This is a genomic window from Tritonibacter scottomollicae, assembly GCF_003003215.1.
Lineage (GTDB): Bacteria > Pseudomonadota > Alphaproteobacteria > Rhodobacterales > Rhodobacteraceae > Epibacterium > Epibacterium scottomollicae.
This window is the reverse complement of record NZ_PVUF01000005.1, coordinates 226684-282271: the sequence shown is the minus strand read 5'-3', so window position 1 is coordinate 282271 and position 55588 is coordinate 226684. Positions and strand designations below refer to the sequence as shown.

Below are 55588 nucleotides of genomic sequence, written 5' to 3'. Positions count from 1 at the left end.
CCATCGATGTGGCCGGCGAGTCCGTCTTTCCCCTGATCATCAAAACCCTCAAATAGGAGACACTCTCTCATGAGCATTCCCGGCTTCTCGCCGTTCCCCCCAATCCCCAAACGCAGTACGCCGGAGGCGGATTTTGACGCCAAGATGTATGCGCTGTTCCAGCACTTCGCGGTCACCCATCGCAATGAGCTGCTGGCCTTCATCGAGTTCCTGGAGACCAACGTCACCGCCATCGAGGGCGCGATCAATGGCGTCTCCGTGGGGCTGACCCATCCGGAAGCGGCGAAGTTCACCGATCTGGAGGTGCTGGGTGCGCCCGGCGTGCTGGCCAGGTTCCGCGACGGAGTTGCCTCCAACTTCCTTGTGCAGACTGCGGGCAACAAGACCACCATCGGAAATGCGGCGGGCAGTTCCCGGCTGGCGCTGATGGCGGGCAATCAGGAGGCAATCGAGTTCGACAGCGCTGGTCGAGCATCCGGCGCGGCGGTGCAGGCGAATGCCGCCGACATAACCGATGGGCGGTTAATGAAAAATGGGGCGCACGGCCTTGGATCCGGTACGCTTCAGGTAAATGAAAACGACTGGAATGAGGCGAATGCTTCCGGGTTGTTCCATACGGACAGTAATGGTCTGAATAAGCCAGGCTTTGGGTCCAACTTTGCCGGTGTGAGCTTGCGCCGGAACGATACATTGCACGCGGAGATCGCGGTGGCGCTGAACGCTGGTGCCGATCAAAACGCCCGGACGGCTGTGCGCGCGAAGACCGGGGCTAACACGTGGTCGCCTTGGCGTGAGTTCATGACGCTGGATGCAAACGGCAGAACAGCGCAGGGGATTGAGGTCAGAAACAGCAGCCCCTTCTTTGCCATCACGGACAGTGACACAGGGGCCAAACATGTCCTCAGCGGCAACAGTACAGCAGGACATCTCTACATAAAGACGGATCCAAACGAGATCATGCCCGGCTCAGCCTTGCTCATTGAGACACAGGCCAAGCGTCAAATGGTAATCTCAAAGGATGACGTTGAGTTCGAGGTGCCGATTAAGGGGACAACCAATTTCTTGGGAAACGTCATCTCGGGATATAGGTCTGCTGCGTCAGCCGCAGTTGAAGTTGGCTCAGGACGAACGGCTGACGGCCCCGCATATCTCGATCTAGTCGGTGATACGGAATACATCGACTATGGCTTGCGGCTCATTCGAAATTCTGGCGAAAATGGTTCGTCGGTGCTCAGTACGCGCGGTTCGGGTGGGTTCACAATTAGTTGCTCTGATGGTGCAAACGTAACCCTCAGATCACACCCGACGCGGGCGGTTGTCCTAGACACAGCGGGGAATTTCCGACCCGCGACTGACAACGTATCGTCAAGTGGTTCAAGCTCATATCGTTGGTCTCAAGTCTACGCGGGGACCGGCACGATCAACACATCCGACGCGCGCAGCAAACAAGACATCCAAGACCTGGACGCAGCCGAGCGCCGGGTGGCGGTGGCCGCAAAAGGTCTCCTGAAAAAGTACCGGATGCGCGATGCGGTGGCCGAGAAAGGTGACGGCGCGCGCTGGCACTTTGGCGTGATCGCACAAGAACTGGCTGCCGCCTTTGAGGCCGAGGGTCTGGATCCCTGGCGATACGGCGTGTTGTGCTGGGATGAATGGTGGTCTGCAGAAGTGGAAATCCCAGCCGAGACCACACCCATCATGGAAGAGGTGGAAGAAGAGGTCATCCACATGGTGACGGTCGATGAGCCGGTGCTGGATGAGCATGGTGAGCCGACCGGTGAGGTGCAGCAGGTCGAAAAAGAGGTGATCGAGCTTGTAAAAAAGCAGGTTGAGACCGGAGAGCTGGAGATCCTCATGGAAGCCCGAACAGAGCTGCAGGTCTTCACCAGCGCCGAGGATGCCCCAGAGGGCGCCGAGTACCACAACCGGCAGGGCGTGCGTTATGACGAGCTCTTCGCCTTTATTCTGGCTGCGATTTGAGGGCGGGTGATGACAATGATCGAAAACAGCGACCGCGGCATCACCTTGAACAAGTCGCTTGCCTGGACCGTCGCTTGCGGGCTGGTGGGCGCGGGCCTCTGGGTCGGCTTGCAGGTCGCGACACTGCGCGGAGAAACCGAGAGCCTCGCCCAAACCATCAACGGGTTGCGGGTCGACCTGACTGCATCAGAGGCGCGGCAGACCGCCTTGACCGGGCGTGTGCGCGCCAATGAAACAAGCCTCGCCCGTCAGGATGAGCGCCTGTCTCTGATCCTCTCCACCCTCAACAAGATCGACAACCGGCTGGAGCGCATGGAGCGCCTGCCGATCCGCTAACCCCTGCAAAAATCAAACCGTTCACACCTCGCCAAGCATGCCTTGAGCGGGGCTTTTTCATTGGAGGCAGCATGATGCAAATCCTGACATTTGACACCCTGCAGAAGATCACCGGAAAGATCCCGAAAGGCAGCGCCCAGGCGGACAACGTCGTGTCGTTCCTGAAGGCGCTGAATGCCTACGGCGGCGACGTTGGCCTGAACCGGCGGCACCGGGTTGCCTGCCTTCTGGGGCAGGTGCTGGTGGAGAGCGGGGCGTTCCGCTTCGACCGCGAGCTATGGGGGCCGACTGCCGCGCAGGCTCGGTATGACATCCGCACGGATCTCGGCAATACGCCGGAGCGGGATGGCGATGGGTATCTGTTGCGCGGGCGCGGTCCCATCCAGATCACCGGGCGGTGGAATTATCGCGCCTTCACCGCTTGGGCGCGTGGGATCGACCACACTGCGCCCAACTTCGAGGCGGACCCGGAGGCGGTTTTGACCGACCCGTGGGAGGGGTTGGTGGCGCTCTGGTACTGGACCACCCGTGGCCTCAATGCGCTCGCCGATCAGGGTGACGTGAAGCGCATCACCTACAAGGTGAACGGCGGATACAACCACTACGCACAGCGGCGGGACTGGACCCAAAGGGCGCAGCTGGTCCTGCTCGGTCATGGTCCGACAGATGTGCGGGCCTTCCAGCGCGCGGCCCAGCTGACTGTCGACGGGGTGAGCGGACCAAAGACCCGCGCCGCACTGCACCAGGCGCTGCGCAAGCTGCCGCCCATAGACGTGTCTCCCAAACCCAAATCGCCCGCACCGCGCGTCAACTGGCTGCGGCGTTTCCTGGCCATTCTCCGCTTTTGATCGGGGATCGGCATTCTCATCTCTCAAACTGAAAAGGACCAACCCATGAACCTGAATGATCTTCTCCAGGAGCTGCTGCCCGTTGTGCTCAGCGGCCTGAGTGTGCTTCTGACCGCTCTGATCGGAAGCGCCGCCCATACCGCCAAACAGCGCTGGGGGCTCGATATCGAGGCCCGCCACCGCGAGGCGCTGCACAGTGCCCTGATGAGCGGCATTCGCGCCGGCGTCGAGCGGGGGCCGAATGAAGCGGCGGACGTTCTGATCCGCGAGGCCGTGGAGCATGCCAAAAGGTCTGTGCCCGATGCCATCCTGCGCCTCGGGCCAGACGACAGCGTTCTGACGAACCTCGCACGCAGCAAGTTGGCTGGCCTCATCCAGCGGTACATTGACTAAGCGCCCGACACCCGCTGCCACCCCGCCTCCGATCAGCCGGCGGGGTGGCAGCGCCTCGGCGAAGGTCTGTCCGGCCTGCCACGGGCATGGGAAGGAGACCAGTCGGAGCGGTGTGGTGCATGAATGCTCCGCCTGCAACGGCTGGGGAGTCCTTCGAAAACAGGAACCCGTTGCGAAGGCGCGGACCTGACTGATCCTCACTGATTGCCGCGACTGCCGGCATCGATGTCTGTTTTCGTTTGCGGTTTATTTACTGGCGCCAAAACGTTGTGGTGTGCAAGCTGAAGCTACGGGACTTATACCCTCCCGGACTATACGTGGACTTCATACACCCACGAAACGAGGGCCCTGCTATAGCGCGGGGCCTTCGGCACTTGCTTACATTCGATCTAGCCGCACCGAATGGCCCAACCGGCAGCACGAACGCAGTCATTCGAACCTTCTCCTCCTTTACCAAGAGGGTGAGTGTGTAAAACTCACCTCATCTTTGGCTTGAATGTTATGCTCTGGTTTTCGACATCGTAATAATACTGGTGCAAGGTACCGTCTTCGATCAACTTAGCAGCCTGACCTACGTGATCTGGCAAAACATAAAACCATTCTTTCGGGAAAACCTTCTTCCCAAACCGATCAGTAATGAAAAGTTCGGAAGGGCGAGCTGCTGCGAAGAAGCGATGCAGTAGGCTTTCGACTTTGCTGCGCGATAGGTTTTGCAGGCTGTAGGTCGCGACAATCTCCACCGGAGCCAGAAGGAACGTCGGATCGTTTCTTGCGTCAGCAACGCGGCGAGCTACTTCCTGGCTGGTGACGCCGATCTTGTGCAAGATCATGCGCTGCCCTTTGATCTCGGGGTTGTCGGATCGGGAGCGGGCAACGTAAATCGTTCCCGACATTTCGAGCTGATCGCTCTCCCATTCAGGATCGAGAGGCCCAAGGCCAATCTTTTGTACCATGCGGGCCGTCTTGTCGTCATTCAGGGATTTTCGGAATGACGACATGAGAGGGTCGCTCTCCGTGCCATTTGAAAAGACGATGCGAAGTCGGTGGTCTCGCGCGCCACCACGGGCGGACATTTCCGATTTCTCGACGATCATGGCCAGCAAGCCGTTGCGGATGAAGAAGTCCCCTTCGATGGGCTCGATTACCGACCACTTCCGCACTGGGCTAGCTTGGCGTTCGCCTGTTTCCAGGCCGCGCTGGACTGTCTCGAAGCGCTCCCGGAACTGCTCGAAATCCTGACAGGGCACGAAATCCGCGCGATGATCAGGAATGTGCCGTTCTGCGGACGGCGTAGCGTGCTTGAGACTGACCAGTGACGCATCAACATCAAGATCGTCATCAGCGAAGATATCATCCAAACTATCGGGAATATCAGCGTCGACAGGTTCATCTTGCCATGAGCGCGGCGTGGCGGCGGCATCTTCGCTCAGCAGGCCCAAACGATCCACGACCCGCATCTGATCGGTGGGAGCCTGCTTCACCGTGTCCCAAATCGCTCCAAGGCGCATTTCGTCATGATCCGTTGCGTCTGGATCGGGGAGGCGCGAATTAAGCTCATGGAATGCGGTCACTTCGAGCAGAGCTGCGACACCTCGATCCTCCGAAGTTCCACCACGGGACGCCCGAGGTTTAACATTCAGCAGGCCGAATTCATCGTCTTCCGCGAAAATATCTTCCAAGCTCGGGCGCGACATCACAGAGCCCCCTCACGTAGGCGCTTGGCCTTCTCGGCCTTCAGCCAGGCAAGTGCCTCCGCCATGCGTTTCTCAAGCGGGTTTGCGGAATGCACATTCGGCTCACGCCCCTCGGTGGCGCGGAATGCCTTGATGCGGGGCCACAGCGTTCTGGCCTCATCGCCGGTCATGTTCACGCGCAAGGCCACCATCGCCGACTGCACATGCGACAGAAGTTCAGAATTCAGAGATTTCGACGCGACCTCGAAACGCTCCTGGAAGGTGTTCACACTGTCGATCAGCTCGATGTCGATGTCCCGGACGTTGATGAACTTCCGAACCATCTCCAGCAGAGTATTCGGCGCGCTGGCGGGTTCACCGTCATCGTCGTCACCGCTCGGCTTCGGGGGCGTGCCGCTCAGGGGGGACTGTCCCTCGGAAAACCCGCGTTCCGCTTCCTTCCGCGCCAACGTCAGGACGTTCATATGCGCCGCGAGATGCTGACGGACGGACTCCGCTTCCTCTGCATCGAGCGTCTCATACCGCTTCTCGATGATATCGGTCAGCACCATCTGCGTGGCGACCTCGGGCGCCGTGTCTGGCGACAGCACGCGCCGATCCATCTCCTGATAGGCCGTCGCCATCAGGTCGTTCATGTCCTTCTCGCAGATCTCGCGCGAGCGGTCCGTAGGCGGCTCGACCAGCCCCTTGATGCCAATGGTGATATTGCCCTCGTCATCGGTGCCCATCGGCGCCCGCACGTCGCCATCTTCGCGGCGGTAGAACTTGAAGTTCGGGGCAAGCACCTGCTCCATCAACAGCGACCCGGATATCGCCTTGAGCATATCGTTCACGGCGTCGGTCACGACGCCGGTTTCCACGCCCGGTTCGGCCACGAGGTTGGTGAACAGCGCGCGGGGCTTGCCGGGCGCATCGCGGGTGGCTCGCCCGATGATCTGCACGATCTCGGTCAGGGACGACCGATAGCCGATGGTCAGCGCATGTTCACACCAGACCCAGTCGAACCCTTCCTTGGCCATCCCAAGGGCGATGATGATGTCGACCTTGGCGCGGTCGGCCACATCATCGCGCTTGCCATCTGGCCCCTTGATCTCGCGCGACAGCGCTGCCTTGACGATATCGCGCCCCGGCCCGTCATCCACCAAGTCGGCGACCTTCAGCACCCCGCCATCGGGTTGACTCACCAGATCAAACCCCGTCTCGGGATCGCGCCCTTCATGCGTGCCCAGCAGGTCGAGGATCTTGCCCACCTCGTTGAACTTGTCATCGAACGCCTCGGACGACCCGCGATGCGGGATGTGGATGATCGTCTTCTGATCGGGGTTCAGCACGCCAGGCAGCCCGTTGACGTAATTGCCCTTGTAGAATTCGTAGTTGATCCCAAGCGCCTTGAGCCAGGCATAGCCTTCCAGCTGCTCGTAATAGCTGTAGGTGATCTTGGTGAAGCGGTCTTCGTCCTCGGGGCGCAGCACCGGATCGGCATCGCCACGGAAATAGCTGCCGGTCATCGCCATCACATGGCACTCGGCGCGATTGATCAGGCTGCGCAGGATCAACCCCAGCCGGTTGTTGTCCGAGGCCGAGACATGGTGGAATTCGTCGATGGCGATGAAGCAGCTGTCAAATGCCTCGACCCCCTTGGTCTTGATCACCTCGTCAAAGCCGAAGCGGAAGGTGGCATGGGTGCAGACCAGCACCTTTGCATCGCTGTCCATGAAGGTCTGGAAGGCGCGCACCTTCTGCTTGTCGGCATCCTCGCCGGTCAGGCAGAGGTTCCAGCGGTCATCGACCTCCCAATCTGCCTCGAACCCGTAGCTCGTCAGATCGGTCGAGCGGAACGACCCGCCGATCGAGGTTTCGGGCACGCAGACGATCACCTTTTCCAGCCCCTGATGGCGCAGCTTGTCGAGCGCCACAAACATCAGCGCGCGGCTCTTGCCTGCCGCTGGCGGAGCCTTCAGCAGCAGGAACTGCGCGGCGCGGGCGGCATAGGTGCGAGCCTGCATCGGGCGCTGACCAAGGGCGTTCGTCGTCGCCTTGGAGGTGCCATAGGTGACATTGACCATCTGAACCATGTGTCAGGCCCTCTTTTTCTTTGGCGCGGCCTCCAGCGATTTCACCTTGGCGGCATAGAGCTTGAAGAGCTTCTCCAGCCGCTCGGTGTCATTGCGGAAGGGGCGGCCGATATACATGCTTTCCAGAAGCTCGTCGTTTTCCCGATGGACGGCGCGCAGGTCGTCAGGCATCTTGTCGGGGTCATAGAGCTCGGCAATCGTGGCGGGGTAATGGGAATAACGGCAGCGCAAGATCTTGCGGGCCGAGTCCGAAAGCGCCTCCAGCTGATCCTCGGTGAACTTCGGCACCGGGAAGGTGTTCCAGCCCAGGGTGTTGGAGTAGCGGAAGTCGGATTTCAGCTTTCCGCAAACCGTGGCGATCCAGACAAGATGCAGGCGTGAAGCGATCAGCGCGATGCACCATTCGGGACCGTCGTAAAGAACGTGATTGTTATCTGAAGACACGATCCTTCCTGATACTCGGTCGACAGGCAAATAATCCCGGCGCTCGGAGCTTGTCCGGGGCACAAGCATCATGTGGCTCACAGGGGCATTGTGCTCACGAAACTGATGTGGGCGGGCCGCCAGGCGTTTCGTGCCCGCATCCGTGCTCTTTGATCGATCATCCGCTACGCGTCGAATGCGCTCTGCAATCGCGGGGATGCTTTTCGCACGCTCGAGATCGTCATCATCAATCCACAGACAGTATCGGTCGAGTCCCTTGATTACTTCTTGTGACCCAACGAATTTGAAGATGAACGGCTCAGCATTCGGTTCATTTTGCAAAAGTTCTTCGCGCTCGTTTGGCGACAGGATCAAGTGGCCAAAATCGTATGGGAAGTTCCCAGGGCCCATCGCGGAGAGCCCAAAAATTGAACGGCGAGTACTTTCAATAAAAACCGTCGGCCCATCGAGCAAATATGCGTTAATATGTGAGCATTCTTTACGATGTTCTCGGTCAAACAAGTTCCGTACCTGCCCACAGTTGGTACTAAGGCCAACAATCACGCATTCAACCGCTGCATTTTTGGCGGCATTGTTCCGCCACTTGAAGGGGCGATGTGCGAACGCGATCTCAATAGGCTGAGTAAGAATGACACTCCACAGAGGTTCGACGGCTGCTCCCTGAACAGTTGAGCTGGTAGTAATCAATGAGGATTTCGAACGCCCATTTCTCACGTACCGCGATGCCAAGAACATCCATGCAGCGCTGAAATCAAGTCGCCCAGAGTTCGACAGGTGCCCATCGAAAACCGAGTTGAAGTCGTCTCTCTGTTCCTTGGTGCGATAGGTGGTTCCGACAAATGGCGGATTGCCTGCAATAAACACCTCCTCGCCTTCCCCGGGGGGCGGACAGACCTCCTCCCAGTCGATGCGCAGGGAGTTCCCGGTGCGGATATGCGCCGCATCTTTCAGCGGCAGCGCTGCTGGGCGGCGGCCAAAGACCTCGGCAAAGCTGGCATTCGCCTGATACTCGGCAATGAACAGCGCCAGCTTCGCGGTTTCGGCGGCAAAATCCGCGATTTCGATCCCGTAGAAGTGGCTGATCGGGATGGCCGAGAACATGGCCAGCGAGCCGGGGCCGTTCAGCTCTTCCATCCGGCGCAGGATGCGCGTTTCGCGCGCCCGCAGTTCGCGGTAGGACACGACAAGGAAGTTGCCCGATCCGCAGGCCGGGTCGAACACGCGGATGCGCGACATCCGGTCCAGCACCTGTTGCAGCCCCTTGGCGCGGTCCCATGCCTTGTGGATCTCGGCATCGAGGTCATCAAGAAACAGTGGCCCGATCACCTTCATGATGTTCGGCACCGAGGTGTAGTGCATCCCCAGTTCCGAGCGCTGCTTTGGGTCCGCGACCGACTGGATCATCGAGCCGAAAATGTCGGGGTTGATCTCGCGCCAGTTCAGGTCGCAAGCTTCGCGCAGATAGCGGAAGGCCACGGCATCAAAGCGCGGCGCGTCGATGGTGCCCGCAAAGAGACCGCCGTTGACGTATTCCAGCTCGCCCGTCCAGGCGGGCAGGCCCTCGCGTTTGGCCTTGGGCCGGTTCATCGCCTGGAAGGCCGCGATGATGGTTTCGCGCGCTTCCTCGCCCTTGTCGCCCGCATGGGTGAACAACAGGCGCGAGAACTGGTTGTCGGGGAAGATGCCAACGTCCTCGGCGAACATACAGAAGATCAGCCGCATCATCAGCTGGTTCATCTCGTGCCGACGTTCGTCGCTGCCCCAATCGGGGTTGGCCCTTGTCAGCGCGTCATAAAGCCGGGCCAGCTTGCCGGTCGCCTTGACGTCGACAGGGTTTTCCTCGACCGCGCGGTAACGCTCCTTGCCCGCAGCGGGCAGGAAGAAGCCGAAGTTGTCGCCTAGCTCGTCAAAGCGGCAGTGGAGCGTATCGCCCGAGGCCAGGTGCTCTGCCGAGATCATCTTGCCATCCGTCGTGATCAGGATCGCGGGCTTCGAGGTCTTGGTCTTTTTCGAGCTGCGCAGATGGTCCAGCGTGACATCGGTCATGCCCGTCAACGCGGGGGCGTAGTGGAATTTCTTGCCGAACAGCACACCGCCGGGAAGGTCAGACTTGTTGGTCGACCCGCTCCGCAACTTGGAGACGGCCGCCTTGGCGCCATCGGTGGCAGCGGCAAAGGCGAAGGGGAATTCGGTTGCGTCAAACGGTTCGGTGGCAATCTGCGCCAATGCGTCATAAATTTCAGTAGGGTTCATTAAATGCCTCACGATCTTCATCCTATGGGTAAGAGACCTCTCACTTTGAATCCACCGAAAATGCTCTCGAGGAGTAATATGAAACGTCAACGCTCCTGCCTTTAGTTCAACGTCAACTTTACGAGATCTAGTGCGCGCACCAGTGCCAGATTGATCGTTCGTTATCTGCGCATTGCCGCCGTTGATGGGCTGTGCAGCATTGATATTCCCGCAACAAGGGCTGTGGATGCTCACCGTTATTCTGCGGCAACACGCGGGGAATAGAGCGGCTCTCTGATTTGGCTATAGTTCGAGCCTTGAGGTAATGCGCGTTCCCTGTATGTTCAAAAGCATATGTGGACAATGAGACGATGCATAATTGGCGGCACCTGGGAGCCTGACGATTGGGTCATTCGATACCGAGGAAAAGATGTTGGGCGTATCAGGTTTGAAGAACACACCTTCAACGGTGCCCTACCTTGGACTTGGGCGACATGGTGTCTGCCTGCTACACATGGGCGTGTGAACACGATGGAAGAGGCGCGCGAAATGGTGCGGTCTGAAGTGCTTCGCACAATCCAATCAGATTCGAGATAGACTTGGCCAGCAGAGCGATATTGAAACAAAGGCCCCGCCATAGTGCAGGGCCTTTTCGCTTCTGGTCATGATTTTCCTGGGTCGATGCAAGAAAGCGATGTCTTCTCTAGGTCGCCACTGCACGGATACCTTCGGGAATTACTTCGGGACTCAGCCTCCCGAAGCTTCCATTTTGTTCCTTATTTTTCCCATTCCAACGCCACGAAGCATGCCGTTCTTAAGTGAGGTTCGGCACGTAAGTGTCTCATCTTGCGGGATTATATGTAGGATCATTTGGAGCGGGTAGCGGGAATCGAACCCGCGCGTTCAGCTTGGGAAGCTGACAGGCTACCATTACATCATACCCGCGCTCTTGATGCAGAGCTTTATGCGGCGGCGCTGAGGTCGTCAAGAGCGCCGCCGCTGATTTCTGCGGTCAGCCCCGTCGCCGTCGACGCCGGCCACCTGATCCATCTCCGTCACCACCACCGACATTAAAGCTGACGTCCGGAAGGGTCAGCAGCGTGCCAAGGATCGGGAACGGGTCGGAGGAGTTCGGTATTGCTGACGCGTTGACAAAATGTTCCTGGAAACGGGGTTCTACGGCGGTTTCGATCTTTTCGATCTGATGGACCGTCGCCTCGATGTCAGCACGTGCAGTGGTGTTGAGCAGGGCAATACGTGCCCCGGTTCCGGCGGCGTTGCCAGCGCTTGTGACCTTGTCCAGCTGACAGTCGGGGATCATCCCGAGGACCATTGCGTGTTTGGCGGAGATATGTGCGCCAAAGGCACCGGCCAGTACCACACGATCAACCGTGTCGACGCCGATCTTGTCCATCAGCAAACGGGCGCCGGAGTAAAGCGCGGCCTTGGCCATCTGAATGGCACGGATGTCAGGGTTGGTGACGGTGATGCGTGGCCCGCCATCCGCGCTGCCGTCCCAGAGCAGGTAGGCGTTGGTGCGCCCCTCAGGCACGCAGCGGGCGCTTCCGGTTTGCGCGGCGGACCCGATCAGGCCGGTTGCATCCAGCAAACCAGCGATCCGCATCTCTGCGATCACCTCAATGATGCCGGAGCCACAAATACCGGAAATTCCGGTACTTGCGATACTTTCTTCAAACCCATCCTCATCAGACCAGAGCTCCGACCCAATGACGCGAAAACGCGGCTCCTTGGTCTCGGGGTTGATTTCAACATGCTCGATCGCGCCGGGTGCAGCGCGTTGTCCCGAGGAAATCTGAGCACCCTCGAAGGCAGGCCCGGTCGGAGAAGAGCAAGCCAGGACTTTTTCCTTGTTCCCCAATAGGATCTCGGCGTTTGTTCCAACGTCGACGATGAGCACCAGATCCTCTGCTTTGTCCGGCGCCTCGGACAAAGCCACCGCCGCGGCATCGGCGCCAACATGGCCCGCAATGCAGGGCAGAAGATAGATCCTGGCCGCAGGGTGTAGTTTCAGATCCAGATCGCTGGCTTCCAGTGCAAGTGCGTTTGACGTTGCCAGCGCAAAGGGGGCCTGACCTAGCTCGAACGGATCGATGCCGAGGAAGAGGTGGTGCATGACCGGGTTGCAGACGAACACCGCATCCATGATCAGCGATTGGTCGATCTGCGCCTCTTCCGCAATCTGCGCGAACAATGCGTTCATGCCCTCGCGCACGATACGGGTCATTTCCAGATCGCCGCCCTTGTTCATCATGGCATAGGACACGCGGCTCATCAGATCTTCGCCAAAGCGGATTTGCGGGTTCATGATGCCGGAGGAAGCCAGAACTTCACCGCTTTTGAGGTCACACAAATGCGCCGCGATCGTGGTAGAGCCAAGATCCACCGCAAGCCCATATACAGTGCCCTCATAATAGCCGGGCCAGACATGCATGATACGGGGCGGTTGGCTTTCATTGCCCAGATGCACTGCAACCGTGACTTTCCAAGCGCCTTTGCGCAATGCCGGTTGCAACTGTCGCAGAATGTGAAGGTCGGTCTTTACGCCTTTGACATCCCACTGGTTTTCCAGTGCCTCACACAGCCGTTCCAGATCACCGGAAGGCTTGTGCATGTCCGGCTCTTCTACTTCCACATAGAACATGCGGATGGACGGGTTCATCACGATATCCCGGACCTCGGCCCGTTTGCGCACCACCTGTTTGTGAACCTGGCTTTCCGGTGGCACGTCGATCACAACGTTCTTTTCGATCTTGGCCTGGCAGCCCAGGCGACGCCCGTCGATCAGCCCGCGTTTGTCCTGGTAGCGCTGTTCGACCTTGTTCCATTCTGACAGCGCGTCATCGGCGACCGTGACGCCATGTTTGGAGAACTCGCCATAGGACGGGGTGATCTGGCATTTCGAGCATATCCCCCGACCGCCGCAGACCGAGTCTAGATCGACCCCGAGCTGACGTGCCGCGGTAAGCACCGGTGTGCCGACAGGAAAACGGCCGCGCTTACCGGATGGTGTAAACACAACGAGGGGATCGTCTGACATGCCTCAAACCCTTATGTTCCGCAATTTAAGCGAAGCATAGGCCAGTTATTGCAAAGCGAAAGGCAATCACCGTCATATTTTGGCTCATGGGCGGCATGTTCGGAGGAAATTCCAAACTCATGTCAGCCTTGGGCCAACCAATCCAGTATCTCCTGCCGGTGCTCGTCGAGTGTCGGGGCAGGGCCGCGTGTGGTTGGGTCCGCCAATGTACTCATTTTGATAGGGTTTCCTGCAGCGACATAAGCTGGATGCCCAGCGCGGTCGAGGACATCGACGACCATGTTGCGCGCCAATATCTGCGGATCCTGCAATACCTCGGCGACGTTCTGGATCGGTCCGGTGGGAATGCCCGCTTCGGTGAGCAGCTCGATCCAGTGGCGCATGTTCTGGCCCAGTGTAACAGCCTCGATTAATCGCTTGAGAAGGCGAGCATTTTCGCATCTTGCTTGATTGGTTTCAAAACGCGGATCTGCTGCCAGCGGCAACTGTAGTGCTTCACAGAGACGCGCAAAAAGGACGTCGTTGCCAGCGGCGATGACGAATAACCCATCCTCTGCGTGAAACGTCTCAAACGGTGTGATCGACGGATGCCGTGCGCCACAGGGGCGCGGCGCTTCACCGGTCACGGAGGTGAGGGCGATCGCGTGTTCCAGCATGGCGAGCTGACAGTCGAGCATGGCGATGTCGATCTTTTGCCCCGTGTCAGTCTGCTGGCGTTGCAAGAGCGCGGCAAGGACACCCTGTGCGAGAAACATGCCTGCCGCGATATCTCCGATGGAGGCGCCGACGCGCACGGGTTCCCGATCCCGCTCGCCCGTGATCGACATGACGCCGCCGCGCGCCTGCACCACCATGTCATACGCTGGGCGCTGGCTGTCAGGGCCGCTGTGGCCAAACCCGGAGACGGCCCCGTAGATCAGCTTCGGATACCTCAGGCTTAAATCTGTCCAGCCGTAACCAAGCCGCTCCATAACGCCAGGGCGATAGTTCTCCAGTATGATATCAGATCGAGATAAAAGGCCTTCGAAAACAGTACGATCTTCGACATCTTTCAGGTCAAGCGCGATGCTTTCCTTGCCGTGATTGATGGTGGCAAAATACGCGCTTGCGCCATCTTTGAACGGCGGGAAGCTTCGTGTGTCGTCTCCGGTGCCCGGGCGCTCGACCTTGATGACACGCGCGCCGAGGTCGGCCAGCGTCATAGAGGCATATGGACCAGCGAGCACATGCGTCAGATCGAGGATCGTTATTCCATCAAGAGGGCCGGTCATGTTGTTCTCCAGGCGTTTGTTTTCACTTTCTGGCTATAGGGTAGGATTGCAACAGCTCTTTGACCTCGGTCAGAAAAACCCCAACTACTGCGCCGCGATGCGGCGAAAAACGATCAGCGCCTCTTTCCCATGTTGATGAACTGTGCCATAGGGTCACCGCCAAACGGTGTTATGCATGGGGAAGACAGATGCAGATTCGTGAGGCCCTTACCTTTGACGATGTTTTGCTGGTTCCGGCCGCATCCAGTGTCCTGCCAAATATGGCGGATACACGCACGCGGGTGACCCGCTCAATCTCGCTGAATATTCCACTTCTGAGTTCCGCGATGGATACGGTGACAGAGTCGCGTATGGCCATTTCGATGGCGCAGTCCGGCGGCATGGGCGTGATCCACAAAAACCTGGATGTGGAAGAGCAGGCACAACAGGTGCGTCGCGTGAAGCGGTTCGAAAGCGGTATCGTCTACAACCCCATCACGTTGCAGGCAAATCAGACCCTGGCCGACGCCAAGGCGTTGCAGGAGCGGTATCGCGTGACGGGGTTCCCGGTGGTGGACGACAGCGGCCGTGTCGTCGGGATCGTGACCAATCGCGACATGCGTTTCGCGTCCGATGACAATACGCCGGTCTCGGTTATGATGACCTCGGACAATCTGGCGATGCTGCGCGAACCCGCGGAGCGCGAAGAAGCCAAGTCCCTTATGAAAGCGCGCCGGATCGAAAAGCTGCTGGTGACCGATCAGGACGGAAAGCTCACCGGGTTGCTGACCCTCAAAGATACCGAACAGGCGGTTCTGAACCCTACGGCGTGCAAGGATGACCTTGGTCGCCTGCGCGTGGCGGCAGCCAGCTCGGTCGGCGATAGCGGGTTCGAACGCTCCGAGGCGCTGATTGACGCTGGCGTTGACGTGGTGGTTGTGGATACGGCCCATGGTCACTCCGAAGGTGTGATCGAAGCCGTGAAGCGGATCAAAGCGCTGTCGAGCAGCGTTCAGGTCATCGCGGGCAATGTCGCGACCGCGGCTGCAACCAAGGCCCTGATTGATGCCGGAGCGGATGCGGTGAAGGTCGGTATTGGCCCAGGCTCCATTTGTACCACCCGCATGGTTGCAGGTGTGGGTGTTCCGCAGCTGACGGCTGTCATGGATTGTGCCGCGGCGGCAGGCGAGACCCCGGTGATTGCCGACGGTGGCATCAAGTTCTCCGGTGATTTTGCCAAGGCAATTGCCGCTGGTGCATCCTGTGCCATGGTTGGTTCCATGATTGCCGGGACTGACGAAAGCCCGGGCGAAGTCATCCTCTATCAAGGGCGCTCGTTCAAATCCTATCGCGGCATGGGCTCCATGGGGGCCATGGCGCGTGGATCTGCGGATCGCTATTTCCAAAAGGATGCCGCCAGCGACAAACTGGTTCCCGAGGGCATCGAGGGTCAGGTTCCCTACAAAGGGTCTGCAGGCGCGGTGATCCACCAGCTCGTCGGCGGTTTGCGTGCCGCCATGGGGTATACTGGTTGTGCAACCGTTGATGACATGCGCAAGAACTGTGAATTCGTCCGCATCACCGGTGCGGGCCTCAAGGAGAGCCATGTTCATGACGTCCAGATCACCCGTGAATCGCCCAACTACCGGATCGGCTAAGGCTGACGCGGTGCGCGTTGAAATCCTGCGGGGGCGCATATGACCCCCGGGGCCCGCGTGCAGGCGGCGACAGAAATCCTTGACGAGATCCTCGCCGGTCAGGCTGCGGAGAAGGCTCTGACAAATTGGGGCCGGCGCAGTCGCTACGCGGGCTCCAAGGACCGTTTGGCGGTCCGTGATCATGTTTTTCAGGCGCTGCGTTGTCAGCGCTCCCATGCTGCTTTGGGCGGTGCTCTGACGGGGCGTGGTCTGATGATCGGTGCGTTGCGGGCGGAGGGGCTGGATCCCGCGGACCTCTTCCACGGAGAAGGTCATGCGCCAAAGCCGCTTGATGAGGCAGAGCAGGCCAGTCCGCGTGCGTTTGAAAGCGTCGCCGAGGAAAATGACCTGCAGGAATGGCTATGGCCGCTGTTTGAACGCAGTCTTGGCGATCAGGCGCTGGAGGCCGCGCAGGCCTTGCGGTCACGTGCGCCGGTGCATCTGCGTGTGAACCTGCGCAAGGGAGATCGTGACGCCGCGATCAAGCGTCTGGCAGAGGGCGGTATCATCGCCGAGCCGCAGGCGGTGTCCCCGAGTGCCTTGACTGTGACCGACGGTGCGCGGCGCGTTAAGAATTCCGAAAGCTACCTGCAAGGCTTTGTAGAATTGCAAGACGCCGCAAGTCAGGCGGTCGTGGATACCTTGCCATTGCATGACGGACAGCGGGTTCTGGATTTCTGTGCGGGTGGCGGTGGCAAGGCCTTGGCCATGGCCGGGCGCGTGGACGCGCAGATTTATGCTCACGATGCGGACCCACGCCGGATGAAGGACGTACCCGAGCGCGCAGAACGCGCGGGTGTTTCACTTCCCTGCCTGGCAACAGAAGAGCTGGCACAGTTCGCGCCGTTCGATCTGGTTCTCTGTGATGCCCCTTGCAGTGGGTCCGGGTCCTGGCGTCGTGATCCCGAAGGGAAATGGCGCCTGACACAGGACGCACTCGACCACGTCGTTGCGGTGCAGGGTGATATTCTGGATGCCGCAGCTCCATTGGTGGCAGCCGGAGGCGTGCTCGCATTTGCCACCTGTTCAATGTTGGATGTGGAAAACGGAAATCAAACCCGGGCGTTTCGGGACCGGCATCCGGAGTGGGAACACTTGAGCGAACACGCATGGCATGTTCATACTGGTACCGACGGCTTTTACGTCTCGATGTTCCGGAGACCCGGAAAGCATTAAACTATTGGAAAGTTTTGTCGTTCCTCACTGAGATTAACTCCGCCTTAACCATGATTGGCACGATAGTGCGGCACGAAGACTGTTAACGGAGCCGAAATGATCGGTCGCGCGACTTCAATTGTACCAAACCTGAAGGTAGAGACACCCGAACAAGCCCGCCTCGTTGCGACGTTTGTTCTGTCGCTGCTGTTTGTTGTTCTGCCTTGGATTCTGCCGCTTCCCGATTGGATCGGACGTGCGCTTGTCGCGGTTGGGCTGACGTTGGGTGGTGTCGCCGCACTCATCTTCGTGCAGACACGTATGCGGCAAGGGGCCCGCGCGATGGCGAGCGAGCTGTTGTCGGGCTTCATCGACAAGGACGCCTCGCCCAGCTTTGTCACGGATGATGAGGGTCTTATCCACGCCTGCAACACCGCAGCGATGAAGCGGTTTGAGGGCACGGAGAGCGAGACAATCTCAGGCACGCTTCGGTCCGTCCTTGCCAACCCCTCGGCGGTTTTGTTCCGCCTGCAGAGCCGGGCCAAGCTCGAAGGATCGGGGCGCGAGGATATCGTGACACGGCGGGGGCACCTGCGCCTGTCCGTGCACGAAATGGCCAATGGTAGTTTCCTGTGGCGCGTTGAGGATCTGGGCGAACGTCCCGCCGGGCGCACTGCGGATACCAATCCGGTGCCGATGATCTCTGTCGGGCGCACAGGTGCGGTGCTGTTCATGAATGAGGCGGCGCGCAGCCTGATCGGGGAGCGCGTCAAGTCCACCGAACGCCTGTTTACATCGCTGCCGGTGATCCCGGGGCGCCTCAATACGATCATGACCAAGTCCGGCGCGGTTGAGGTGCTCGTCAGCGAACACGGGCGCGGGCAGGGGCGCAGTGAGCTTTACTTCATGAAAGCCGCTGTGGAGGACAGTGGGCCGCACACCGGTTTTGAGAGCCTGCCGGTGCCGCTGCTGAAAGTGCGTCCCGGCGGCGAGGTCCTTTCGGTGAACCGCATGGCGATGCGGCTTCTGGGGATCGAACAGGCCGAAGGCGTACAGCTGGGGCAGCTGATGGAAGGTCTCGGCCGGCCGATGAATGATTGGCTGCAGGAAACCGCAAAGGGGTTGGCTCCGCACAAGTCCGAATTCTTGCGGGTGTCGCGCGATGACAAGGAAGTTTTTGTTCAGGTGACGCTCACCCGGGTCATTGAGGAGGGCGAACCCCTTCTGATGGCGGTTCTGAATGATGCGACGGAACTGAAAACACTGGAAGCACAATTTGCGCAGAGCCAGAAAATGCAGGCTATTGGCCAGCTTGCAGGTGGTGTGGCGCATGACTTCAACAATCTGCTGACGGCAATTTCGGGTCATTGCGATCTGCTACTGCTGCGTCACGACCAAGGCGATCAGGACTATGGTGATCTGATCCAGATCCACGAGAACGCCAATCGCGCCGCCGCGCTGGTGAGCCAGCTTCTGGCCTTCTCACGCAAGCAAACCCTGCAGCCCGAAGTGCTGGATGTGCGCGAAACCCTCTCGGACCTGACGCATCTGCTGAATCGACTGGTGGGCGAAAAGGTCTCTCTGACGCTCAGTCACGATCCGGTCATGCGCTCCATCCGCGCCGACAAACGGCAGTTGGAGCAGGTGCTGATGAACCTCGTGGTGAACGCGCGCGATGCGATGCCGCAGGGGGGCGAAATCCGTGTGGAAACCGAGGTGGTTGTGCTCGATACGGCACTGGAACGGGATCGCGCGGTGGTGCCGCCTGGCGAGTGGGTGACCATTCAGGTCAGCGACGAGGGCACGGGGATTTCACCGGACAAGCTGCAAAAGGTGTTCGAGCCGTTCTACACCACCAAGCGCACCGGAGAGGGCACTGGCCTTGGTCTTTCGACCGCCTATGGCATCATAAAGCAGACCGGCGGGTTTATCTTTGTGGACTCGACGTTGAACCAAGGCACCAAGTTCATGCTGTATTTCCCGGTGTTCCGCAGCGATGCGGCCAGCGAGGACAGCGAGCCGGAAGTGAGCATCAAGACCAAGGTCGCAGCCGCCCAGCATGGCGAGGGCGTGGTGCTTCTGGTGGAAGATGAGGCGCCGGTCCGTGCCTTTGCCTCTCGCGCGCTGCGCATGCGGGGGTACACGGTGCTTGAGGCCGAGTCTGCCGAAGAGGCGCTGGACACGCTTGAAGACCCGAATCTCAGCGTCGATGTCTTTGTCACCGATGTGATCATGCCGGGCATGGATGGCCCCACCTGGGTGCGCAAGGCGCTACATGAACGCCCTGGAACCAAGGTGGTGTTTGTGTCCGGCTACTCCGAAGGGGCCTTTGGCGATGCGGAACCGGACGTTCCCAATTCCGTGTTCCTGGCCAAGCCATTCTCGCTTAGCCAACTGACCGAAACGGTCCAGTCCCAACTGGGCGAAATCACGGGTTGATTGAGGCATAGAGCGCAAATTCCTCCGGGTGTTTGCGCTCCAGCTTCTTTCGCGTTGCCGACCGTAGGGTCAAGTCACCGGCGGGGCTGACATTCTCTGATCTGGTTTCATAATCCACCCCCGTACGATCCCGCAGGAAGGCATGAAACGGGGCGAGTGTCTCATATGCAAACAGATGGCTGACGCGGCAGCCATTCGGCTGTGCTTCAAGGAACTTCGCCTGGCTGCCCACCTCTGCATGCGCTGGCCGCTTGCCGCGACAATAGTCATCGACAAACCTGTCAAAGCTGATCTCGCGGGTCGATGTCGGTCGCCCGTTCAGATGCGGCCGCTGTCGGAATCGGTACCAACTGCCAAGCCAGTCGACCGGCTCGCGCATGATGGCCACCACCTCCAACTCGGCACCACATACCTTTTCAAACATCGGGCGCACCCAACGATTGTAGCGATAGAGCGGTGAATGCTTCAGCTCCGGCGGGTCTGAAATCACCATGTCTGCGTGCGGTCGAAGGGCGGATTGCAACGCTGTTGAGCCGGTTTTGGGCACCGACAAGAGCACAAGCTTGGCTCCGTAAAAGACCATCATGACGTTAAAGTCCCGGCAATAATTCAAACTGCTCTCAAGTTGTAAACCAATCTTTAACCGCGTTGCCAGTCCCGTGGAGAGACGTGAATTTGTCTTGTAATGTTCTCGTTTTGACCCCATAAGGAACAAGAGGAGAACAAAGCAGTGATTGTCGTCCGCCTCCGGGTGTGACACATAGAGAAGGATACGGGTACTATGGCGGATCTATTGACCATGAAGGACGACAAGAAGAGCGGCGACAAGCAGAAAGCCTTGGACAGCGCGCTCGCCCAAATCGAACGGCAGTTCGGCAAGGGCTCGATCATGAAACTCGGCGACGGCACGGCTCTGCAGGAGATCGAGGCCAGTTCGACCGGCTCTCTGGGGCTGGATATCGCGCTTGGCATTGGTGGCCTGCCGATGGGTCGGATCATCGAGATCTACGGCCCGGAAAGCTCGGGCAAGACCACGCTCACGCTGCATTGCATTGCCGAGCAGCAGAAAAAGGGCGGTGTCTGCGCCTTTGTGGACGCGGAACACGCGCTGGATCCGCAATATGCTCGCAAACTGGGTGTAGATCTGGATGAGTTGCTGATCTCACAGCCCGACACCGGTGAGCAGGCGTTGGAGATTACCGATACGCTGGTACGCTCCGGCGCGGTTAATATGGTGGTCGTCGACTCGGTGGCCGCGCTGACCCCGAAGTCCGAGCTTGAGGGCGACATGGGCGATAGCAGCGTCGGCGTGCAGGCCCGTCTGATGAGCCAGGCAATGCGCAAGCTTACCGGCTCCATCAGTCGCTCCAGATGCATGGTGATCTTCATCAACCAGATCCGCATGAAAATCGGCGTGATGTTCGGCTCGCCCGAAACCACCACCGGCGGCAATGCGCTGAAGTTCTACTCCTCCGTGCGCCTCGATATTCGTCGCATCGGTTCGATCAAGGATCGCGACGAGGTGGTTGGCAATGCGACCCGCGTGAAGGTGGTGAAAAACAAGGTGGCACCGCCGTTCAAGCAGGTCGAATTCGATATCATGTATGGCGAGGGCATCTCCAAGATGGGCGAGCTGTTGGATCTTGGCGTTGCTGCCGGTGTGGTAAATAAATCCGGCGCGTGGTTCTCTTATGGAGATGAGCGGATCGGACAGGGGCGCGAAAACGCCAAGCAGTATCTGCGCGATCACAAGCGTATAACGCTGGAGATTGAGGATAAAATCCGTGGCGCACACGGTTTGGATTTCGATATGCCTCCGGGTGGCGGTGAAGACGATGATGTCTTGGCGTCGGACTGAGTAGCGTCACAAGCTTGAGATTGAAAACCGGCCTGTTATTGGCCGGTTTTTTCTTGCGATGAATAGTTACCTGACATAAGTCAGATAACTATTCTGACTAAGGATTCCTATAGTATGATCTCTGAAAGTGAAATCCGCCGTCTTCGTCGCTTCAACCGGGTGGTCACATCTGAATTGGGGGCGATGGATCAATCGTTTCTCGGACGGGGGCGACCTCTTGGTCTGGCCCGGGTGTTGCAGGCGATCGGGCAAGGCAAAGAGGAACTCCGCGATCTGAGATCGTATCTCGGGCTGGATTCGGGGCTGCTAAGCCGGCATTTGCGCGTGCTTGAGGCCGAGAAGCTCGTGGTCGCGGCACCTTCACAAACCCAGGATGCGCGACAGAAGCGTGTCACGCTGACGGATGCGGGACATAGGGAGTTCGACGCCTATGAGGCACTTTCGGATCAGCACGCACAGGAGCTTCTAGGCCGCAGTCGGAAACGAAAGGAGCTTCTGGCGGCGATCGATCTGATCAGCGCCACATTCGGGTCCAGACAGCCACGGATCCGCCGCGCTGCGCCGACAGAGCCGGACGTGACCTATGCTATGGGGGAATATACCAGCGAGCTGTCTGACCGCTTTGGTCGCAGTTTTGCTGTGCCCGAGATGAGTGAAGCAGAGAGACAGGACTTCTTGCCGCCGCGGGGCGTGTTCCTGTTGGCAGTTCAGGACAACATGGCCATCGCCAGTGGGGGCTTGCGCCCCATTGACCAGTACTGTGCGGAGGTCAAACGGGTCTGGGTCAATCCCGCCTGGCGCGGGCAGGGTGTGTCACGAGACATGATGCGATCCCTAGAGGACGAGGCGCGGGAGCTGGGCTACGCCAGCGTGCGGCTCGACACCAGTCGGCATTTGCAAGAGGCGGTTTCCCTCTATCATGCGCTCGGCTATCGGGAAATCGCCCGATATAACGATAACCCGGATGCCGACCATTTCTTTGAAAAGATGCTCTGAAGTGTTTTGCGTAGACATAGCTTCTGATCCTGTGTCAGCACTGTATGCATTGCAGCTTTGCATATGGAGGCATCATGGTCCCGACGCTTGAACAGTTGATAGCGGCGACGCCTGAAGTGCAGGCCGCGGCCAAAGACCGGGCAGAGATTACGATGCTCTGCCTGCGTCCCGGCTACAACCAACGGCGCTTTGTGGATGCGGTTGATGTGACGCCAGAGCAGGGCATTCCCGGAGAGCGTTGGGGCACACGTCCATGGTTGACGCGGCAAGACGGATCCGGTCATCCGGGTATCCAGATTTGCATCCTGTCAAAGCGGGTTCTGGATCTCGTTTGGATCGAACGCGAAAACACACCGCACCCAGGCGATACCTTCGTCGTGGATATGGATTTGTCCGAAGGCAACCTGCCGCCGGGGCAGCTGTTACAGGCCGGCAGTGCGGTACTGAAGGTTTCCGACATATTCAATGATGGCTGCGTGAAGTGGCAGGCACGATATGGGGCTGACGCGCGTGCCTGGGTCAATCGCCCCGAATTTCGGACGGCCCGTTTGCGGGGTATCCTGTGTTCGGTAGAGCAGGGCGGTCGCATCGCCAACGGGGATGTTTTGATCAAAACCTGAGACGACAAAGCCCTTTTGAAAAAGCGATTGGAGCACGTTTGCTTTGGGCGGTGGACAGCCCTGCATGGGCGCGATACACCGCTTTGGACTGTTCCAATCACATCTAGAGAGCCGCGTTGACATGCCCAGCTTGAACGACATCCGGTCGACCTTCCTGAACTATTTTGCCAAGCAGGGCCATGAGGTTGTGGATTCCAGCCCGCTGGTGCCGCGCAACGATCCCACGCTGATGTTCACTAACTCCGGCATGGTGCAGTTCAAGAACTGCTTCACCGGGGTGGACAAACGCGATTATGTGCGCGCGACCTCGGCGCAGAAATGTGTCCGCGCTGGCGGCAAGCACAATGACCTCGACAATGTCGGCTATACCGCGCGCCACCACACCTTCTTTGAAATGCTGGGGAATTTCTCCTTTGGCGATTATTTCAAACCCGAGGCGATCCCCTTCGCCTGGGAGCTGATTACCGGCGAATTCGACATCCCGAAGGACAAGCTCTACGCCACCGTCTATCACACCGATGACGAGGCGTTCGAGATTTGGAAAAAGGTCGGCGTGCCCGAGGATCGCATCATCCGTATCGCCACCTCTGACAACTTCTGGCAGATGGGCGATACCGGTCCCTGCGGTCCCTGTACCGAGATTTTCTACGATCACGGCGATCATATTTGGGGCGGCCCTCCGGGCTCTGCGGAAGAGGACGGCGACCGGTTCATCGAGATCTGGAACCTCGTGTTCATGCAGAATGAACGGTTTGCGGATGGCTCCATGGTCGATCTCGACATGCAGTCGATCGACACCGGCATGGGGCTGGAGCGCATCGCAGCGCTGCTGCAGGGCACCCATGACAACTACGAGACCGATCTGTTCAAATACCTGATCGAGGCCTCTGCCACTGCGACCAACAGTGAGCCCTTTGGCGATCAGAACGTTCATCATCGCGTCATCGCCGACCACCTGCGCTCCTGTTCCTTCCTGATTGCCGAGGGGGTCTTGCCCTCGAACGAAGGTCGTGGCTACGTGCTGCGTCGCATCATGCGTCGCGCCATGCGTCATGCCTCCTTGCTGGGCGCGTCCGATCCGGTGATGCACAAGTTGGTGCCCGCGTTGGTCAGCCAGATGGGTGCCGCCTATCCTGAGCTGGGTCAGGGTCAAGCCCTGATCGAGGAGACGTTTGAGCAGGAAGAAACCCGCTTCCTCAAGACCTTGGACCGCGGACTTAAACTTCTGGACGATGCATCCGGTGATCTCGACCAAGGCGACATCCTGCCCGGCGAGACGGCGTTCAAGCTCTACGACACATTTGGGTTCCCGCTGGACCTGACCCAGGACGCCCTGCGCGCCAAGGGGGTCGAGGTCGACACCGACGGCTTTGACGCCGCGATGAAGGCGCAGAAAGAGCAGTCCCGCGCCGGTGGCATCGGCCTTGGTGACGCGGCAGATGTGAAGGTCTATTTTGATATCGTTGATACTGAGGGAACCACCGAGTTCCTCGGCTATGAAACCGAAAAAGCCGAAGGCCAGATCGTTGCGCTGGTGCGTGATGGCGGCAAGCTCGACAAGGCCGTGAAGGGCGACAGCGTTCAGATCGTTCTGAACCAGACGCCATTTTACGGCGAAAGCGGTGGTCAGGTGGGCGACAGCGGCGTGCTGACCGTCGAAGGTGGTGCGGCGCGCATTACCGACACCAAGAAAGTCGAAGGCCTGTTCCTGCATATCGCGGAGATCACCGAGGGCGAGATTGCCGTTGGCGAAGGTGCCGCGATGGAAGTGGACCACACGCGCCGTGGCCAGATCCGTGCCAACCACTCTGCCACCCACCTGCTGCACGAAGCCCTGCGCAATGCGCTTGGCGACCATGTGGCGCAGAAGGGCTCGCTCAATGCTGCCGACCGCCTGCGGTTCGATTTCAGCCACAACAAGGCCGTGAGCGCTGAGGACTTGTCGAAGATCTCTACGGAAGTGAATGATTTCATTCGTCAAAACTCAACCGTCAGCACCCGCATCATGACCCCTGATGACGCGCGCGCGCTTGGGGCGCAGGCGCTGTTTGGCGAGAAATACGGCGAAGAGGTGCGCGTGGTCTCGATGGGCAAGGCGGCCACCGGCAAGGGGCAGGATGGCGACACCTACTCCATCGAACTCTGCGGCGGCACGCATGTGAAGCAGACCGGTGACATCGGCACCTTCGTGATCCTTGGTGACAGTGCGTCCTCTGCGGGCGTGCGCCGGATCGAGGCGCTGACCGGCGCTGCAGCCTATCGCTACCTCGAGCAGGAAGCCAACCGCATGGCGGAAGTGGCCGGGGTGATGAAGGCGCAGCCTGCGGACGTCATGGACCGCCTCAAGGCGATGATGGATGAGCGGCGCGCACTGCAGAACGAAATTGCAAACCTGAAGCAGCAGATCGCCATGGGCGGCGGCGCGGATGGCGGCGCGGAGACCAAGGAGATTGGCGGAAAGACCTTCCTCGGTCAGGCGCTGCAGGGGGTGTCCGGCAAGGATCTGCGCGGGTTGATTGATGCGCATAAGCAGAAGATCGGCTCTGGTGTGATCCTGCTGATTGCCGAGGACGACGGCAAGGTCGCCGTGGCGGCGGGCGTGACAGATGATCTGACCGGCCAGGTGTCCGCCGTGGACGTCCTGAAAGCGGCCGTTCCGGCTGTTGGCGGCAAGGGCGGCGGTGGCCGACCGGACATGGCGCAGGGCGGCGGCAAGGACTTCGCCGGTGCCGAGGCAGCTATCAAGGCAGCCGAAACTCTTTTGGAAGGATAACAACCATGCCCGCACTTTGGATTGCACATGTGACCGTGACCGACGCCGAGGCCTACGGCAAATATGCCGAACTGGCCGGCCCGGCGATTGCCAAGCACGGCGGCGAATTCATCGCCCGTGGTGGTCGTTTTGTTCAGCTGGAAGGCAAGGAACGCCCTCGCAATGTGGTGGCGAAATTCGCCAGCGTGGATGCGGCGGTCGACTGCTACAACAGCCCGGAATATCAGGAAGCGCTGAGCCATGCGCGCGACGCCTCCGAGCGGGAGCTGATGGTGGTGGAAACCGACGCCTGAGCACAGAAAACTGTGCAAAGCGGAAGATTGGGCTGCGCGTTTCGCGTGGCCCTTTTTTGTGCTTAACAGCGCCTCGACGTCGGGCACTCAGGGTGCGTAGACGAGACGAGGAGAACATCATGTGTCGTTGGGCCGCCTATATCGGCACCCCTGTCCATCTGGACGAAGTTGTGAGCAAGCCGGAGCAATCCTTGGTGGCGCAGTCGGTGCATGCCTTTGAATGCAAGACCCAGACCAATGCCGACGGGTTTGGTATCGCCTGGTATGACAGCCGCGAGGAGCCGGGGCTGTATCGCGACACGCATCCGGCCTGGTCCGATCCCAACCTGCGGTCGATCACCCATCAGGTACGCTCTGGGCTGTTTCTGGCGCATGTGCGCGCCTCCACCGGCACGGCAACCAGCCGCAACAATTGCCACCCGTTCACCCATGGCTGCTGGTCCTTCATGCACAACGGTCAGGTTGGCGGGTTCGAGAATTTTCGCCGTCGCGCCGACATGATGATCCCGGATGACCTCTACGCGGCCCGCAAGGGCGCCACCGACAGCGAGGCGTTGTTCCTGATCGCGATCTCGGAAGGGTTGTTCGAGGATCCAAAGGGCGCGATGGAGCGCGCGGTGGGCAAGATGGAAGCCCTCAGTCGCGAGTTCGGCCATACACCGCATATGCGCATCGGCGCGGCCTTCAGCTGTGGTCCGGCGCTCTATGCGGTGCGATATGCCTCCGACCATCTGGCGCCGACGGTGTACAGCAGCCGGACCGCCGATGGCACCGGACGTCTGGTGGTGTCGGAACCGCTGCACAAGGGCGAATGCTGGGAGGCGGTGCCCGCGGGATCCATCTGTCGCTACACGGCGGATGAGGTCGTGATCCAGGATTTTGTTCCGCAAACCTGAGGCAACTTGCACAAATGAAAAGGCCCGGTCTTGGTTGACCGGGCCTTTTTGCATTTATCAGTTGTTGGACTTTGCCATCCGCTTGCGCTCATGCGGGTCGAGGTAGCGTTTGCGCAGACGCACGGAGGTTGGGGTGACTTCCACCAGCTCGTCGTCGTTGATGTAGGCGATGGCCTCTTCCAGCGACAGCGTGATCGGGGTGGTCAATCGGACCGCATCGTCGGTGCCGGAGGCCCGCACGTTGGTCAGCTTCTTGCCCTTCAGCGGGTTCACTTCCAGGTCGTTCTCACGGCTGTGTTCGCCGATGATCATGCCCTGGTAGATGTCGGCCTGGGCACCGATGAACATCTTGCCGCGCTCTTCGAGGTTCCACAGGGCGTAGGCGACGGACTGGCCGTTCTCCATGGAGATCAGAACGCCAGCGCGACGGCCCGGGATCGAGCCCTTGTGCGCGGTCCAGCCGTGGAACACGCGGTTCAGCACGCCGGTGCCGCGGGTGTCGGTCAGGAACTCGCCGTGATAGCCGATCAAACCGCGCGACGGCACATGGGCAATGATGCGAGTTTTGCCGGCGCCTGCGGGTTTCATTTCAACCAGCTCACCCTTGCGGTTGCCGGTCAGTTTTTCGATCACAACGCCGGAGTATTCGTCATCCACGTCGATGGTGGCTTCCTCGACGGGCTCCATGCGCTGGCCGTTTTCCTCGGTGAACAGCACCTGCGGACGGGAGATCGACAGCTCGAACCCTTCGCGGCGCATGTTCTCGATCAGAACGCCCATCTGCAGTTCGCCACGACCGGCAACCTCGAAGGCTTCGCCGCCGGGGGTGTCGGTGACCTGGATGGCCACGTTCAGCTCTGCCTCTTTCATGAGGCGATCCCGGATCACGCGCGATTGGACCTTCTTGCCGTCGCGACCAGCCAGCGGGCTGTCGTTGATGCCGAAGGTCACGGTGATGGTGGGCGGATCGATCGGCTGGGCGGGCAGGGCCTCGGTCACCGAAGTGTCCACCAGCGAGTCAGCCACGGTTGCCTTGGCCATGCCGGCGACGGTGACGATGTCACCGGCCTCGGCCAGGTCGATCGGCTGTTGGGACAGGCCGCGGAAGGCCAGGATCTTGGTGGCGCGGAAGTTCTCGATCAGCTCGCCATCACGGGTCAGCGCCTTGAGGCTCTCGCCAACCTTGAGCGTGCCGCTTTCGACGCGACCGGTCAGGATGCGGCCCATGAACGGGTCGGCGCCGAGGGTGGTCGCCAGCATGCGGAACGGCTCTTCCTTATGTGCGATCTGCTTGGGTGCGGGGACGTGCTTTACAACCAGATCGAACAGCGCGGAGAGATCCTCTCGCGGGCCGTCCAGCTCCATGTCGGCCCAGCCGGAGCGGCCAGAGGCATACATGGCGGGGAAGTCGAGTTGGTCGTCATCTGCGCCAAGGTTGGCAAACAGGTCGAAACATTCGTCCAGCGCGCGATCGGGTTCCGCGTCGGGCTTGTCGACCTTGTTCAGCACCACGATCGGACGCAGGCCGAGGGCCAGCGCCTTGGAGGTGACGAATTTGGTTTGCGGCATCGGACCTTCTGCCGCATCCACCAGCAGCACAACACCGTCTACCATCGACAGAATACGTTCAACTTCGCCGCCAAAGTCGGCGTGGCCGGGGGTGTCGACGATGTTGATGCGGGTGCCGTTCCATTCAACCGAGGTGGCTTTCGCCAGAATGGTGATACCGCGTTCGCGTTCCAGATCGTTGGAATCCATGGCACGTTCTGCCACGGCTTGGTTTTCGCGGAACGCGCCGGATTGTTTCAGTAGCTCATCGACCAGGGTTGTTTTACCATGGTCGACGTGCGCGATGATCGCAATATTGCGCAGGTCCATGAGTCATGCCTTTAATTGGGGTTGCGGCGCGCATACCGTGATAAAGCCCGAATGGCTAGTGCAAAAGCAGGACAGGCCGGCAACTGTCGCTGCGCTGCCGCATCAGGAGGGAGCCCTGAGCGTGGGTCAGTGGCTTGAGCTGGACGAAAACAGGTGGATCACCAGAATGCCCGCGATGATCATCACCATGCCGGCGATTGCAGGCAGATCAATGCGTTGACCAAATACGATAAACCCGATGGCGGCGATCAGCACGATGCCAAGCCCCGACCAGATCGCATATACAATGCCCACCGGCATGTATTTCAGGGTCAGGCTCATCAGAAAGAAAGATGCAGCATAGGCGACCACGACGATCACGGATGGCAACAGCCGGGTGAATTGCTGGCTGGCCTGAAGCGCGGTTGTTCCGATGGTTTCGGCCAGCACAGCGGCCATCAGGTAGAGATAATGCATGTGGTGTCCTTTTGACGAACCTGCCGCCAAGCCTGAGGTGGGGCGACATGCTCGTCAAATCTCGTCATCCGGCATTATGCAAGGGGGGAAATGCAGGATCTTCGGTTCAGAGCCTGCCGTGTTCCGTGAACCAGGGCAGCAGACGCGCGCGCACATGATCCCAGACCTTCGGCGCGCCCCGAGCGACCTTTGCACCGACGCGGGCGTCGATCTGGGGCAGGGTGACGTCATACTCGATCCAGCTGCCGCCGCCTGTGGCAATGTTCAGCAGCACCGGCTGCACCCTGTCGATGGATTTGGCGTAGATCGCATCCGGGCTCTGCGAAGCCTCGAACTCCTGCCAGATCTTCAGATACTGATCGCCCTGCGCTTCTGGCAGCAATCCAAAGAGGCGCTGCGCCGCGGCCAGTTCTTCGGCCTCGATACGGGCCAAGGTGTCGGCATCAAGCTTTGAGTGGATCGGCACATCGCCCGCGTCGATCTCCACCAGGTCGTGCAGCAGGAGCATGGTCAGGACACGGTGCGCCTGGATGTCGGTTGCGCTGTGATCTGCCAAGACCCACCCGTAGAGCATGATGTGCCAGCTGTGTTCGGCGGAGTTCTCAAACCGGGTGCCCGCCGCAATGCGCGAGGCGCGCAGGATCGTCTTGAGGCGATCGGCCTCGGACAGAAACGCGAGGCGGGCCGCAAAGGCTTCGTCTTCAATTTCCTGCCCGGCGAGAAGCGTATTTGCCGCGCTAAAGGCTTCGGGAAAGCGGTCTTTCAGGGTTGTAGCGCGCCCGGTGGTGAGGTTTTCTTTCACAACGCGCATGTGATCTACGGGAGGCGACACGGCGCAAAGCGTTTGAAAGATTGGTTGGCAGTAGTCCAATGCTTTTGCAAAGCGCGCATCAACCGTTTCAGCCGCTTCAAACTCTTGCCACAAGGCCTGCAATGCCTGTCCCTGCACATCTGGCAGCAGGCCAAAGATCCTCTTCTGGGCACGATCCTCGGCCTCTGCAACCGCGGTCCAGTTCGTGGGCTCGTCAATTGGGTGATCCCCAACATCGATTTCCACGATGTCGTGCAGGAGCAGCATCTGGATGACACGTGGTATCGACACGCCTGGGGGCGCATAGGGCGCAAAAACCAGCGCATAGAGCGCCAGATGCCAGGAATGCTCAGCCGAGTTCTCCGGGCGACTGCCGTCCAGCAGCAAAGTCTGGCGATCCACCTGGCGCAGCCTTTCGATTTCAGAGAGGAACTCGAATTGCTGCTGCAGGTCGCTGGTCATAGAAGTTTTTTTGCCTTTGCTTCGAGGGCTGCCTTGGCAGTCTCGAGCTTTGAATTGATAAAATCGCGCGCTTTGCGCTCCGCCAACCGAATACGAACTTCGGTCAGAAATGCTTCTTCCAGCGATTGGGAGGCCGCCCCCAAAACCTGGGCGACCTCCATATACATCCGGTCCTCGCCCAACGCATCCTGGACCTTGAGGGTGTCCTCCGCCAGCTTTGCAGCCAGTGTGTCCAGGGTCGACATTAGCGCGTGTTCTCGGTCAGGCGCTGCTTCACATAGTCCGACACGTTGCCGATCATGGTGTCCAGATGCGGTTCCTGGAAGAAGTGGTCAGCACCTTCGATCTCATTATGGGTGACGGTGATCCCCTTCTGCTCGTGCAGTTTGTTCACAAGGTTGACTGTGTCCGCGGGCGGAGCCACGCGATCCGCAGAGCCATTGATGATCAAGCCGGATGACGGGCAGGGCGCAAGGAAGGAGAAATCATACATGTTGGCTGGCGGGGCAACCGAGATGAAGCCGGTGATTTCCGGACGACGCATCAACAGTTGCATGCCAATCCAGGCGCCAAAGGAGAAGCCCGCAACCCAGCAATGCTTGGAGTTGTTGTTCATGGACTGCAGGTAATCGAGTGCGGAGGCCGCGTCGGACAGTTCGCCCACGCCCTGATCGTACTCACCTTGCGACCGTCCGACACCACGGAAATTGAACCGCAGCACGGTAAAGCCCATGTTGTAGAACGCATAATGGAGGTTATAGACCACCTTATTGTTCATGGTCCCGCCAAATTGCGGATGGGGATGCAACACGATCGCGATCGGCGCGTCCTTTTCCTTTTGCGGGTGATAACGGCCTTCCAGGCGTCCTTCGGGTCCGGGGAAAATGACCTCAGGCATGGGTGGGTGGATCCTACTCTGCTTTTTTTGGCGAGGGGCCGGGGACAAATACTTGACGAATTTTCTCTGGCACCTTAGAACTATTCTAAAGAGGCGCAGGTGAAGACCGGCACCTTGTCAAGCTGAGATACGCATTGACAGGGGTATCGTCAATCATTTGCTGCTTTTTCGGCAAAAGGGTAAGCAGATGAAGCTTTCTACAAAGGGTCGGTATGCGATGGTCGCGTTGGCTGATATCGCATTGCAGCCGGCAGAGGGCCTGGTGGTTCTCGCCGATATTTCCAAGCGGCAGGATGTCTCGCTGCCTTATTTGGAACAGCTGTTTGTGAAGCTGCGTCGGGCCGGTCTGGTGGCGTCCGTGCGCGGGCCGGGCGGCGGGTATCGTCTCGCCAAGCCGGCATCCGAGATTCGTGTGGTCGAAATTTTGGCCGCCGTCGACGAAACCGTTGATGCCATGCATAAGGGCGCCGGCGTTTCAGGCGGATCCTGCGGCAGTCGCGCGCAATCTCTGACCAATCGCTTGTGGGAGGGGCTCAGCGCCCATGTCTATGTGTTCTTGCACCAAACCCGTCTCTCGGATGTGATCGAAAATGATCTCGCGCCCTGTCCGGCGGTTCCAAACCTGTTTGCCGTCGTAGACGAATAACGCCGATTTCGCCGCATCCTGCTTGGATGTTTCGCGGCCAAGTGCAGCGCAGTAATAGAAAATATGACTCCATGACTCGCATTTATCTTGATCACAACGCCACCTCGCTGCTGCGCCCAGAAGCGCGGGATGCGATGATTGCGGCGATGGATGTTTGCGGCAACCCATCCTCCGTCCACGCCGAGGGACGTGCGGCCAAGGCGGTGGTTGAGCGGGCGCGGGCTCAGATCACGGCTGCATTTGGTGCCGATGGTGCGGATGTGGTGTTCACCTCGGGCTCGACCGAAGGAGCGGCGCTGGCGTTGTCCGGCCGCGATCTGCATGGATCCGCACTTGAGCACGATGCTGTAAGAGCTTGGGTGAAAGAGGATTTGTCTGTTGCTCCTGATGGTACGGTTGAGGTGGAGGAGGCAGCGAAGTCCTGTTTGCAACTTGCCAATTCTGAAACCGGAATAATTCAGATCCTGCCCGAGGGGCTTGCAGTCACCGATGCAACGCAGGCCTTTGGTAAGCTGCCTGTTGCTTTTAACTGGATGGGCGCGACCATGGCGCTGATTTCAGCACACAAGCTTGGCGGCCCAAAAGGGATTGGAGCGGTTGTCCTAAAGCGCGGGACCGAACTTGCCGCACAGATCCGCGGCGGAGGCCAGGAGATGGGGCGTCGTTCCGGAACGGAAAATGTCATTGGAATCGCAGGGTTCGGAGCCGCAGCTGAAGCGGCGGCACGGGATCTGGACGATGGCGTTTGGGATCGGGTTGCAGAATTTAGAAATATTCTAGAAAACGCTGTTGAGGCTTCGTGCCCAGACACTATTTTGATGGGCAAGGACGCGCGTCGCTTGCCCAATACCTCTTGCTTCGCCACCCCCGGATGGAAGGGCGAGACACAGGTCATGCAGATGGATCTAGCGGGGTTCGCGATCAGCGCGGGCAGTGCCTGTTCCAGTGGCAAGGTGCGCGCCAGCGCGGTTCTGACCGCAATGGGATTTGATGAGGCGACGGCCCAGAGCGCGATCCGCGTATCGCTCGGGCCGGAGACGACTGAAACGGATGTGCTGCGCTTTGCAGAAGCGTGGTGCGCCAAGCAGAAGAAACATCGCGCCCGCTCGGCGTGAGTGCAGGAGAAGAAGATGGCCGCTCTGGACCAATTCGAAGCTAAGGAAGGCGTTGATCAGGATACCGTGGACGCGGTTCGTGAGGTCAGCACCTACAAATACGGTTGGGACACCGATATCGAGATGGACTATGCCCCCAAGGGCTTGAACACCGATATCGTGCGCCTGATTTCTGAAAAGAACGAAGAGCCGGAGTGGATGACCGAATGGCGCCTTCAGGCCTTTGAGCGCTGGACCGGCTTGAAAGAGCCGAACTGGGCGATGGTGGACTACCCGGAGATCGACTTTCAGGATCAGTACTACTACGCGCGCCCAAAGAGCATGGAAGTCAAACCAGCGTCTCTGGACGAGGTCGACCCCAAGCTTCTGGCTACGTACGAAAAGCTCGGCATCCCACTGAAAGAACAAATGATTCTTGCCGGGGTTGAGGGCGCTGAAGACGCTCCCAGCGAAGGCCGCAAGGTTGCCGTGGACGCAGTGTTCGACTCTGTTTCCGTGGGCACGACCTTTCAGGCGGAACTGAAAAAAGCAGGCGTGATTTTCTGCTCGATCTCGGAAGCCATCCGCGAACATCCCGAGCTGGTGAAGAAATACCTCGGGTCCGTGGTGCCGGTGTCGGACAACTTCTACGCCACGCTGAACTCTGCCGTGTTCTCCGATGGCTCGTTCGTCTACGTGCCGCCGGGCGTGCGCTGCCCGATGGAACTCAGCACCTATTTCCGCATCAACGCGGAAAACACGGGCCAGTTCGAACGCACTTTGATCATCGCCGATAAAGGCAGCTATGTCAGCTACTTGGAAGGCTGCACTGCACCTCAGCGCGACGTCGCACAGCTGCATGCTGCGGTGGTCGAGATCATCATCGAAGAAGACGCCGAGGTGAAATATTCCACCGTTCAAAACTGGTATCCGGGTGATGAGAACGGCAAAGGCGGCATCTACAACTTCGTGACCAAACGCGCCGACTGCCGGGGTGATCGGTCCAAGGTGATGTGGACGCAGGTTGAAACCGGCTCTGCCGTGACCTGGAAATACCCCTCCTGCATCCTGCGCGGTGACGAGAGCCAGGGCGAGTTCTACTCCATCGCCATCACCAATAACATGCAGCAGGCCGATACGGGCACTAAGATGGTTCACCTTGGCAAAAACACCAAGAGCCGGATCGTCTCCAAGGGGATTTCTGCCGGCAAGGCGCAGAACACCTATCGTGGCCTGGTCTCGATGCATCCGAAGGCGAAGGATTCACGCAACTATACCCAATGCGACAGCTTGCTGATCGGTGACAAATGTGGTGCGCATACAGTGCCTTACATTGAAGTGAAGAATAATTCTTCGCGCGTCGAGCACGAAGCGACCACGTCCAAGGTCGACGATGATCAGCTGTTCTACTGCCGCCAGCGCGGCATGGATGAAGAAGAGGCAGTCGCTCTCGTGGTGAACGGCTTCTGCAAGGATGTGCTTCAGGCGCTGCCGATGGAATTCGCGATGGAAGCACAACAACTGGTTGCGATTTCCCTTGAGGGTTCGGTTGGCTGATGAGCGGGCCTTGGCAAGGACAGAACGGAGACAAATCCATGATCGTGACAACCACCGGCTCTGTTGAGGGCTATCAGATCGCTGAATACAAAGGCATCGTCGTGGGCGAGGCGATCATGGGTGCGAATGTGGTCCGGGACGTCTTTGCTTCGATCACCGACATCGTCGGGGGCCGCTCCGGCGCTTATGAAAGCAAGCTGCAGGACGCGCGGGATACTGCGCTGAGCGAGCTGGAGGAGCGTGCCCGCGCAGTTGGTGCAAACGCGGTTGTGGGCGTCGATCTCGATTATGAGGTTGTTGGTCAGTCGATGCTGATGGTCTCGGCCAGCGGCACCGCGGTAGTAATCGGCTGAGTGAAAGCGGAGAAAGATCTGTGCTGTTTGCCTCTCACCATCTTGCTGAGTTCATTGCGCGGCTGTCGTCAGGACAGTCAGTAGGATTCTCGGATGTGGATCTCTACACCAGTGAGATCTTCGGTCGGCGGATGGTGTTTTCCGTGGACATGAAGCGTGATCCGGTCCAGCGGTCCCATCGCGAGGGGCACTTTTATGAAGAGGAAGAGCTCTCTGTTATAAAAGCGCTTTTTCCTTTCGGTGGGACGTTCGTGGATATTGGTGCCAATATTGGCAATCACGGGCTTTTTGCCGCGGCATTTCTGTCTGCGGCGCGGGTCATCCCGTTTGAGCCAAACCCGAAGGCGCTGAAACTTCTTCTCGCGAATATCTCTGCCAACGGGCTCGCTGCCAAATACGACCTGAGCCACCTCGGAAAAGGCCTAGGCGCCGCGCCAAGCGCGGGCTTCGGCATGGAGGCGCGAGATCGAAATCTAGGCGCGGCAAAGATGTTGCCTGACGAAGGGGATATCGAGATCACCACAGGCGATTTGGCGTTGGAAGGTGATCAGCCAGACTTCATCAAGATCGACGTGGAAGGCATGGAAATACAAGTTCTTTCCGGCCTGCGCAAAACGATCAGACGCTGCCGGCCCGCCTTGCTTGTCGAGGTGGACCGCGAGAATGACGACGATTTTCACGCCTTGATCGCGCAGATGGGCTACGGGGTTGTCGACACGCTGCAGCGTTATAACAGGAACAAGAATTACGTCATCAAACCGCTCCCAACGGATGCGGAAGGCTGACGGTACTCGAACACGCGGCCCGGAGCAGTGCCTCCGGCGGTAAGAAGAAAAGGCGAAAAATATGCTCGAAATCAAAAACCTACACGTAAAGCTTGAAGAAGAAGACAAGCAGATTCTCAAGGGTGTCAACCTGACCGTTGAAGCGGGCAAGGTCCATGCGATCATGGGGCCGAACGGCTCTGGTAAATCGACGCTGTCCTATGTTCTGTCGGGCAAGGATGGCTATGAGGTGACCGAAGGGTCCGCGTCTCTTCTCGGCGAAGAACTGCTGGAGCTGGAACCGGAAGAGCGTGCCGCGCTTGGTGTGTTCCTCGCGTTCCAGTATCCTGTCGAAATCCCAGGTGTTGGCAACATGACCTTCCTGCGCACCGCGGTGAACGCGCAGCGCAAGGCCCGCGGCGAGGAGGAACTCTCAGCGTCCGATTTCCTCAAGCATGTGCGCGAGAAAGCCAAGGAGCTGAAGATCGACGCGGAAATGCTGAAGCGTCCGGTCAATGTCGGTTTCTCCGGTGGTGAGAAAAAGAGGAACGAAATCCTGCAGATGGCGATGCTGGAGCCGAAGATGTGTATCCTCGACGAGACCGACTCCGGCCTCGACGTGGATGCGATGAAACTGGTTGCAGATGGCGTCAATGCGCTGCGCGACGAGGGGCGTGGTTTCCTGGTGATCACGCACTATCAGCGTCTTCTGGATCACATCAAACCGGATGTTGTGCACATCATGGCCGATGGTCGTATCATCAAGACCGGTGGCCCCGAGCTGGCGCTTGAAGTGGAAAACAACGGTTACGCAGACATTCTTGCCGAGGTGGCGTAATGGCACTTCCCGAACTGAAACAAACCACGACCGAAGCGCGGCTTGCGTCTCTGTCCATGAACGAAAGCGGCTGTCTGGCTGCCGCCCGTCGCGCCGCGCTGTCCCGCGTTCAGACCATGGGATTGCCGGATCGCCGCGACGAGTACTGGAAGTACACCCGCCCGGATACGCTGACGTCTGCTGAGGCCCCGAAGGCCGCGGTGCTCGACAGTGATGAAGCACCGATGTTCGATCAGTTTGATCGTCTGAAAATCGTTTTTGTCGATGGTGTGTTCGATGCCGCGGCTTCTGATGATCTGACCCTCGAAGGCGTGAGCATCGAGCGTCTCGCCGATATCGAAGGTAAGGACATTCATTGGGCCAAGGAGATTTTTGGCGTTCTGGAAGCCCGAGGTCAGTCCCCGGTTGAACGACCGCTGGCAGCGCTGAATACCGCGTTTGCCGCGGATGGCGTGGTCATCCATGTCACGGGCAAGCCGTCCAAACCGATCAACCTTGTGTATCGCCACGAGAGCGACAGCTCTGACGCGATGCTGCATCATGTGATCAAGGTGGAAAGCGGTGCGGAAGCAACGGTTCTGGAAAACGGTCCGGCTGCGTCACGCTTCAATACTGCGATGGAGATCGACGTTGCCGATACAGGCACGTTGCATCTGGTCCGGGCTCAGGGCAGGGATCACGAACGCCGCGCTGCGACGCATATGTTTGCGCGGCTGGGGCGTGAATCCGTGTTCAAGAGCTTCACGCTGACCGTAAATGGTGTGCTGACCCGCAACGAGGCGATTGTCGAGTTTCTCGGCGATGACGCGGTTGCGCATATCGCAGGCGCCTGCGTTGGTGATGGCGATTTCCACCACGATGACACGGTCTTTATCACCCATGACGCAGTGAATTGTGAAAGCCGTCAGGTGTTCAAGAAGGTTCTGCGCAACGGTGCGATCGGGGTCTTCCAAGGGAAAATCCTGGTGAAGGCCGGCGCGCAAAAGACTGATGGATATCAGATTTCTCAGTCCCTGCTTCTGGATGACGACAGCCAGTTCCTTGCCAAGCCTGAGCTTGAGATCTACGCCGACGACGTGGCCTGCTCGCACGGGTCAACTTCTGGCGCCATCGACGAGGAAGGTCTGTTCTATCTGCGCTCGCGCGGTGTTCCCGAAGCGGAGGCGACCGATCTGATGACGCTCGCATTCCTGGCCGAAGCGGTTGAGGAAATCGACAGTCCAGACATCGCCGTCAGCATCAACGACCGCCTTTACGGCTGGCTCGCGCGTCGGAGCTGAGGTCTGGGATGGCTGTGACGACAGATATCACGGCAACCTATCGGGGGCCGCGCAAGGTGATTGCGCGGCTCCTCGCAATGGGGCCTCGTGAAGATCGACTTTTGGCTTTTCTCATGGGCGCTTGCGTATTGATGTTCATCGCGCAAATGCCAAGGCTTGCACGTGAGGCGCATCTGAGCGGTCAAGAGCTGAACATGCTGCTTGGCGGTGCGCTGTTGGGCATCGTCTTTATCGCGCCGCTGGGGCTTTATGCGCTTGCCATGATCTCGCATCTGATTGTGCGCGCGATGGGCGGGCAGGGCGATGGGTACCAGTCGCGCCTGGTCCTGTTCTGGGCTTTCCTCGCCGCGACGCCGGTGCTGCTGCTCAATGGGCTGGTTGCAGGTTTCATTGGCACAGGCCCGGCATTGAATGCGGTTGGCGGTCTCTGGGTCATGGTGTTCTTCTGGTTCTGGGTTTCGGGTCTCATTGAGGCCTATTGGGGCAATACGTGATGGATTTCAAAAGCCTGGCCATCGAAACTATCACGGATCCCGCCGCGGCGGCTGACAAAATCCTGTCTCGTCAGTATGAAACCGATGTGATTTGGACCGGGTTTGCCTTGAACGTCGTGCTGAGCGTTTTTCTCTATGCACTGCAGGGGTTTCTGTTGGGCATGCCGTCAAACGCATTGTTCCCAAACCTCAGCCCCGTGATGTTCGGAATGTTTTTGGTCGCCTTGCAGCTTGCGTATTCTGTCGGCTCGCTGGTTGTGGGCAATCGCCTTGGCGGGCAGGCGCGCTTCATGCCAATCTTCAGCCTTTTGGTTTGGCTGCGCTTTGTTAATATAGCCGTCCAATTCATTGCAATCATTATGGTATTTGTGATGGCACCCCTGGCCGCCATCCTGAACCTGGTTGCGGCCGTCTACGGTATCTATGTGCTTGCACATTTTACCAACGTGGGCTTTGGTCTGAACTCCTTGGGGAAATCCCTCGGAGTGATTTTCATGGCCGGTCTCGGGGCCATGGTCGCCGTTCTGTTCCTGATGGGGCTCTTTGTTCCCACTATCCTGGAGACGTCCAATGTATGATGTCGAAAAAATCCGCTCGGATTTCCCGATCCTCTCGCGCGAGGTGAACGGTAAACCGTTGACCTACTTGGACAATGGAGCCTCTGCACAGAAGCCGCAGGTGGTGATTGATGCAATCACAAAAGCATACTCTGAGGAATATGCGAATGTTCACCGTGGCTTACACTATCTTTCCAACCTCGCGACCGAAAAGTATGAAGGTGTGCGCGGTACCATCGCACGGTTTTTGAACGCGGGTCATGAAGACCATATCGTTCTGAATTCCGGCACCACAGAAGGCATCAATCTTGTGGCTTATGGATGGGCCATGCCGCAGCTAGAGGCGGGAGATGAGATTGTCCTGTCGGTGATGGAGCATCACGGAAATATCGTGCCCTGGCATTTCCTGCGCGAGCGCCAGGGAGTTGTTCTGAAATGGGTGGATACTGAGGCCGACGGAAGCTTAGACCCGCAAAAAGTGATTGATGCCATTGGCCCTAAGACCAAGCTGGTTGCTGTCACGCATTGTTCCAATGTCTTGGGGACCGTTGTTGATGTGAAAGCCATCAGTGCAGCCGCACATGAAAAAGGTGTGCCGGTCCTGGTGGATGGCTCTCAGGCGGCAGTTCACATGCCGGTAGATGTGCAGGACCTTGGTTGCGATTTCTACGCGATCACCGGGCACAAGCTGTACGGGCCATCTGGGTCCGGCGCCATCTATATCCGTCCTGAACGGATGGCGGAGATGCGTCCGTTCGTTGGTGGCGGCGATATGATCAAGGAAGTTTCCAAAGATCGCGTGCTCTACAACGATCCACCGATGAAGTTTGAGGCTGGCACACCTGGTATTGTCCAGACAATCGGCCTTGGCGTGGCCCTGGACTATATGATGGGCGTCGGCATGGCCGAAATCGCTGCGCATGAAGCAGACCTTCGTGGCTACGCGTCAGATAGGTTCGCTGGTCTGAACTGGTTGAACGTTCAGGGGCATGCGCCTGGTAAAGCTGCGATTTTCAGTTTCACACTCGAAGGCGCCGCGCATGCGCATGACATTTCAACCATTCTCGACAAGAAAGGCGTCGCGGTGCGTGCCGGGCATCACTGCGCTGGTCCGCTGATGGACCATCTTGGTGTAACGGCCACATGCCGAGCGTCCTTCGGCATGTACAACACACGTGCGGAGGTTGACCGTCTCGTAGAAGCGCTTGAACTCGCACATGAATTGTTTGCCTGAGATCACGCTATGGGCGCAACGGAGTGTCGCGCCCAGAGTGCTTCATGTTTTACATAATACTGATTATGCGATATTCCCTCAGCCGACCAAAGCGCCCTTTCTCTATCTCGTCCCTGATGAGTTCTTTCATGGAGGATTTTTTATATACTTTCAACCCCCCTCGGCCGCTCCTTCAGCTGATCGACCAGGTTGATTCAAACGGTCCATAAGTAAAAGACGCCGAAACCAGCGGTCACGGCGTCTTTGTTGGGCGGTCGTTCGTGTGGTCGATCACGCCCGGATGAGCTTCTCCAAATAAGACAGCCCGACGCCGCCCGCAGCGGTCAGACCGCCCACAATTGCCTGTGTCGTGGCTTCGTCCGCGATGCCTTCGGCCATAAGCCAGCCGCCCAGGACGGTTGCACCGTGGCGGATCATCGGGCCTGCGAATTTCGAGAGAATGAGAGATTTCATGCGCTTACGCTCCATTGCTGTTGTTGACGTTCTTCGATCCTGGACACGCGGCGTTCGAGGCCGTCTGTCTTTGCTGTCAGGCTTCCCAGGCGAAACCAGATGCCCCCAATGCCGCCCACGGCCACAAGGCCTAGGGCGAGCTGGATCATTTCGGCGACCATCATTTCAGAACGCCCCCGGATTGCAGCGCGCGATAGCTCACATAGAGCGCCCCGCCAGCGGTGGCCCATTTGACCAATTTCGCTGTACCATCAACGGTTTCGCCGACTTCGTTCATGGCCTTTCCGCCTAGATACAAGCCGCCCAGGGCAACCCCGGCCCAGATCAGAGGCGCGACCATCAGAATAGCCCTTTCAATTTGCTGAGAATGGTATCAGGCGTGACGTGCGACTTGTTCAGACCATCGCCAGCGTAATAGCTCTGGCCTCTGGCTGCGCGCCCGTTGCGATCAGTTTTCAGCGCGGGCAAAGAGGCCCATTCCATGGAAAGGCGCTGACCAAATTCGGTTTCGTCGATCAGACCAGCTTGATAGGAACCAAGCCCCCGGTAGTTCATGCGAGAGACCGCGATTTTATCCTGAACGGCGGGCGTAAACCGATCATTCATCGACACAGTGCCGTTGCGCACCTCGTCCCGGAGCGTCCCGCGGATAACCTGATACTTGCCCGCGGCACTGGATGCGCTGCCAGCTGCAACGCTGCGATCCTGCCAATCCAGAACCTCGGCGACCGTCATAGACGTGATCGGTTGCGGCGGGTTAATCTTGGATCCGCCATAAACTTGGTCATAGCCCTTCGGAGCTTCGACGCTGCCGATGAGGTCCAGCAATCCGCCCAGCCCTTTGCCACCACTCGACGCAGGCGGGCTATTCGTGTTCGCGGTGCCCGGTGGCCGGTCTATACCCGACCCGGTGCCCACGCCGGGGCTATTGTTGCCGCCGCCCAGCCATCCACCGCCCATCCAGCCGCCGCGTTCGATCGCGCCAAACAGGGTGTCAACGCCCCAGCCGACCAGGGCAGATTTCAGATCGCCACCCTGCCCGCCGCCGCCCTGCATTGCTGCTAGTTTGGCTTTGGAGCCGCCCGTTTGATAGACTGCCGGCTGAATGATTGCCTGCTGTTCGGAGTTCTTCTGTTTGGTATCTCGCCACGCCGCATAAGTGGCTACCACCACACCCGCGCCCAGGACTGCCAAAGCTCCACGACTTCCCATATTCTGCCCCCCTCAATAAGCAACAAATTCGGGTGCCTTGACCACATCGGCCATGGCTTCTGCCCCGTCATCCCAAAGCACACGATCAGCGGCGTCCGCGTAGGTGTCGCGGAGGCTGATCGTCATGCATTCAAGATAGCTTTCGTCATAATCCGCACCGACTGCCGGACGTTCGTTTGTGAAGGTCAGAAGCAGCGTGTTTGCGTCGATCCAGCACAGATCAGGCGTCCCAACTTGGTTCGATGTGGCGTTTACATTGCTGTTTGCGAAATACAGCCGCTTGATAGGAATGATCTGTGCGCGATCCCAAAGGTTTTCGAAATCACCAGACCCACGCTCGACGCGCCCCCAATAGAGCCATACATCGCCGGGGCTTCCATCAAGAGAACGGCGTCCAGTGAACACAAAATGCAATTCGTCACTAGTGTTTCCATCGACGGTTTCCCAAGTCTGCAACCACCCCGAAACGGTTCCCTTGCGGCGCGGGCGGATTTTGCAATTGATCGGGCTATAAGTCGCGAAATCTGCACCAAATGGGCAGTCCTGAGTTGCTGCATTTTCGACGTGTGTTTCGCCGAGACCGCCCGACGACCAGAACCGCACCGGATAGCTTGACGATTGAGACCGGACAAAGCCACAAAGCCGCGACGATCCACCGTTTTTATACCAGCAAACGGAAGGCTCCACGCCGCTACTAAGGTTCCCGATGCGTGCGACCCAAGCAAGAGTTCCAGCACCATCTTTCGGAGTGCCGTTGATGATAGCGGCATACGGCCCACCAGCAGCGCCCGAAAGCCCATGGAAGCCAAAAAACAAGTCACCGTTTTGCGCGTCGTTTGAACCATATACGGTTGGCGATGTGGCTACCGTCGGAAGTCCTGATGTAGTGATGCTGTATTTTGCATCCATATCGGCCCGGATCGCTGCGCCCAAAGTTACCCCGTCAATTGTCGCGTGCTGCCAAGCCCCCTCAGCCTGTGCTAATCCGCCAGCAGATGTGTCTTGAAAATACTCGGCCATATTGCGGTAAGCAAATTCTAGCAAATTTCCATCTGACGCGAGCGCGACCCGCTTCGGACCTTCGTTTGCATCCACCGGTGGCAAAGTGGCCGCTCCAAACACCTCAATTTCTCCGGTCATTGCAAGTTCTTGACCAGAGATGAACCGCGCAGCGTTGCGGCCCTTTTCGGTCAAAACAACCTCGCTCCAATCCATGGAGCCCGGTTCGTGACCAGATGCGGCCATATAGCCCACGTAGGCAACGCCGTTGTATGCGTCTGCCGTTCCCTGCGGCCACCCCAACGCGGTGCGACCGCCTTCAATGATGACGCTACGCCGGTCAATCGTACCCGGCGCGGGTAGATCAACGGTTGCCGCTTCATCGAAGTCCGCAAGCCGCCAAAAACCATTGCGGGCGCCGGGCAGGTTTGGCACCGAGTTCACAGGCCAGCTCTTGCCCTCAAGATCCACCAGACCCGCCCCGACCGCTGTTGCCATGCTGGCGAATGCGGTGTCATTCGCGGCGGGCGTGCCGTTCTCTGACGCACCGTATGCAGAAGGCCGCGAGACCAGTCCAGGCGCACCGTCATCACCCGGCGCACCGTCATCACCGGGCGCACCATCGTTACCCGCATCGCCTTTGTCGCCCTTGGCTCCGGTCTGCCCCTGCCATTCTCCGATAATTGTATAGGTATCAACGGCATCAACTTTGTAGACGTTGCCGTTGTCGTGATAGTAAATATCTCCCACATTTTCGGCATTGGCGGCATAGGTAGAAATTGCATTACCCGTTCCGAAATCGTGACCGTCCTCGCCCGGAACACCTTGAGGGCCGCGCGGGCCAACCAAAATAAGCTGCGACATTCTCAGACCTCCTTACGGATCGACAGGGCCGACAGATCGACGCCGGAGCCGTTGGGGTTGTAGGCATAGACCGCCGCTGAGGTGCTTAGGACTGCGCCCTCGGACGCCTTAAGCAAGTGACCACCTGCCGTGGTGTTCGCATCCCCGCGCAACCAAACGTCATCGGTATCAGACAGGTTGCGCAAAAGAAGCTCTTGCCGCCGTAGGTCGGCACCGTCCACCAAAGCGGAAGCGCCTGCCCCGACCGTGAAAACGTCGATTGTGTCAATTACGCCCGGCGCTTCTGTCTCGACCTCAACAGAACCGGAAACGACAAGGCGCGCGTCCGTCACATCGCCCCGGCCAAAGCCCAGGCGAATGCTGATATCCTGGGCGTTCGGGTTGCGGATGCGGATCTGCCGAAACTCGTTCAGCACCCGGAACGAAAGGCCCTGTTCAAAGTTGGTTTCGACCCCTTGGTCAAAGGTGATTTTGAAAGGGGCAGTGGCTTCCAGGCAAATCAGAAACTCGGCGGAGCGCGCGACTTCCAGAATGCCGTTTGCGGGAACGGTCCAGGTGTTCGCCTGATACTGTGGGGCTTTGTTGTTCATTTCAGCACCTTCGAAGCTATAAAGGCCAGCGCAGCCGCCGGAATGCCGATCTTGACGATCAGTTCGGAAATCTGCCCTTCCTCGGTTTTTGCCATTTGTTGGGTGGTCTTAAGCGCGGTTGAGAGCGTGTTTGTGACCCGCGCGGTGTGTTCGTCCTGGGCGCTCAATGCCCCCTGGACCAGATCGGCGGCGCTTTCCAAAGCATCGCTGCCGGTCCAAAGCGCCTCCTCACCAAATGCAAGCGCTTGCTCTCCCAGCTCAAAGGCCTCATCGGCAACGACGTTCACTGCCACATCACCGGATGCAGAAACGCCGATGCTGCCCGCATCAGTCGCAACCCGGCGATCCTCGGTGACGTTCTGTGTCTGGTTACTGCTGCTGCTGCTGCTGCCCATGGGGCGTTTCCCTCTCCATCATCCACACCGGCCCGCGCCGTGTTTCGCGGTTTATGTACCCCTGCCCCTGCATCATGCGGCGCAGTCCGGGGCGGCGGGTCCAGAAGCGCAAGCACCGCGCGCCGGTCAGCTTGGCCATCCCCTCAAAGACCCGCGCCACCTCAGACGCCACAGCCGCGCCGCGTGAGCCGTCACAGGCCATCGCAAGCACCGTCAGCGCCCCATCGGCCTCAACATCCCAGACAAGCGCCCCTTGCGGCTCTCCGTCGATCTGGACCGACCACAGAGCCAAGCGGCCACTGGTGACGCCATCGCGCCAATCCGCCATAAACTCGGCAGAACCCGGAATGCGGGAAAGAACCCGCTTGACGCGCCGCGACCACCGCGCCGCGCCAAATGTCACTTTCGGAGTGCAAGCCAAAGAACCAGCCCCCCGATTGCCCAGGGCAATGACTGCCGCGCCACCTCTTGCCATGTGTCGGCGGCAGCGCTCTTGAAGTGAAAGGCCCCGGTTGTTGACTGCCCGCCCGATCCCCCGGCCTCGGACACTGCCGGACCAGAGGAAAGGGAGAGCGGTGGAAGTGGTCCGCCTGCAGCCATTACTTGGCCTGCGAAGCGTAGATCACTGCACCAACTGCGACCGCGCCCAGGGCAATCACGCCCCAGCTCATGCCGCCGCCGTCATTGCCGCCGGAGCCATAAGCGACCGGCGTAACCTGGGCACCGCCGCCATCGCCCTTGGACCCCATATTCTGCAGCACAACGCTGGTCAGGCCCTTGAGCCAGTCCACGGAAGGCGAACTGCCATCAATGGAACCGGTCACTTTGCCGGGCGGCGCTTCCATCACGGGCACGCCCAAATCAAGCGATCCGATGCTTGGCCGGTAGAGATCAACGCTGCCGTACTTGCCGCCCCATGAATAGCTGTTTCCACCGGCTGGCGCGCTCGATCCGAACTGTTTGGAAAAGTAGTCAGAAATTGACACTTTATATCCTCCTGAAACGCGGGGAGATTATCCCCCCGCTGTTGCCCGATCAGACCGCGCCCTGGACGCTCTCCGCATAGATCGAGTGGTTGCCGGTTGCGGTGAAATCGAGCTTCAGGCGGAAATCCTGCAGAGCCATGGGCATCGCCTCGGCCAGCCGGTTTTCAGTGCAAAAGTCGATGTGCGTGAAGCCGGTTTGCGGGGTGCGTTCAATCACCCCGTAATGGGCCGCGCGGAGCGGCTTGTCCGACTCGTGCACCTTGCGGTTATCCGCATGCACCTCGACCGTGGTGATTGCGCTGGTCGCGACGTGCAGACCAAGCATCGCGTAGCCACCGCGAACGATGTCAGCGATTTCCGCCTCGCCGGTCACACCCTGATTGTGGATATAACGCTGAATGCGCAGGTGAGGACCGAACGCGCGGCCCGGAGACTGGACGGCTGAGACCGTCAGGCTGTTGATCGTGATGCCGGTTTTGAGGTCCATTTCCAGCGTAAACGCTGCCATGCCCCCGGCGGTGCCGTAGCCGGTTTGATCTTCGCCGCCGATTGTGCGCATCCACGGACGCGACAGGAACAACGGAAGCACACCCGCCGCGAGCGTCTGGCCGTAATACTGATTGAGTTTGACCAGGTCAGCGGCGGTGATCTGGATTTTGCTCTCGCCGTCCACCATAAGGCGGATTTCGTCGATGTAGCTGCCCCAGTCGGCGGCGGGCACATCGCGCGGCGTGCCATCCACGTTCATGCGGATATAAAGCCGCTCATAGGTCAGACCCAGCGGCAGGCTTACGGACGCGGTTTGACCCGGCCCGATGCCCAGCGGCGTCGGCATTTTCTTGAGGGTGCGTGTCATGTGCGCCCCCGATCAAACGTCGTAGCCAGCACGCGCCTGGGCGATCAGGCCCACATCGCGAAACTGATACATTGCGATTCCGGCCAGCATGACGCCAACCATCACCAGACCGACGCCCTTCACGTCTTGTTTCTTAAGCATAGACTTCCCCTTCTGCTTCTGCTTCTTCTTCGGCGCTCGGAATGAGGCCACCGATTGAAACGGAAACGGGGTCGCCCTCCATGTGGCGGCGGATCAGGTAGACCGCGAGGCCCCCTGCAACCGTCACTGCAAAAGCGCTCAGAAGGTCACTGCCCTTCATGCCGAATACCCCGTGCCTGTTTGACTTCAACAGACCCAGAGTTAGAGGCGGGGATTGGGGTAGTAAAATCTACGTATATCAAACTTATACGTAGCGAATTTCATGTGATTTCGGCCCTACGTATAGGTTAGGAGCTTCACTCCTGACACTGGCCAAAGTTTCTTTCTTCAACGGGTGTTTCCTGCCGCTCAAAAGAGAAAAACTTTCCTTTGGCGGGAAAGGAAACACCGAAACCGGCATTCGCCCAACCCCATAGGCCCTGACCAAACTGAGGGCTGTACGCATCGCAGTCTTTTCCTAGGTACAGCGTTACACCCGAAGACCGTAAAACTGCGCCGTTATTGTTTCTCACGACGCTGAATTCGGATCGCCCGTCTGAAAGTGTGTATGGCAGCACTTGCGCGACCGAAACGCTACCTAGGAAAATTGCAATTGCGGAAATAGTTAGACGGCTTTTCATCGAGAATCGCTCCTATTGATTTCCCCCTAACTATTGCCGAACCTTTCTTTTCGGAAAGGTGATTTTGCCGCGCTTAAGTACGCCATGGCGCTCATGGATGTAATCGAGGTTCGCAAGGCCGGTCACAGCGGCCCGGTCCGCGCCCAACTCCTGCGCAGCGGCGTCGATATCGCGCGGCCCCTTCTGGGCCAACACGACGGTTTCGGTGCAGTTATTGCGAAAGCGTGTGGCGACCTCGGCGATGCGCTGACTGACGCCGATGATTTCAATCCCGAAGTGCCGCCCACGGCTACACACATCGGCAAAGCCGGGGCACTTCTGCGCGCCACCGGCCACGGGAAAACTGAGGTTCATTTCCTCGACAACCAGCGTCATCATTTTGGCCCCGCGCTTGCCGTCCTTAAACGGCTTCTGCGCCGCCATAAGCAGCTTGCACAGCGCCGACAGCGCCGCCGCCTCCCGGCCCGCCGGGGGCACATAGGCAACCCGGAACCCCTGCCAATTGGCAACCATCGCTTGCCGCACTTCGTCCAGGCTGTTGCTGGCTCGGTGTTCGACCGTCGGTATACGTAGCGCCTCGCCGTACTCGGCCAGCGGATCAAAGACCACCAGCCGCGACCGGCCCTTGAGCATGCGCTTTACGTAGGATGATTTGCCGGAGCCAGACCGGCCCCAGACGCCGACGCGGCCCGCATTGCTGGTTGCGCTCATGCCGCTTGCTCCTGTGACATCCAATCAAGCGGCCCTGCACCTGTCGGGGGCTGATCGCTGTTGGCGGGTTGCGGCGTGTCCTGGGCGGGTTGCTCGATCCCGTCGCGGCGCTGCTGTTGTTTCGCGGCGACGGCGGCGCGGCGGCGTTCTTCCAGGATCATGCGGACGATCATCACTTTCGCCAGGATAAACGGCGCGGCGCGCGACAAGCGGGCAAACATTTCCGACTGCGGCGAGAGCGCGGACGGGAAATAGATTTCGAGCAGCTCATAGATCGCGTCGGACGCATCGCGGGCTATATCGGTTTCGTCTGGCTGGATCGCGAGCGGCTTCCACTGCGCGGAGAACATCCCCGGCAATCCAAAGCTGTGCCGGAAGGCGACGAAAAACGCATCTTTCGAGATCTGTTCGACCTCGGCCATGGCGTCCAGCGGTTCGCCGGTCTCGGCGTCCAGGTGCACCACGTCGTCAGCGCCGCCGCCTTCGGCTTCAAGGTCTGGCGCGCGGAAAGCTTGCATATGCTCCGCACCTGTCCCGCCGAAATCGTCAGGAGACCCGGTTTCCGGCCCCTCTATGCCGTCAAGCTCAAAATTTGTGAGGTCAGTCATCCGAAAAGCCCTCCAAGGCTCTGTGCGGGCCGCTCAGGCGGCGCAGTGTTTTCGTTTGCGGGCGGCGCTGTGTCTTCATTCGCGACCGCAGGTGCCTTTCCGTTGCCGATCTTGAGCGGCAGACGGACCTTTAGCGGCTGTTCGCCCGCCTCACGAAAGGCCTTGCGCAAGGCAAAACTCACACGCTGCCCCCAGCGTTGCGAATGGCAGCACTGTACGCCCTGGTCATCCGCGTGACCGCAGTAGTAGTACGCGCCGCCGTTCTTGTTCGCCCGGATTTGCACCGACCCGCCGCAGCACTCGCAAAAGGCCCGACCAAGCGTGGTCTGCGGCGCGACCTGAAATTGTCCATTGTAGCTCATCACGCGGCCCCTTTCTTTTTGCCTTCGGCGATCCGTTTTTTCAGCGCTTCTAGCCGCTTCTTGCGGATCGCTTCGTTTTGAGACCGAACCAGCTGCTTTCTGAGCTGGCGACCCTCCCACTGTGGCGGTGCGATCATGCCTCGGCCCCTTCGTCCAGGTACGGCGTCAGCGCGTCCAGGCGTTCGGCCAGCTCGACCATAAACGCCCCGGTTTCCTCGACCAGCTGAGGCCCCTTGGTCATCTGCGCCACGGCCCCGGCCTTGCGCAGTTCCTGGGCACGGCGATGTAGATCCTCGGCCCGTTTCTTGATCGGTTGCATGCCAACTCCTTCACGTTTTCCGATATGTTACAGTATAACGTTACATAGGCTATGCAATCCCCCTACTCCGCAATCACATCGCAAAAACTGAATTGTGTTGCTCCCCCGTTTCCTGCCTGTTCCTCCCCCGTTCGCAAAAGAGCGGCCCCGGTCGCAATCAAGCGCCCAGGGCCGAAAATTCCACCTTCCTCATATCTCAGCGGGCGCGAAGCGCCCTCGAAGCTCGACCTTGCCGCGCCTCTAAGGCGCAGCCTTATTCAGCCTCCACCCTCGCCCCAGCCGATCCCGTTTGCGACTGGCTGAATTGGGCTTGCACCTCCGGTCCTTTGGGGCACCACCTATCCTCCTGCCGCCGACTAGGCGGCTCCACATACCGTCAGTTTGAAAAACTGGCGTGGTGGTTCCTGTGGAACCAATGGAGGGGGGGTCAATATTTGACCCCCTTTAAGGTCAAATTCTGACCCCCTTTAAGGTCAATAACTGACCCCCTTTAATTCGTGATGGACGAAAGGTACCCGGTCGCGATCACTCTCCGGGTTCCCCAAGGATTTCCAACGCTTTTACCGGGCCGAATTTACCCGACAGGTAGCGCCAAGCGGCGTCTCTTGCGCGCGCTTCCTCCAAGGCTTGGACCTGCTCATCGGCGGGTGTCGTGTTGCTGCCCGGAACGCATAACCGCCAAGTTGTGGGCTTGGCCCTGCCGCCTTCCCAGCCCTTGATCGGTTTAATGCTGCCCTCTGCGCGAAGCTCTGCAAGGGCGTTCTTAGTGATTGTGAGACCGCATCCGCACTTTGCCATAAGCTGCTCTTTGGTGATCGTGACCACCGGCTTATCGAAATCTGCATCGTCCCACATCTTTTCTAGGATCCGGGCAGTAGTGTATCGTGCCTTAGTCGCAGCCATCGCGGCGCGGCGCGTCTTTCTGGTGGCGGAGCATGCGGCGCGGTACTCATCTTCGCTCCGGTAGCCTTGGCGCTGCCATTTTGGCGCTCTCTTGTTGGTCATTGGCCGTTCGCCTTTCCAATGGCGGCGGCGATCTCATCGACCACAAAGCACAAAGGCAGATCGTCCAGCGTGCCCGCTTCGTCCATGGCCTTTATGTGGTTGTAAACAACCATCTTCCCGCGCCGCAGGAAGCGTGCAATCTGCGGAGCTTTGTAGCCCTTGGCGTTCCCGATGCGCATAACATCGCGCTCGAAGTCGCTAATATACTTTGCCTTTGCCATTGCCTCTTTACGCAAGTTGGCGGCACGTCTATAAGGTTTTTGCGGAGTTAGGCCAATATGGCTTGGTCTAATCCCTTCGGGGCTCTCACAGGACACTTAGGTGCCTCCTGTCATCCGCTACCCTACCCCCCTTATTTTACTGGCAAAATCACACATTCATATTACTGATTATGGGATGTACGTAAGGTCGTAATTCGCCCGGTACCCTGCGCCCATATCAACATGAAAAACGCGCCCCGGATTGGAGCGCGTTTTTTTGTCACAAGCTTGAGCAGTCAGTCCCGAACGATCAGAACGGAACATTTGGCATATCTGGCCACGCGCGCCGAGTTCGGTCCCTGCAACCTGTCCATCAGTTCCGGTTTATGTGCGCCCATGACCACGAGGTCGGCCTCGGAACGCTTGATCGCGTCGAGGATCATTTCGTAGACATTCGCTCCAACTTCAACGATGTGCTGGACACCTTTCATGTCCGGCACATTTGTTTTTACAAAGTCATGAAGTTGGCGGTCCGCCTCTTTGACCGCTTCCTTCATGGTACCGTCCTTGAAGAAGGATCCGACGATACTCATACCATAATCCGGCACCACGGTGACCACGCTGAGCGTGGCTCCGTAGAACGTCGCCAGTTCCGCAGCACGATTCAGCAATGCCTTTTCGGCATCCATATGCGTGAGGTCGACGGCACAGAGTACATGTTTGGTCATCAGGCCACTCCTTCTTCTTGCTTGCGCTTCCGGCCGAACTGCAGGAAAGCGACGAACCCGAGGATCAGGAACGCCGGGAGGTAGAAGACTTCCTTGGGCATTCTGTCGGCTTCGACTTCCATTTCAATCAGTTCCCAATCGAAATCGATGCCCAGTTGCTCTGCAGGACCACCAAAGTTCAGACTGTCGACGAAGATCTTATCACCTTCTTCGCGGAACTCGATGCCCGCGCCGTCATAGAGACGCGTTTGCCCATCCCCGCCTTGATCACCCAGCGGCAACAGGAAGCGAGCATCGACCATGTCGCCCTCCAAGCTCTCGCCCATCAGACGGACACGCAGGGTTCCACCATCCTCAACTCGTTCCGCCATTTGGTAAACCGCGGTGCCAGGGCGCGTTTCAAACGCTGGCTGGATCTGGTCAAGGAAGAAGCCCGGACGGAACAAAGTAAACGCCACCAATAGCAGAAGCGCACTTTCCCAAATCCTTGATTTCACGATGAAATAGTTCATCGTCGATGCCGCGAACAGCAGCATTGCCACCATCGCAACCAGGAAGACCAAGACAGCCTGTATGGGCCCGACATCAATCAACAGCAGGTCGGTGTTGAAGATGAACAGGAACGGAAGCAGCGCGGTCCGGATCGAGTAGAAAAACGCCTGGAAACCCGTGCGCAGCGGGTCGCCCTTGGAAATCGCGGCAGCCGCAAAACTCGCCAGTCCGACCGGAGGAGTCACATCCGCCATGATGCCGAAGTAGAACACAAACATATGGACCGCGATCAGCGGTACGATCAGACCATTCTGCGCGCCAAGCTCCACCACGACCCCCGCCATCAGCGAGCTGACAACAATGTAGTTTGCGGTTGTCGGCAGCCCCATGCCCAGCACGATCGAGATCAGCGCAACAAAGATCAGCATCAGCATGACGCTTCCGCCAGAGAGGAATTCGACAAACTCCGCCATCACCTGCCCGATCCCCGTCAGGGTCACGGCACCAACGATAATGCCGGCCACACCCATGGCACAGGCCAGACCGATCATGTTGCGCGCACCGATGATCAGACCTTCGAAAATGTCCGCAACACCTTGTTTGAATTCGGAAACCGCATGATCCTGACCGCGGAACATCGCCTTGATCGGGTTCTGCGTTGCCAGGATCACCAGCATTGCGACAGATGACCAGAACGCGGAAAGCCCAGGCGATTTACGTTCGATCATCAAGAGATACATCAGCAGCAGGATTGGCATGATGTAGTGAATGCCGGTTTTGAAGATCTCGCGCGCGGGCGGAAGATCCTGCATGGATTCAATGCTGAGTTCGAGATCCTCATGAGATGCTGCGACCTTCAGCGCCAGCACATAGAGCGCCGCCATGATGACAACAATCAGCCATATGCTTGCATCACCCGCTATCCCTTGCAGCGCGTTGACCAGCACTCCACAGAGCCAAAGCGTCCCGCCACCAATCACGATGGAGGTCGCGATGGTGAAGATGGCGCCGAGGAAGAACTTCACCGGATGCATGCGGCTGGTGCCCTTCATGCCCATTTTCAGCGCTTCGAGGTGTACGATATAAACCAGTGCGATATAGGAAATCGCCGCCGGGATGATCGCGGTTTTCACCACTTCGACGTAAGGAATACCGACATATTCGGTCATCAGGAACGCAACCGCACCCATCACAGGCGGGGTCAGCACGCCGTTGATCGACGAGGAGACCTCGATCGCACCTGCCTTGGTCGCGGGAAAGCCCACGCGTTTCATCAGCGGGATTGTAAACGTACCCGTGGTGACAACATTGGCGATCGACGATCCGGAGATCAGGCCGGTTGCCGCAGAGCCAATGACAGCGGCCTTCGCGGGGCCGCCACGCAGGTGACCCAGCGCGGCAAAGGCCAGTTTCAGAAAGTAGTTCCCTGCCCCGGCCTGATTAAGAAGCGCGCCGAAGAGCACGAAAAGAAAGACAAAACCCGAAGAGACACCAAGCGCGACACCAAAGACGCCCTCGGTTGTCAGCCACATGTGGCTCATCGCCTTGTTGATCGAGGCTCCTTTCCACTGCACCACTTCAGGCAGCCAGGAAGAAGATCCAAAGAACACATAGGCGAGGAAGAACAGCGCCACGCCCATCAATGGGAAACCAAGGCTGCGCCGTGCCGCTTCGAGCAGCAGCACAAGACCGATCACCGAGACGATCACGTCGGTCTGGTTTGGCGCGCCTGTGCGTTCGGCAACGCCCGCGTAAGCATAGAACAGATAGGACGCGCAAAGCGCACCGATCCCGCCGACAATCCAGGTCGGGATCGGAATGTGGTGTCGCGGACTGGTTTTCAGGCCCGGAAAGGCAACAAAGGCCAGAAGAACCGCAAAGCCCAAGTGGATCGCTCGGGTTTGGGTGTCATTCCACACCCCGACCCCGAGGATAAATGGCAAGGGCGACGCGATCCACAGTTGATACAGGGACCAGACGAGCGGCAGGTACCACAGCGCGTTGCGCCCCAGTGCGTCCTGCGGCAAGCGACCGCCGGTGTCGCTGTCGGCTACAAAATCATCAAGCGTGCGGTCTTCTTGAGCCGCGGCGCTCTGGTTATCTGTCATCTTGTCCCCACCCGGTTTGTTGTTACTCTTGTTCATTCTTAAACGAAAATGGCTTCCGCCCCTGCGCACAGGGACGAAAGCCTTTGGTGTTTTACGTCAGAGGTGATCGGATCACTTCCAGCCGCGCTCTTTGTAGTACTTCATGGCGCCGGGGTGAATGTCGGCGGACAGTGCATCGCTGACCATCTCTTCTTCCGACAGGCGGGCAAAGGCTGGGTGCAGCTTTTTGAAGTCTTCAAAGTTCTCGAACACGGCGCTGACAACGGCATAGACCACGTCGTCTGACACGTCCGAAGAGGTCACGAAGGTTGCTTTGGGACCCCAGGACGGGATGTCCTCGTCATTGCCAGGGTACATGCCACCGGGAATGGTTGCGGCCGCGTACGGGGAGTTCTCAGCGAGCAGAGTGTCAATGTTTTCACCTGCCAGCGGGACGATCTTCACGTCACAGGAGGAGGTTGCTTCCTGGCTCGAACCATTTGGCAGACCGGAGGCCCAGATGGTTGCGTCGATCTTGCCGTCGCAGAGCGCTGCGGCTTGTTCGGAGGATTTCAGCTCTGCAGCCAGTGCGAAGTCATCCTGGCTCAGGCCGGAGTACTGCATCAGGGTGTCGGCCAGAACGCGGGTGCCGGAGCCGGGGTTCGCGATGTTGACTTTCTTGCCCTTCAGGTCGTCGACAGATGCGATCTCTGCATCCGCGCGCGCCATCAGGTGCATCGGCTCCGGGTGTACGGAGAACAATGCGCGCAGGCCTTCAAACGCGCCATCATTCTCAAATGCGCCAGTGCCGTCGAGGCCAGCTTTCTGCACGTCGGACTGAACCACGCCGAATTCCAGCTCACCCTGGCGAATGGTGCGGGTGTTGTAGACGGAGCCGCCGGTGGATTCCACGGAGCAGCGAATGCCGTGTTCCTTGCGATCCTTGTTCACCAGACGACAGATCGCGCCGCCCGTCGGATAATAAACGCCGGTCACGCCGCCGGTGCCGATGGTGATGAACTGCTGCTCAGCCGAAGCTGCACCGGCAAAACCGAGTGCAAAAGTAGCAGCAGATGCAAGAAGTGTTTGTTTGAGGACCATGAGTTCTCTCCCTGATTTTAAACCAAAATCGGTCGCGGTGCCGATAATATGCGGGCGTTGCTTCCACAAGTTATTTTTGCAGTCACAACAATACGAGCGTTTCGTGTGGCCGCCTGAAAATGACGTTGTCCAAGTGGGGTATGTCAGGGGGATGTCTGATCTCAACCCCCTGCCCCTCTAAAGCCAATCAGCGATGAAATACGATTTTTCAGCGATAGCCACCGCGCCCTACAAGCAGCAAATGTCTTGAGTGCTCAGGGCGATGCTAGCCAGAGTTTCTTCTGGCGTAAAGTCCGCAAGAGACAGTTCACCGTCTTACCTGTCACGCATCTTGCAGTAAGTCGTGAGAAGACGCTCTCGTCTCATGGTGTGTGGGTCTGTCTTGCAATTTTACAGGCGGCAGGCCTGGCTGAGCGTGATGGGCGCTTCAATTGAGCAAAGTGTTTTAACTAAATACTGGCTGTTTTTCCCGTGACGACGAGCAGCAGATTTGCATAAAT

Annotated in this window: 57 protein-coding genes and 1 tRNA gene; 23 read left to right on the top strand and 35 right to left on the bottom strand. The window is 58.9% G+C overall.

What is annotated here, in order from left to right:
• Positions 1-69: 69 nt before the first annotated feature.
• From CLV89_RS11110 to CLV89_RS11095, 4 genes are all read left to right on the top strand, one after another.
• Complete coding sequence (locus CLV89_RS11110) at positions 70-1980, top strand: tail fiber domain-containing protein (protein WP_106163723.1); 1911 nt, start codon at positions 70-72, stop codon at positions 1978-1980.
• A 9-nt stretch (positions 1981-1989) separates the two neighbouring features.
• Positions 1990-2316, top strand: a complete 327-nt coding sequence (locus CLV89_RS11105) for a hypothetical protein (RefSeq protein WP_106163722.1) — start codon at positions 1990-1992, stop codon at positions 2314-2316.
• Between the two features lie 71 nt (positions 2317-2387).
• Entirely contained in the window at positions 2388-3164 is a 777-nt protein-coding gene (locus CLV89_RS11100; protein WP_106163721.1) for a peptidoglycan-binding protein, read from the top strand.
• Between the two features lie 45 nt (positions 3165-3209).
• Positions 3210-3557: a hypothetical protein gene (locus tag CLV89_RS11095; RefSeq protein WP_106163720.1), complete on the top strand. Its 348-nt coding sequence runs from the start codon at positions 3210-3212 to the stop codon at positions 3555-3557.
• A gap of 476 nt (positions 3558-4033) precedes the next feature.
• On the opposite strand, the gene CLV89_RS11090 is transcribed toward CLV89_RS11095, so the two are convergent.
• The 6 genes from CLV89_RS11090 to CLV89_RS11065 all read right to left on the bottom strand — a co-directional run bounded on the left by CLV89_RS11090 (position 4034) and on the right by CLV89_RS11065 (position 14331).
• Positions 4034-5251, bottom strand: a complete 1218-nt coding sequence (locus CLV89_RS11090; protein ID WP_106163719.1) for a GIY-YIG nuclease family protein — start codon at positions 5249-5251, stop codon at positions 4034-4036.
• Entirely contained in the window at positions 5251-7326 is a 2076-nt protein-coding gene (locus CLV89_RS11085) for a DEAD/DEAH box helicase (RefSeq protein ID WP_106163718.1), read from the bottom strand. The genes CLV89_RS11090 and CLV89_RS11085 overlap by 1 nt, the downstream gene beginning before the upstream one ends.
• Positions 7327-7329: 3 nt before the next feature.
• The gene (locus CLV89_RS11080; protein ID WP_106163717.1) at positions 7330-10023 is read right to left on the bottom strand and encodes a class I SAM-dependent DNA methyltransferase; all 2694 of its coding nucleotides are present in this window, start codon (positions 10021-10023) and stop codon (positions 7330-7332) included.
• 850 nt (positions 10024-10873) lie between these two features.
• A tRNA-Gly gene (locus CLV89_RS11075) sits at positions 10874-10947 on the bottom strand.
• Positions 10948-11014: 67 nt separating this feature from the next.
• Positions 11015-13060, bottom strand: a complete 2046-nt coding sequence (locus CLV89_RS11070) for an ASKHA domain-containing protein (RefSeq protein WP_106163716.1) — start codon at positions 13058-13060, stop codon at positions 11015-11017.
• 122 nt (positions 13061-13182) lie between these two features.
• Entirely contained in the window at positions 13183-14331 is a 1149-nt protein-coding gene (locus CLV89_RS11065; RefSeq protein WP_106163715.1) for a CaiB/BaiF CoA transferase family protein, read from the bottom strand.
• A gap of 188 nt (positions 14332-14519) precedes the next feature.
• Between CLV89_RS11065 and guaB the strand changes: the two genes are divergently transcribed.
• From guaB to CLV89_RS11050, 3 genes are all read left to right on the top strand, one after another.
• A complete protein-coding gene (guaB, locus tag CLV89_RS11060; protein ID WP_106163714.1) occupies positions 14520-15968 on the top strand; it encodes an IMP dehydrogenase in 1449 nt (482 codons plus the stop codon).
• Positions 15969-16007: 39 nt separating this feature from the next.
• Positions 16008-17183, top strand: coding sequence for an RsmB/NOP family class I SAM-dependent RNA methyltransferase (locus CLV89_RS11055; protein WP_106163713.1), 1176 nt, complete (start codon positions 16008-16010; stop codon positions 17181-17183).
• A 96-nt stretch (positions 17184-17279) separates the two neighbouring features.
• A complete protein-coding gene (locus tag CLV89_RS11050) occupies positions 17280-19601 on the top strand; it encodes a hybrid sensor histidine kinase/response regulator (protein ID WP_106163712.1) in 2322 nt (773 codons plus the stop codon).
• Here the strand turns inward: CLV89_RS11050 and CLV89_RS11045 are convergent.
• Positions 19591-20187, bottom strand: a complete 597-nt coding sequence (locus CLV89_RS11045) for a sulfotransferase family protein (RefSeq protein ID WP_106163711.1) — start codon at positions 20185-20187, stop codon at positions 19591-19593. The genes CLV89_RS11050 and CLV89_RS11045 overlap by 11 nt on opposite strands.
• Positions 20188-20382: 195 nt before the next feature.
• On the opposite strand from CLV89_RS11045, the gene recA reads away from it, so the two are divergent.
• The 6 genes from recA to CLV89_RS11015 all read left to right on the top strand — a co-directional run bounded on the left by recA (position 20383) and on the right by CLV89_RS11015 (position 27037).
• Positions 20383-21459 (top strand): recombinase RecA, encoded by a 1077-nt coding sequence (recA, locus tag CLV89_RS11040; protein ID WP_106163710.1) that lies wholly within the window; start codon positions 20383-20385, stop codon positions 21457-21459.
• Positions 21460-21573: 114 nt separating this feature from the next.
• Complete coding sequence (locus CLV89_RS11035) at positions 21574-22455, top strand: bifunctional helix-turn-helix transcriptional regulator/GNAT family N-acetyltransferase (protein WP_243394986.1); 882 nt, start codon at positions 21574-21576, stop codon at positions 22453-22455.
• Positions 22456-22529: 74 nt separating this feature from the next.
• Positions 22530-23075 (top strand): MOSC domain-containing protein, encoded by a 546-nt coding sequence (locus CLV89_RS11030; protein WP_106163709.1) that lies wholly within the window; start codon positions 22530-22532, stop codon positions 23073-23075.
• Positions 23076-23196: 121 nt separating this feature from the next.
• Complete coding sequence (gene alaS, locus CLV89_RS11025) at positions 23197-25848, top strand: alanine--tRNA ligase (protein ID WP_106163743.1); 2652 nt, start codon at positions 23197-23199, stop codon at positions 25846-25848.
• Between the two features lie 5 nt (positions 25849-25853).
• Positions 25854-26141 (top strand): DUF1330 domain-containing protein, encoded by a 288-nt coding sequence (locus CLV89_RS11020; RefSeq protein ID WP_106163708.1) that lies wholly within the window; start codon positions 25854-25856, stop codon positions 26139-26141.
• Between the two features lie 119 nt (positions 26142-26260).
• A complete protein-coding gene (locus CLV89_RS11015; RefSeq protein ID WP_106163707.1) occupies positions 26261-27037 on the top strand; it encodes a class II glutamine amidotransferase in 777 nt (258 codons plus the stop codon).
• A gap of 57 nt (positions 27038-27094) precedes the next feature.
• Here CLV89_RS11015 and typA read toward each other — a convergent pair whose 3' ends face one another.
• The 5 genes from typA to CLV89_RS10990 form a co-directional block, all read right to left on the bottom strand.
• Positions 27095-28915 carry a translational GTPase TypA gene (typA, locus tag CLV89_RS11010; RefSeq protein ID WP_106163706.1) on the bottom strand — a complete coding sequence of 607 codons (1821 nt, stop codon included), beginning with the start codon at positions 28913-28915 and terminating at the stop codon, positions 27095-27097.
• Positions 28916-29041: 126 nt separating this feature from the next.
• Positions 29042-29371, bottom strand: coding sequence for a DMT family transporter (locus tag CLV89_RS11005; RefSeq protein ID WP_106163705.1), 330 nt, complete (start codon positions 29369-29371; stop codon positions 29042-29044).
• Between the two features lie 106 nt (positions 29372-29477).
• The gene (locus CLV89_RS11000; protein ID WP_106163704.1) at positions 29478-30644 is read right to left on the bottom strand and encodes an HD domain-containing protein; all 1167 of its coding nucleotides are present in this window, start codon (positions 30642-30644) and stop codon (positions 29478-29480) included.
• The gene (locus tag CLV89_RS10995; RefSeq protein WP_106163703.1) at positions 30641-30889 is read right to left on the bottom strand and encodes a hypothetical protein; all 249 of its coding nucleotides are present in this window, start codon (positions 30887-30889) and stop codon (positions 30641-30643) included. The genes CLV89_RS11000 and CLV89_RS10995 overlap by 4 nt, the downstream gene beginning before the upstream one ends.
• Positions 30889-31542: an alpha/beta hydrolase gene (locus CLV89_RS10990; RefSeq protein WP_106163702.1), complete on the bottom strand. Its 654-nt coding sequence runs from the start codon at positions 31540-31542 to the stop codon at positions 30889-30891. The genes CLV89_RS10995 and CLV89_RS10990 overlap by 1 nt, the downstream gene beginning before the upstream one ends.
• A 187-nt stretch (positions 31543-31729) precedes the next feature.
• Between CLV89_RS10990 and iscR the strand changes: the two genes are divergently transcribed.
• The 10 genes from iscR (at position 31730) to CLV89_RS10940 (ending at position 40359) form a co-directional block, all read left to right on the top strand.
• Entirely contained in the window at positions 31730-32188 is a 459-nt protein-coding gene (gene iscR, locus CLV89_RS10985; RefSeq protein WP_106163742.1) for a Fe-S cluster assembly transcriptional regulator IscR, read from the top strand.
• A 71-nt stretch (positions 32189-32259) separates the two neighbouring features.
• On the top strand, positions 32260-33303 hold the full coding sequence (locus tag CLV89_RS10980) for a cysteine desulfurase family protein (RefSeq protein WP_106163701.1): 1044 nt from the start codon (positions 32260-32262) through the stop codon (positions 33301-33303).
• A 15-nt stretch (positions 33304-33318) separates the two neighbouring features.
• The gene (gene sufB, locus CLV89_RS10975; RefSeq protein WP_106163700.1) at positions 33319-34839 is read left to right on the top strand and encodes a Fe-S cluster assembly protein SufB; all 1521 of its coding nucleotides are present in this window, start codon (positions 33319-33321) and stop codon (positions 34837-34839) included.
• A 38-nt stretch (positions 34840-34877) separates the two neighbouring features.
• A complete protein-coding gene (locus CLV89_RS10970) occupies positions 34878-35192 on the top strand; it encodes a heavy metal-binding domain-containing protein (RefSeq protein ID WP_106163699.1) in 315 nt (104 codons plus the stop codon).
• 95 nt (positions 35193-35287) lie between these two features.
• On the top strand, positions 35288-35977 hold the full coding sequence (locus tag CLV89_RS10965) for an FkbM family methyltransferase (RefSeq protein WP_243394985.1): 690 nt from the start codon (positions 35288-35290) through the stop codon (positions 35975-35977).
• Positions 35978-36038: 61 nt separating this feature from the next.
• Complete coding sequence (gene sufC / locus CLV89_RS10960; RefSeq protein ID WP_106163697.1) at positions 36039-36794, top strand: Fe-S cluster assembly ATPase SufC; 756 nt, start codon at positions 36039-36041, stop codon at positions 36792-36794.
• Positions 36794-38074 (top strand): SufB/SufD family protein, encoded by a 1281-nt coding sequence (locus CLV89_RS10955; protein WP_106163696.1) that lies wholly within the window; start codon positions 36794-36796, stop codon positions 38072-38074. Before sufC ends, CLV89_RS10955 begins: the two co-directional genes overlap by 1 nt.
• Positions 38075-38082: 8 nt before the next feature.
• On the top strand, positions 38083-38568 hold the full coding sequence (locus CLV89_RS10950; protein ID WP_106163695.1) for a YIP1 family protein: 486 nt from the start codon (positions 38083-38085) through the stop codon (positions 38566-38568).
• Positions 38568-39146, top strand: a complete 579-nt coding sequence (locus CLV89_RS10945) for a YIP1 family protein (protein ID WP_106163694.1) — start codon at positions 38568-38570, stop codon at positions 39144-39146. The genes CLV89_RS10950 and CLV89_RS10945 overlap by 1 nt, the downstream gene beginning before the upstream one ends.
• Complete coding sequence (locus CLV89_RS10940) at positions 39139-40359, top strand: cysteine desulfurase (RefSeq protein ID WP_106163693.1); 1221 nt, start codon at positions 39139-39141, stop codon at positions 40357-40359. The genes CLV89_RS10945 and CLV89_RS10940 overlap by 8 nt, the downstream gene beginning before the upstream one ends.
• A 270-nt stretch (positions 40360-40629) precedes the next feature.
• On the opposite strand, the gene CLV89_RS10935 is transcribed toward CLV89_RS10940, so the two are convergent.
• The 23 genes from CLV89_RS10935 to CLV89_RS10850 form a co-directional block, all read right to left on the bottom strand.
• Positions 40630-40812 (bottom strand): Pam3-gp28 family putative phage holin, encoded by a 183-nt coding sequence (locus CLV89_RS10935; RefSeq protein ID WP_106163692.1) that lies wholly within the window; start codon positions 40810-40812, stop codon positions 40630-40632.
• Positions 40809-40976 (bottom strand): hypothetical protein, encoded by a 168-nt coding sequence (locus CLV89_RS22625; protein WP_165798119.1) that lies wholly within the window; start codon positions 40974-40976, stop codon positions 40809-40811. Before CLV89_RS22625 ends, CLV89_RS10935 begins: the two co-directional genes overlap by 4 nt.
• The gene (locus tag CLV89_RS10930) at positions 40973-41152 is read right to left on the bottom strand and encodes a hypothetical protein (protein ID WP_106163691.1); all 180 of its coding nucleotides are present in this window, start codon (positions 41150-41152) and stop codon (positions 40973-40975) included. Before CLV89_RS10930 ends, CLV89_RS22625 begins: the two co-directional genes overlap by 4 nt.
• The gene (locus CLV89_RS10925) at positions 41152-42024 is read right to left on the bottom strand and encodes a lysozyme family protein (RefSeq protein WP_133166718.1); all 873 of its coding nucleotides are present in this window, start codon (positions 42022-42024) and stop codon (positions 41152-41154) included. The genes CLV89_RS10930 and CLV89_RS10925 overlap by 1 nt, the downstream gene beginning before the upstream one ends.
• 12 nt (positions 42025-42036) lie before the next feature.
• Complete coding sequence (locus CLV89_RS10920; protein WP_106163689.1) at positions 42037-43887, bottom strand: hypothetical protein; 1851 nt, start codon at positions 43885-43887, stop codon at positions 42037-42039.
• Positions 43888-43889: 2 nt separating this feature from the next.
• Positions 43890-44477 carry a hypothetical protein gene (locus tag CLV89_RS10915; RefSeq protein WP_106163688.1) on the bottom strand — a complete coding sequence of 196 codons (588 nt, stop codon included), beginning with the start codon at positions 44475-44477 and terminating at the stop codon, positions 43890-43892.
• The gene (locus CLV89_RS10910; protein ID WP_106163687.1) at positions 44474-44872 is read right to left on the bottom strand and encodes a hypothetical protein; all 399 of its coding nucleotides are present in this window, start codon (positions 44870-44872) and stop codon (positions 44474-44476) included. Before CLV89_RS10910 ends, CLV89_RS10915 begins: the two co-directional genes overlap by 4 nt.
• Positions 44847-45200 carry a hypothetical protein gene (locus CLV89_RS10905; protein WP_106163686.1) on the bottom strand — a complete coding sequence of 118 codons (354 nt, stop codon included), beginning with the start codon at positions 45198-45200 and terminating at the stop codon, positions 44847-44849. The genes CLV89_RS10910 and CLV89_RS10905 overlap by 26 nt, the downstream gene beginning before the upstream one ends.
• 271 nt (positions 45201-45471) lie before the next feature.
• Entirely contained in the window at positions 45472-45858 is a 387-nt protein-coding gene (locus CLV89_RS10900; RefSeq protein ID WP_106163685.1) for a hypothetical protein, read from the bottom strand.
• Positions 45859-45907: 49 nt separating this feature from the next.
• Complete coding sequence (locus CLV89_RS10895) at positions 45908-46714, bottom strand: major capsid protein P2 (RefSeq protein WP_106163684.1); 807 nt, start codon at positions 46712-46714, stop codon at positions 45908-45910.
• A 12-nt stretch (positions 46715-46726) separates the two neighbouring features.
• A complete protein-coding gene (locus tag CLV89_RS23135; protein WP_279327896.1) occupies positions 46727-46855 on the bottom strand; it encodes a hypothetical protein in 129 nt (42 codons plus the stop codon).
• The gene (locus CLV89_RS22620) at positions 46848-47015 is read right to left on the bottom strand and encodes a hypothetical protein (protein WP_165798118.1); all 168 of its coding nucleotides are present in this window, start codon (positions 47013-47015) and stop codon (positions 46848-46850) included. The genes CLV89_RS23135 and CLV89_RS22620 overlap by 8 nt, the downstream gene beginning before the upstream one ends.
• A gap of 136 nt (positions 47016-47151) precedes the next feature.
• The gene (locus CLV89_RS22390) at positions 47152-47475 is read right to left on the bottom strand and encodes a hypothetical protein (RefSeq protein WP_133166717.1); all 324 of its coding nucleotides are present in this window, start codon (positions 47473-47475) and stop codon (positions 47152-47154) included.
• 30 nt (positions 47476-47505) lie between these two features.
• Complete coding sequence (locus CLV89_RS10890; protein WP_106163683.1) at positions 47506-48186, bottom strand: ATP-binding protein; 681 nt, start codon at positions 48184-48186, stop codon at positions 47506-47508.
• Positions 48183-48794, bottom strand: coding sequence for a hypothetical protein (locus CLV89_RS10885; RefSeq protein WP_106163682.1), 612 nt, complete (start codon positions 48792-48794; stop codon positions 48183-48185). Before CLV89_RS10885 ends, CLV89_RS10890 begins: the two co-directional genes overlap by 4 nt.
• Positions 48791-49156, bottom strand: coding sequence for a recombinase zinc ribbon domain-containing protein (locus CLV89_RS10880; RefSeq protein WP_106163681.1), 366 nt, complete (start codon positions 49154-49156; stop codon positions 48791-48793). The genes CLV89_RS10885 and CLV89_RS10880 overlap by 4 nt, the downstream gene beginning before the upstream one ends.
• Positions 49156-49293, bottom strand: coding sequence for a hypothetical protein (locus CLV89_RS22615; protein WP_165798117.1), 138 nt, complete (start codon positions 49291-49293; stop codon positions 49156-49158). The genes CLV89_RS10880 and CLV89_RS22615 overlap by 1 nt, the downstream gene beginning before the upstream one ends.
• The gene (locus tag CLV89_RS10875; protein ID WP_106163680.1) at positions 49290-49475 is read right to left on the bottom strand and encodes a hypothetical protein; all 186 of its coding nucleotides are present in this window, start codon (positions 49473-49475) and stop codon (positions 49290-49292) included. Before CLV89_RS10875 ends, CLV89_RS22615 begins: the two co-directional genes overlap by 4 nt.
• A 525-nt stretch (positions 49476-50000) precedes the next feature.
• Positions 50001-50480 carry a hypothetical protein gene (locus tag CLV89_RS10870; RefSeq protein ID WP_106163679.1) on the bottom strand — a complete coding sequence of 160 codons (480 nt, stop codon included), beginning with the start codon at positions 50478-50480 and terminating at the stop codon, positions 50001-50003.
• Positions 50477-50701, bottom strand: a complete 225-nt coding sequence (locus CLV89_RS10865) for a hypothetical protein (protein WP_106163678.1) — start codon at positions 50699-50701, stop codon at positions 50477-50479. Before CLV89_RS10865 ends, CLV89_RS10870 begins: the two co-directional genes overlap by 4 nt.
• Positions 50702-50976: 275 nt before the next feature.
• The gene (locus tag CLV89_RS10860) at positions 50977-51408 is read right to left on the bottom strand and encodes a universal stress protein (RefSeq protein WP_106163677.1); all 432 of its coding nucleotides are present in this window, start codon (positions 51406-51408) and stop codon (positions 50977-50979) included.
• Positions 51408-54008, bottom strand: a complete 2601-nt coding sequence (locus CLV89_RS10855) for a TRAP transporter permease (protein ID WP_106163741.1) — start codon at positions 54006-54008, stop codon at positions 51408-51410. The genes CLV89_RS10860 and CLV89_RS10855 overlap by 1 nt, the downstream gene beginning before the upstream one ends.
• Before the next feature lie 111 nt (positions 54009-54119).
• Positions 54120-55088 carry a TAXI family TRAP transporter solute-binding subunit gene (locus CLV89_RS10850; RefSeq protein ID WP_106163676.1) on the bottom strand — a complete coding sequence of 323 codons (969 nt, stop codon included), beginning with the start codon at positions 55086-55088 and terminating at the stop codon, positions 54120-54122.
• Positions 55089-55588 lie beyond the last annotated feature (500 nt).

Excerpts from the sequence above, each read along its gene's own strand:
- CLV89_RS11110 (WP_106163723.1), top strand. The coding sequence starts at position 70 with ATGAGCATTCCCGGCTTCTCGCCGTTCCCCCCAATCCCCAAACGCAGT.
- CLV89_RS11105 (WP_106163722.1), top strand. The coding sequence starts at position 1,990 with ATGACAATGATCGAAAACAGCGACCGCGGCATCACCTTGAACAAGTCG.
- CLV89_RS11100 (WP_106163721.1), top strand. The coding sequence starts at position 2,388 with ATGATGCAAATCCTGACATTTGACACCCTGCAGAAGATCACCGGAAAG.
- CLV89_RS11095 (WP_106163720.1), top strand. The coding sequence starts at position 3,210 with ATGAACCTGAATGATCTTCTCCAGGAGCTGCTGCCCGTTGTGCTCAGC.
- CLV89_RS11090 (WP_106163719.1), bottom strand. The coding sequence starts at position 5,251 with ATGTCGCGCCCGAGCTTGGAAGATATTTTCGCGGAAGACGATGAATTC.
- CLV89_RS11085 (WP_106163718.1), bottom strand. The coding sequence starts at position 7,326 with ATGGTTCAGATGGTCAATGTCACCTATGGCACCTCCAAGGCGACGACG.
- CLV89_RS11080 (WP_106163717.1), bottom strand. The coding sequence starts at position 10,023 with ATGAACCCTACTGAAATTTATGACGCATTGGCGCAGATTGCCACCGAA.
- CLV89_RS11070 (WP_106163716.1), bottom strand. The coding sequence starts at position 13,060 with ATGTCAGACGATCCCCTCGTTGTGTTTACACCATCCGGTAAGCGCGGC.
- CLV89_RS11065 (WP_106163715.1), bottom strand. The coding sequence starts at position 14,331 with ATGACCGGCCCTCTTGATGGAATAACGATCCTCGATCTGACGCATGTG.
- guaB (WP_106163714.1), top strand. The coding sequence starts at position 14,520 with ATGCAGATTCGTGAGGCCCTTACCTTTGACGATGTTTTGCTGGTTCCG.
- CLV89_RS11055 (WP_106163713.1), top strand. The coding sequence starts at position 16,008 with ATGACCCCCGGGGCCCGCGTGCAGGCGGCGACAGAAATCCTTGACGAG.
- CLV89_RS11050 (WP_106163712.1), top strand. The coding sequence starts at position 17,280 with ATGATCGGTCGCGCGACTTCAATTGTACCAAACCTGAAGGTAGAGACA.
- CLV89_RS11045 (WP_106163711.1), bottom strand. The coding sequence starts at position 20,187 with ATGATGGTCTTTTACGGAGCCAAGCTTGTGCTCTTGTCGGTGCCCAAA.
- recA (WP_106163710.1), top strand. The coding sequence starts at position 20,383 with ATGGCGGATCTATTGACCATGAAGGACGACAAGAAGAGCGGCGACAAG.
- CLV89_RS11035 (WP_243394986.1), top strand. The coding sequence starts at position 21,574 with ATGATCTCTGAAAGTGAAATCCGCCGTCTTCGTCGCTTCAACCGGGTG.
- CLV89_RS11030 (WP_106163709.1), top strand. The coding sequence starts at position 22,530 with ATGGTCCCGACGCTTGAACAGTTGATAGCGGCGACGCCTGAAGTGCAG.
- alaS (WP_106163743.1), top strand. The coding sequence starts at position 23,197 with ATGCCCAGCTTGAACGACATCCGGTCGACCTTCCTGAACTATTTTGCC.
- CLV89_RS11020 (WP_106163708.1), top strand. The coding sequence starts at position 25,854 with ATGCCCGCACTTTGGATTGCACATGTGACCGTGACCGACGCCGAGGCC.
- CLV89_RS11015 (WP_106163707.1), top strand. The coding sequence starts at position 26,261 with ATGTGTCGTTGGGCCGCCTATATCGGCACCCCTGTCCATCTGGACGAA.
- typA (WP_106163706.1), bottom strand. The coding sequence starts at position 28,915 with ATGGACCTGCGCAATATTGCGATCATCGCGCACGTCGACCATGGTAAA.
- CLV89_RS11005 (WP_106163705.1), bottom strand. The coding sequence starts at position 29,371 with ATGCATTATCTCTACCTGATGGCCGCTGTGCTGGCCGAAACCATCGGA.
- CLV89_RS11000 (WP_106163704.1), bottom strand. The coding sequence starts at position 30,644 with ATGACCAGCGACCTGCAGCAGCAATTCGAGTTCCTCTCTGAAATCGAA.
- CLV89_RS10995 (WP_106163703.1), bottom strand. The coding sequence starts at position 30,889 with ATGTCGACCCTGGACACACTGGCTGCAAAGCTGGCGGAGGACACCCTC.
- CLV89_RS10990 (WP_106163702.1), bottom strand. The coding sequence starts at position 31,542 with ATGCCTGAGGTCATTTTCCCCGGACCCGAAGGACGCCTGGAAGGCCGT.
- iscR (WP_106163742.1), top strand. The coding sequence starts at position 31,730 with ATGAAGCTTTCTACAAAGGGTCGGTATGCGATGGTCGCGTTGGCTGAT.
- CLV89_RS10980 (WP_106163701.1), top strand. The coding sequence starts at position 32,260 with ATGACTCGCATTTATCTTGATCACAACGCCACCTCGCTGCTGCGCCCA.
- sufB (WP_106163700.1), top strand. The coding sequence starts at position 33,319 with ATGGCCGCTCTGGACCAATTCGAAGCTAAGGAAGGCGTTGATCAGGAT.
- CLV89_RS10970 (WP_106163699.1), top strand. The coding sequence starts at position 34,878 with ATGATCGTGACAACCACCGGCTCTGTTGAGGGCTATCAGATCGCTGAA.
- sufC (WP_106163697.1), top strand. The coding sequence starts at position 36,039 with ATGCTCGAAATCAAAAACCTACACGTAAAGCTTGAAGAAGAAGACAAG.
- CLV89_RS10955 (WP_106163696.1), top strand. The coding sequence starts at position 36,794 with ATGGCACTTCCCGAACTGAAACAAACCACGACCGAAGCGCGGCTTGCG.
- CLV89_RS10950 (WP_106163695.1), top strand. The coding sequence starts at position 38,083 with ATGGCTGTGACGACAGATATCACGGCAACCTATCGGGGGCCGCGCAAG.
- CLV89_RS10945 (WP_106163694.1), top strand. The coding sequence starts at position 38,568 with ATGGATTTCAAAAGCCTGGCCATCGAAACTATCACGGATCCCGCCGCG.
- CLV89_RS10940 (WP_106163693.1), top strand. The coding sequence starts at position 39,139 with ATGTATGATGTCGAAAAAATCCGCTCGGATTTCCCGATCCTCTCGCGC.
- CLV89_RS10935 (WP_106163692.1), bottom strand. The coding sequence starts at position 40,812 with ATGAAATCTCTCATTCTCTCGAAATTCGCAGGCCCGATGATCCGCCAC.
- CLV89_RS22625 (WP_165798119.1), bottom strand. The coding sequence starts at position 40,976 with ATGATGGTCGCCGAAATGATCCAGCTCGCCCTAGGCCTTGTGGCCGTG.
- CLV89_RS10930 (WP_106163691.1), bottom strand. The coding sequence starts at position 41,152 with ATGGTCGCGCCTCTGATCTGGGCCGGGGTTGCCCTGGGCGGCTTGTAT.
- CLV89_RS10925 (WP_133166718.1), bottom strand. The coding sequence starts at position 42,024 with ATGGGAAGTCGTGGAGCTTTGGCAGTCCTGGGCGCGGGTGTGGTGGTA.
- CLV89_RS10920 (WP_106163689.1), bottom strand. The coding sequence starts at position 43,887 with ATGTCGCAGCTTATTTTGGTTGGCCCGCGCGGCCCTCAAGGTGTTCCG.
- CLV89_RS10915 (WP_106163688.1), bottom strand. The coding sequence starts at position 44,477 with ATGAACAACAAAGCCCCACAGTATCAGGCGAACACCTGGACCGTTCCC.
- CLV89_RS10910 (WP_106163687.1), bottom strand. The coding sequence starts at position 44,872 with ATGGGCAGCAGCAGCAGCAGCAGTAACCAGACACAGAACGTCACCGAG.
- CLV89_RS10905 (WP_106163686.1), bottom strand. The coding sequence starts at position 45,200 with ATGGCGGATTGGCGCGATGGCGTCACCAGTGGCCGCTTGGCTCTGTGG.
- CLV89_RS10895 (WP_106163684.1), bottom strand. The coding sequence starts at position 46,714 with ATGACACGCACCCTCAAGAAAATGCCGACGCCGCTGGGCATCGGGCCG.
- CLV89_RS23135 (WP_279327896.1), bottom strand. The coding sequence starts at position 46,855 with ATGCTTAAGAAACAAGACGTGAAGGGCGTCGGTCTGGTGATGGTTGGC.
- CLV89_RS22620 (WP_165798118.1), bottom strand. The coding sequence starts at position 47,015 with ATGAAGGGCAGTGACCTTCTGAGCGCTTTTGCAGTGACGGTTGCAGGG.
- CLV89_RS22390 (WP_133166717.1), bottom strand. The coding sequence starts at position 47,475 with ATGAAAAGCCGTCTAACTATTTCCGCAATTGCAATTTTCCTAGGTAGC.
- CLV89_RS10890 (WP_106163683.1), bottom strand. The coding sequence starts at position 48,186 with ATGAGCGCAACCAGCAATGCGGGCCGCGTCGGCGTCTGGGGCCGGTCT.
- CLV89_RS10885 (WP_106163682.1), bottom strand. The coding sequence starts at position 48,794 with ATGACTGACCTCACAAATTTTGAGCTTGACGGCATAGAGGGGCCGGAA.
- CLV89_RS10880 (WP_106163681.1), bottom strand. The coding sequence starts at position 49,156 with ATGAGCTACAATGGACAATTTCAGGTCGCGCCGCAGACCACGCTTGGT.
- CLV89_RS22615 (WP_165798117.1), bottom strand. The coding sequence starts at position 49,293 with ATGATCGCACCGCCACAGTGGGAGGGTCGCCAGCTCAGAAAGCAGCTG.
- CLV89_RS10875 (WP_106163680.1), bottom strand. The coding sequence starts at position 49,475 with ATGCAACCGATCAAGAAACGGGCCGAGGATCTACATCGCCGTGCCCAG.
- CLV89_RS10870 (WP_106163679.1), bottom strand. The coding sequence starts at position 50,480 with ATGACCAACAAGAGAGCGCCAAAATGGCAGCGCCAAGGCTACCGGAGC.
- CLV89_RS10865 (WP_106163678.1), bottom strand. The coding sequence starts at position 50,701 with ATGGCAAAGGCAAAGTATATTAGCGACTTCGAGCGCGATGTTATGCGC.
- CLV89_RS10860 (WP_106163677.1), bottom strand. The coding sequence starts at position 51,408 with ATGACCAAACATGTACTCTGTGCCGTCGACCTCACGCATATGGATGCC.
- CLV89_RS10855 (WP_106163741.1), bottom strand. The coding sequence starts at position 54,008 with ATGACAGATAACCAGAGCGCCGCGGCTCAAGAAGACCGCACGCTTGAT.
- CLV89_RS10850 (WP_106163676.1), bottom strand. The coding sequence starts at position 55,088 with ATGGTCCTCAAACAAACACTTCTTGCATCTGCTGCTACTTTTGCACTC.